At 67.5% G+C, this 54,657-nt stretch carries 61 protein-coding genes, 1 tRNA gene and 2 pseudogenes (2 of these 64 running past the window's edge); 38 read left to right on the top strand and 26 right to left on the bottom strand.

Annotated features, from left to right (window positions below; genetic code table 11):
* Positions 1-1,227, top strand: partial view of an MMPL family transporter gene (locus tag KBO27_RS18460; RefSeq protein ID WP_210971156.1) — the 3' portion only. 1,506 nt of this gene lie to the left of the window's left edge; only the last 1,227 of its 2,733 coding nucleotides appear in the window; its start codon lies off the left edge, out of view; the stop codon is at positions 1,225-1,227.
* A gap of 5 nt (positions 1,228-1,232) precedes the next feature.
* The gene (locus tag KBO27_RS18455; protein WP_210971155.1) at positions 1,233-3,284 is read left to right on the top strand and encodes a YhgE/Pip domain-containing protein; all 2,052 of its coding nucleotides are present in this window, start codon (positions 1,233-1,235) and stop codon (positions 3,282-3,284) included.
* 31 nt (positions 3,285-3,315) lie between these two features.
* Here the strand turns inward: KBO27_RS18455 and KBO27_RS18450 are convergent, their stop codons facing one another.
* The 3 genes from KBO27_RS18450 to KBO27_RS18440 form a co-directional block, all read right to left on the bottom strand.
* A complete protein-coding gene (locus KBO27_RS18450) occupies positions 3,316-3,888 on the bottom strand; it encodes a TIGR03086 family metal-binding protein (protein ID WP_210971154.1) in 573 nt (190 codons plus the stop codon).
* Positions 3,889-4,080: 192 nt separating this feature from the next.
* On the bottom strand, positions 4,081-5,616 hold the full coding sequence (locus KBO27_RS18445) for an aldehyde dehydrogenase family protein (protein WP_210971153.1): 1,536 nt from the start codon (positions 5,614-5,616) through the stop codon (positions 4,081-4,083).
* Between the two features lie 11 nt (positions 5,617-5,627).
* Positions 5,628-6,854, bottom strand: coding sequence for a cytochrome P450 (locus tag KBO27_RS18440; RefSeq protein WP_210971152.1), 1,227 nt, complete (start codon positions 6,852-6,854; stop codon positions 5,628-5,630).
* A gap of 132 nt (positions 6,855-6,986) precedes the next feature.
* Here KBO27_RS18440 and KBO27_RS18435 point away from each other — a divergent pair, with 132 nt between their 5' ends.
* From KBO27_RS18435 to KBO27_RS18425, 4 genes are all read left to right on the top strand, one after another.
* Positions 6,987-7,595, top strand: a complete 609-nt coding sequence (locus KBO27_RS18435; RefSeq protein ID WP_210971151.1) for a TetR/AcrR family transcriptional regulator — start codon at positions 6,987-6,989, stop codon at positions 7,593-7,595.
* Between the two features lie 111 nt (positions 7,596-7,706).
* Positions 7,707-8,090: a PAS domain-containing protein gene (locus KBO27_RS33785; RefSeq protein WP_246537511.1), complete on the top strand. Its 384-nt coding sequence runs from the start codon at positions 7,707-7,709 to the stop codon at positions 8,088-8,090.
* A gap of 39 nt (positions 8,091-8,129) precedes the next feature.
* Positions 8,130-9,740 carry a putative bifunctional diguanylate cyclase/phosphodiesterase gene (locus KBO27_RS18430; RefSeq protein ID WP_246537510.1) on the top strand — a complete coding sequence of 537 codons (1,611 nt, stop codon included), beginning with the start codon at positions 8,130-8,132 and terminating at the stop codon, positions 9,738-9,740.
* A gap of 411 nt (positions 9,741-10,151) precedes the next feature.
* On the top strand, positions 10,152-10,472 hold the full coding sequence (locus KBO27_RS18425; protein WP_210971150.1) for an excalibur calcium-binding domain-containing protein: 321 nt from the start codon (positions 10,152-10,154) through the stop codon (positions 10,470-10,472).
* Here KBO27_RS18425 and KBO27_RS18420 read toward each other — a convergent pair.
* Positions 10,469-10,927 carry a hypothetical protein gene (locus KBO27_RS18420; RefSeq protein ID WP_210971149.1) on the bottom strand — a complete coding sequence of 153 codons (459 nt, stop codon included), beginning with the start codon at positions 10,925-10,927 and terminating at the stop codon, positions 10,469-10,471. The two genes, KBO27_RS18425 and KBO27_RS18420, sit on opposite strands and share 4 nt — an antisense overlap.
* Before the next feature lie 221 nt (positions 10,928-11,148).
* Between KBO27_RS18420 and KBO27_RS18415 the strand changes: the two genes are divergently transcribed.
* Entirely contained in the window at positions 11,149-11,886 is a 738-nt protein-coding gene (locus tag KBO27_RS18415) for a lysophospholipid acyltransferase family protein (protein WP_210971148.1), read from the top strand.
* Positions 11,887-11,932: 46 nt separating this feature from the next.
* Here the strand turns inward: KBO27_RS18415 and KBO27_RS18410 are convergent, their stop codons facing one another.
* Complete coding sequence (locus tag KBO27_RS18410; RefSeq protein ID WP_210971147.1) at positions 11,933-12,331, bottom strand: hypothetical protein; 399 nt, start codon at positions 12,329-12,331, stop codon at positions 11,933-11,935.
* A 285-nt stretch (positions 12,332-12,616) separates the two neighbouring features.
* On the opposite strand from KBO27_RS18410, the gene KBO27_RS18405 reads away from it, so the two are divergent.
* Positions 12,617-14,062 (top strand): alpha/beta hydrolase, encoded by a 1,446-nt coding sequence (locus KBO27_RS18405; protein ID WP_210971146.1) that lies wholly within the window; start codon positions 12,617-12,619, stop codon positions 14,060-14,062.
* 48 nt (positions 14,063-14,110) lie between these two features.
* Here the strand turns inward: KBO27_RS18405 and KBO27_RS18400 are convergent, their stop codons facing one another.
* Positions 14,111-15,316, bottom strand: a complete 1,206-nt coding sequence (locus tag KBO27_RS18400; protein WP_210971145.1) for a cytochrome P450 — start codon at positions 15,314-15,316, stop codon at positions 14,111-14,113.
* A gap of 97 nt (positions 15,317-15,413) precedes the next feature.
* On the opposite strand from KBO27_RS18400, the gene KBO27_RS18395 reads away from it, so the two are divergent.
* The 3 genes from KBO27_RS18395 to KBO27_RS18385 all read left to right on the top strand — a co-directional run bounded on the left by KBO27_RS18395 (position 15,414) and on the right by KBO27_RS18385 (position 17,738).
* Complete coding sequence (locus KBO27_RS18395) at positions 15,414-16,040, top strand: TetR/AcrR family transcriptional regulator (protein WP_210971144.1); 627 nt, start codon at positions 15,414-15,416, stop codon at positions 16,038-16,040.
* A gap of 81 nt (positions 16,041-16,121) precedes the next feature.
* Positions 16,122-17,135 carry an NAD(P)-dependent alcohol dehydrogenase gene (locus tag KBO27_RS18390; protein ID WP_210971143.1) on the top strand — a complete coding sequence of 338 codons (1,014 nt, stop codon included), beginning with the start codon at positions 16,122-16,124 and terminating at the stop codon, positions 17,133-17,135.
* A 21-nt stretch (positions 17,136-17,156) separates the two neighbouring features.
* Entirely contained in the window at positions 17,157-17,738 is a 582-nt protein-coding gene (locus tag KBO27_RS18385; protein WP_210971142.1) for a TetR/AcrR family transcriptional regulator, read from the top strand.
* Positions 17,739-17,767: 29 nt separating this feature from the next.
* Here the strand turns inward: KBO27_RS18385 and KBO27_RS33780 are convergent.
* The 3 genes and pseudogenes from KBO27_RS33780 to KBO27_RS18375 all read right to left on the bottom strand — a co-directional run.
* Positions 17,768-17,961, bottom strand: a pseudogene (locus KBO27_RS33780) (decaprenylphosphoryl-beta-D-ribose oxidase); the annotation flags it as partial.
* A 99-nt stretch (positions 17,962-18,060) separates the two neighbouring features.
* Complete coding sequence (locus KBO27_RS33775; protein WP_210971141.1) at positions 18,061-19,359, bottom strand: M24 family metallopeptidase; 1,299 nt, start codon at positions 19,357-19,359, stop codon at positions 18,061-18,063.
* A gap of 17 nt (positions 19,360-19,376) precedes the next feature.
* Positions 19,377-20,375: an SDR family NAD(P)-dependent oxidoreductase gene (locus tag KBO27_RS18375; protein ID WP_210971140.1), complete on the bottom strand. Its 999-nt coding sequence runs from the start codon at positions 20,373-20,375 to the stop codon at positions 19,377-19,379.
* A gap of 431 nt (positions 20,376-20,806) precedes the next feature.
* On the opposite strand from KBO27_RS18375, the gene KBO27_RS18370 reads away from it, so the two are divergent.
* On the top strand, positions 20,807-21,157 hold the full coding sequence (locus tag KBO27_RS18370; RefSeq protein ID WP_246537508.1) for a tyrosine-type recombinase/integrase: 351 nt from the start codon (positions 20,807-20,809) through the stop codon (positions 21,155-21,157).
* Between the two features lie 476 nt (positions 21,158-21,633).
* On the opposite strand, the gene KBO27_RS18365 is transcribed toward KBO27_RS18370, so the two are convergent.
* From KBO27_RS18365 to KBO27_RS18355, 3 genes are all read right to left on the bottom strand, one after another.
* Positions 21,634-22,662 carry a DUF3800 domain-containing protein gene (locus tag KBO27_RS18365; protein ID WP_210971139.1) on the bottom strand — a complete coding sequence of 343 codons (1,029 nt, stop codon included), beginning with the start codon at positions 22,660-22,662 and terminating at the stop codon, positions 21,634-21,636.
* Between the two features lie 166 nt (positions 22,663-22,828).
* Positions 22,829-23,356, bottom strand: a complete 528-nt coding sequence (locus KBO27_RS18360) for a hypothetical protein (RefSeq protein ID WP_210971138.1) — start codon at positions 23,354-23,356, stop codon at positions 22,829-22,831.
* Between the two features lie 596 nt (positions 23,357-23,952).
* Entirely contained in the window at positions 23,953-24,207 is a 255-nt protein-coding gene (locus tag KBO27_RS18355) for a winged helix-turn-helix domain-containing protein (protein WP_210971137.1), read from the bottom strand.
* Between the two features lie 81 nt (positions 24,208-24,288).
* On the opposite strand from KBO27_RS18355, the gene KBO27_RS18350 reads away from it, so the two are divergent.
* From KBO27_RS18350 to KBO27_RS18340, 3 genes are all read left to right on the top strand, one after another.
* Positions 24,289-24,477, top strand: coding sequence for a hypothetical protein (locus KBO27_RS18350; protein ID WP_210971136.1), 189 nt, complete (start codon positions 24,289-24,291; stop codon positions 24,475-24,477).
* A gap of 318 nt (positions 24,478-24,795) precedes the next feature.
* Positions 24,796-25,740, top strand: coding sequence for a pentapeptide repeat-containing protein (locus KBO27_RS34325; RefSeq protein WP_210971135.1), 945 nt, complete (start codon positions 24,796-24,798; stop codon positions 25,738-25,740).
* A gap of 265 nt (positions 25,741-26,005) precedes the next feature.
* Positions 26,006-26,668 (top strand): hypothetical protein, encoded by a 663-nt coding sequence (locus KBO27_RS18340; RefSeq protein ID WP_210971134.1) that lies wholly within the window; start codon positions 26,006-26,008, stop codon positions 26,666-26,668.
* 127 nt (positions 26,669-26,795) lie between these two features.
* On the opposite strand, the gene KBO27_RS18335 is transcribed toward KBO27_RS18340, so the two are convergent.
* The 3 genes from KBO27_RS18335 to KBO27_RS18325 form a co-directional block, all read right to left on the bottom strand.
* Positions 26,796-27,593: a hypothetical protein gene (locus KBO27_RS18335; RefSeq protein ID WP_210971133.1), complete on the bottom strand. Its 798-nt coding sequence runs from the start codon at positions 27,591-27,593 to the stop codon at positions 26,796-26,798.
* Between the two features lie 127 nt (positions 27,594-27,720).
* Entirely contained in the window at positions 27,721-28,644 is a 924-nt protein-coding gene (locus KBO27_RS18330) for an SUMF1/EgtB/PvdO family nonheme iron enzyme (protein WP_372448859.1), read from the bottom strand.
* A gap of 66 nt (positions 28,645-28,710) precedes the next feature.
* Entirely contained in the window at positions 28,711-29,490 is a 780-nt protein-coding gene (locus tag KBO27_RS18325) for an aminotransferase class IV family protein (protein WP_210971131.1), read from the bottom strand.
* 197 nt (positions 29,491-29,687) lie between these two features.
* On the opposite strand from KBO27_RS18325, the gene KBO27_RS18320 reads away from it, so the two are divergent.
* A complete protein-coding gene (locus KBO27_RS18320) occupies positions 29,688-29,888 on the top strand; it encodes a hypothetical protein (protein ID WP_210971130.1) in 201 nt (66 codons plus the stop codon).
* 26 nt (positions 29,889-29,914) lie between these two features.
* On the opposite strand, the gene KBO27_RS18315 is transcribed toward KBO27_RS18320, so the two are convergent.
* A complete protein-coding gene (locus KBO27_RS18315) occupies positions 29,915-30,298 on the bottom strand; it encodes a GntR family transcriptional regulator (RefSeq protein ID WP_207918454.1) in 384 nt (127 codons plus the stop codon).
* A 104-nt stretch (positions 30,299-30,402) separates the two neighbouring features.
* Between KBO27_RS18315 and KBO27_RS18310 the strand changes: the two genes are divergently transcribed.
* The 11 genes and pseudogenes from KBO27_RS18310 (at position 30,403) to KBO27_RS18265 (ending at position 40,679) form a co-directional block, all read left to right on the top strand.
* On the top strand, positions 30,403-30,663 hold the full coding sequence (locus KBO27_RS18310; protein WP_210971129.1) for a hypothetical protein: 261 nt from the start codon (positions 30,403-30,405) through the stop codon (positions 30,661-30,663).
* Positions 30,660-31,199 carry a hypothetical protein gene (locus tag KBO27_RS18305; protein WP_210971128.1) on the top strand — a complete coding sequence of 180 codons (540 nt, stop codon included), beginning with the start codon at positions 30,660-30,662 and terminating at the stop codon, positions 31,197-31,199. The genes KBO27_RS18310 and KBO27_RS18305 overlap by 4 nt, the downstream gene beginning before the upstream one ends.
* 121 nt (positions 31,200-31,320) lie before the next feature.
* A complete protein-coding gene (locus tag KBO27_RS18300) occupies positions 31,321-32,151 on the top strand; it encodes an ABC transporter permease (protein WP_210971127.1) in 831 nt (276 codons plus the stop codon).
* Positions 32,148-34,352 carry an FtsK/SpoIIIE domain-containing protein gene (locus KBO27_RS18295; protein ID WP_210971126.1) on the top strand — a complete coding sequence of 735 codons (2,205 nt, stop codon included), beginning with the start codon at positions 32,148-32,150 and terminating at the stop codon, positions 34,350-34,352. The genes KBO27_RS18300 and KBO27_RS18295 overlap by 4 nt, the downstream gene beginning before the upstream one ends.
* Positions 34,353-34,493: 141 nt before the next feature.
* Positions 34,494-34,751 carry a hypothetical protein gene (locus KBO27_RS18290; RefSeq protein ID WP_210971125.1) on the top strand — a complete coding sequence of 86 codons (258 nt, stop codon included), beginning with the start codon at positions 34,494-34,496 and terminating at the stop codon, positions 34,749-34,751.
* 13 nt (positions 34,752-34,764) lie between these two features.
* Positions 34,765-35,328 (top strand): annotated as a pseudogene (locus KBO27_RS34620) (bifunctional DNA primase/polymerase); the annotation flags it as partial.
* A gap of 137 nt (positions 35,329-35,465) precedes the next feature.
* Positions 35,466-35,765: a hypothetical protein gene (locus KBO27_RS34615; protein WP_307870483.1), complete on the top strand. Its 300-nt coding sequence runs from the start codon at positions 35,466-35,468 to the stop codon at positions 35,763-35,765.
* Positions 35,762-37,090: a DUF3631 domain-containing protein gene (locus KBO27_RS18280; protein ID WP_246537507.1), complete on the top strand. Its 1,329-nt coding sequence runs from the start codon at positions 35,762-35,764 to the stop codon at positions 37,088-37,090. Before KBO27_RS34615 ends, KBO27_RS18280 begins: the two co-directional genes overlap by 4 nt.
* Positions 37,087-37,329, top strand: a complete 243-nt coding sequence (locus KBO27_RS18275) for a helix-turn-helix transcriptional regulator (RefSeq protein WP_307870475.1) — start codon at positions 37,087-37,089, stop codon at positions 37,327-37,329. The genes KBO27_RS18280 and KBO27_RS18275 overlap by 4 nt, the downstream gene beginning before the upstream one ends.
* Positions 37,330-38,703 (top strand): tyrosine-type recombinase/integrase, encoded by a 1,374-nt coding sequence (locus KBO27_RS18270; RefSeq protein ID WP_210971124.1) that lies wholly within the window; start codon positions 37,330-37,332, stop codon positions 38,701-38,703.
* A 365-nt stretch (positions 38,704-39,068) separates the two neighbouring features.
* Positions 39,069-40,679: a pentapeptide repeat-containing protein gene (locus KBO27_RS18265; RefSeq protein WP_210971123.1), complete on the top strand. Its 1,611-nt coding sequence runs from the start codon at positions 39,069-39,071 to the stop codon at positions 40,677-40,679.
* Between the two features lie 257 nt (positions 40,680-40,936).
* Here the strand turns inward: KBO27_RS18265 and KBO27_RS18260 are convergent.
* The 7 genes from KBO27_RS18260 to rpmB all read right to left on the bottom strand — a co-directional run bounded on the left by KBO27_RS18260 (position 40,937) and on the right by rpmB (position 44,670).
* A tRNA-Arg gene (locus KBO27_RS18260) sits at positions 40,937-41,009 on the bottom strand.
* A gap of 266 nt (positions 41,010-41,275) precedes the next feature.
* Positions 41,276-42,766 (bottom strand): GGDEF domain-containing protein, encoded by a 1,491-nt coding sequence (locus tag KBO27_RS18255; RefSeq protein WP_307870474.1) that lies wholly within the window; start codon positions 42,764-42,766, stop codon positions 41,276-41,278.
* Between the two features lie 57 nt (positions 42,767-42,823).
* On the bottom strand, positions 42,824-43,504 hold the full coding sequence (gene bluB / locus KBO27_RS18250) for a 5,6-dimethylbenzimidazole synthase (protein WP_210971122.1): 681 nt from the start codon (positions 43,502-43,504) through the stop codon (positions 42,824-42,826).
* Positions 43,505-43,583: 79 nt separating this feature from the next.
* Positions 43,584-43,808, bottom strand: coding sequence for a 30S ribosomal protein S18 (gene rpsR, locus KBO27_RS18245; protein ID WP_210971121.1), 225 nt, complete (start codon positions 43,806-43,808; stop codon positions 43,584-43,586).
* Between the two features lie 4 nt (positions 43,809-43,812).
* Positions 43,813-44,118: a 30S ribosomal protein S14 gene (gene rpsN / locus KBO27_RS18240; protein WP_132673839.1), complete on the bottom strand. Its 306-nt coding sequence runs from the start codon at positions 44,116-44,118 to the stop codon at positions 43,813-43,815.
* A 148-nt stretch (positions 44,119-44,266) separates the two neighbouring features.
* Positions 44,267-44,434 carry a 50S ribosomal protein L33 gene (gene rpmG / locus KBO27_RS18235; RefSeq protein WP_132619411.1) on the bottom strand — a complete coding sequence of 56 codons (168 nt, stop codon included), beginning with the start codon at positions 44,432-44,434 and terminating at the stop codon, positions 44,267-44,269.
* On the bottom strand, positions 44,434-44,670 hold the full coding sequence (gene rpmB, locus KBO27_RS18230; protein WP_210971120.1) for a 50S ribosomal protein L28: 237 nt from the start codon (positions 44,668-44,670) through the stop codon (positions 44,434-44,436). Before rpmB ends, rpmG begins: the two co-directional genes overlap by 1 nt.
* 79 nt (positions 44,671-44,749) lie before the next feature.
* Between rpmB and mrf the strand changes: the two genes are divergently transcribed.
* The 9 genes from mrf (at position 44,750) to KBO27_RS18185 (ending at position 52,994) form a co-directional block, all read left to right on the top strand.
* Positions 44,750-45,994 carry a ribosome hibernation factor-recruiting GTPase MRF gene (gene mrf, locus KBO27_RS18225; protein ID WP_372448857.1) on the top strand — a complete coding sequence of 415 codons (1,245 nt, stop codon included), beginning with the start codon at positions 44,750-44,752 and terminating at the stop codon, positions 45,992-45,994.
* Positions 45,991-46,242 (top strand): type B 50S ribosomal protein L31, encoded by a 252-nt coding sequence (locus KBO27_RS18220; RefSeq protein WP_132673837.1) that lies wholly within the window; start codon positions 45,991-45,993, stop codon positions 46,240-46,242. The genes mrf and KBO27_RS18220 overlap by 4 nt, the downstream gene beginning before the upstream one ends.
* A 28-nt stretch (positions 46,243-46,270) precedes the next feature.
* Entirely contained in the window at positions 46,271-46,423 is a 153-nt protein-coding gene (gene rpmF / locus KBO27_RS18215) for a 50S ribosomal protein L32 (RefSeq protein WP_132673836.1), read from the top strand.
* 127 nt (positions 46,424-46,550) lie between these two features.
* Positions 46,551-47,246 carry a response regulator transcription factor gene (locus KBO27_RS18210; RefSeq protein ID WP_132619419.1) on the top strand — a complete coding sequence of 232 codons (696 nt, stop codon included), beginning with the start codon at positions 46,551-46,553 and terminating at the stop codon, positions 47,244-47,246.
* 11 nt (positions 47,247-47,257) lie between these two features.
* Complete coding sequence (locus KBO27_RS18205) at positions 47,258-48,685, top strand: sensor histidine kinase (protein ID WP_210971235.1); 1,428 nt, start codon at positions 47,258-47,260, stop codon at positions 48,683-48,685.
* Between the two features lie 117 nt (positions 48,686-48,802).
* Positions 48,803-49,594 carry a DeoR/GlpR family DNA-binding transcription regulator gene (locus KBO27_RS18200; protein ID WP_210971119.1) on the top strand — a complete coding sequence of 264 codons (792 nt, stop codon included), beginning with the start codon at positions 48,803-48,805 and terminating at the stop codon, positions 49,592-49,594.
* Positions 49,591-50,664, top strand: coding sequence for a galactose-1-phosphate uridylyltransferase (galT, locus tag KBO27_RS18195; RefSeq protein ID WP_210971118.1), 1,074 nt, complete (start codon positions 49,591-49,593; stop codon positions 50,662-50,664). Before KBO27_RS18200 ends, galT begins: the two co-directional genes overlap by 4 nt.
* A 201-nt stretch (positions 50,665-50,865) precedes the next feature.
* A complete protein-coding gene (locus tag KBO27_RS18190) occupies positions 50,866-52,224 on the top strand; it encodes a S1C family serine protease (protein ID WP_210971117.1) in 1,359 nt (452 codons plus the stop codon).
* Positions 52,225-52,493: 269 nt separating this feature from the next.
* Positions 52,494-52,994, top strand: a complete 501-nt coding sequence (locus KBO27_RS18185) for a MogA/MoaB family molybdenum cofactor biosynthesis protein (protein ID WP_132619691.1) — start codon at positions 52,494-52,496, stop codon at positions 52,992-52,994.
* Positions 52,995-53,062: 68 nt separating this feature from the next.
* Here KBO27_RS18185 and KBO27_RS18180 read toward each other — a convergent pair whose 3' ends face one another.
* Positions 53,063-53,368 (bottom strand): antitoxin, encoded by a 306-nt coding sequence (locus KBO27_RS18180; RefSeq protein WP_210971116.1) that lies wholly within the window; start codon positions 53,366-53,368, stop codon positions 53,063-53,065.
* 119 nt (positions 53,369-53,487) lie between these two features.
* On the opposite strand from KBO27_RS18180, the gene KBO27_RS18175 reads away from it, so the two are divergent.
* Positions 53,488-53,664: a hypothetical protein gene (locus KBO27_RS18175; protein ID WP_210971115.1), complete on the top strand. Its 177-nt coding sequence runs from the start codon at positions 53,488-53,490 to the stop codon at positions 53,662-53,664.
* Positions 53,665-53,668: 4 nt separating this feature from the next.
* On the opposite strand, the gene mscL is transcribed toward KBO27_RS18175, so the two are convergent.
* Together mscL and KBO27_RS18165 are read right to left on the bottom strand one after the other, a co-directional pair.
* Positions 53,669-54,139 carry a large conductance mechanosensitive channel protein MscL gene (gene mscL, locus KBO27_RS18170; RefSeq protein ID WP_132681175.1) on the bottom strand — a complete coding sequence of 157 codons (471 nt, stop codon included), beginning with the start codon at positions 54,137-54,139 and terminating at the stop codon, positions 53,669-53,671.
* 147 nt (positions 54,140-54,286) lie between these two features.
* Positions 54,287-54,463, bottom strand: coding sequence for a hypothetical protein (locus tag KBO27_RS18165; protein ID WP_210971114.1), 177 nt, complete (start codon positions 54,461-54,463; stop codon positions 54,287-54,289).
* A gap of 51 nt (positions 54,464-54,514) precedes the next feature.
* Here KBO27_RS18165 and KBO27_RS18160 point away from each other — a divergent pair, with 51 nt between their 5' ends.
* A protein-coding gene (locus KBO27_RS18160) for a hypothetical protein (RefSeq protein ID WP_210971113.1) crosses the window boundary here: on the top strand, positions 54,515-54,657 show its 5' portion. Its footprint extends 25 nt past the window's final position; the window shows 143 of its 168 coding nt (coding positions 1-143); it begins with the start codon at positions 54,515-54,517; its stop codon lies beyond the right edge, outside the window.

Here is a 54,657-nt window from a genome sequence, read left to right as displayed (position 1 = left end):
GGGGCCGGCATCGCCGTCACCGGCATGACCGCCATCGGCATCGACCTGTCGGAGAAGCTCAGCGACGCGCTGCTGCCCTTCGGCGTCATCGTCGTCGGGCTGACGCTGGTGCTGCTGGCCATGGTGTTCCGGTCGGTGTGGGTGCCGATCAAGGCGGCCTTGGGCTACCTGCTGTCGGTCGGTGCGACCTTCGGCGCCACGGCGTTCGTGTTCAACCAGGGCAACCTCGCCGAGCAGCTCAACATCACCCACGTGGGCGGCGTGATCAGCTTCCTGCCGCTGCTGCTGATGGCGATCCTGTTCGGCCTGGCCATGGACTACGAGGTGTTCCTCGTGTCCCGGATGCGCGAGGACTACACGCACAACCGCGACGCCAAGCGCGCCATCGAAGCCGGCTTCTCCAACGTCTCGCCGGTCGTGGTGGCCGCCGCGGTCATCATGATCTCGGTGTTCGCGGCGTTCGTCCCGCACGGCGACTCCAACATCAAGCCCATCGCCTTCGGACTCGCCGTCGGCGTGTTCGTCGACGCCTTCATCGTGCGCATGACGCTCGTGCCCGCCGTGATGGCGCTGCTCGGCGACCGGGCCTGGTGGCTGCCGAAGTGGTTGTCGCGCAAGCTTCCCGCGCTCGACGTCGAAGGCGAGGCGCTGGAGCACGAGATCCGGCTCGCCAACTGGCCCGGCAACGACGAGGTCGTCAGCGCGCGCGGGTTCGGCGTGCGAGACGACCGCGACGAGCCGATCTTCGAAGACGTGCGGATCGCGTTGCGGCCCGGCGGAGTGCTGGCGGTGCAGGGCGATGACGACGACCTGTCCTCGGCGATGCTGCACGCGCTCGGCGGACGGCTCAGCGGAGTGCGCGGCGACGTGCGCGTGATGGGTTTCCTGCTGCCGCAGCGAGCCCGCGCCGTCCGGTCCGCGACCGCGCTGGTGCGCTGCCGCGACAGCGAGGCGCCCGCCGCCGAGATCGCCTCGGCGCTGGCCGACGGCGTGCGGCTGGTGCTCCTCGACGAGCTCGACGCCGTCGCCGACTCCGAACAGCGCCGCGAGATCGCACGGCTGCTCGCGCAAGCGTCCACATCGGACGGTGAGCCGGTGGCCTTCGTGGTCACCCACCAGAACCCGAGCCTGGTCTCCGGCCTGCTGCCGGAACACCGGCTGAGCACGATGCGGCTTTCCACGCGGCCGGACGCCCCCTCGTTCGCCGGCCGCCTCCTGGAGGTGTGAGGGACATGCTGAACCCGTTCACGCACGCGAGCAGGCGCGCAGGCGGCTCGGTCGGCTGGCGCACCTGGACCGGCTTGATCCTCGTGCCGGTGCTCATCGTCGGAGTGCTGGCCTGGGCCTTCTGGGCGCCGATGTCCCAGCACGGCGCCGCCAAGGTCGCGGTGGTCAACAACGACGAACCCGCCACCATCAACGGGCAGATGGCGCCGCTCGGCCGCGAGATGGCAGCGAAGCTGGTCAACAACACCGAGTCCGGCTACTCGTGGGAGATGACCGACACCGACGACGCCGACGAAGGCCTCAGCGAAGGCCGCTACTCGGCCGCGGTCATCATCCCGCCGCGGTTCTCCCAGAACGCCGCCTCGGTCATGACCGGTGAACCCCTCGACGCCACCCGCGCCGGCATCCAGGTCAAGACCTCCCCGGCAGCGGCACCCGCCGACGCCGCCGCGGTGTCGGCCGCGGCCCGGCAGAGCGTGTCGGTGTTCAACAAGCAGATCCTGGAGCAGCTGCTCGACGGCTTCTACGGCGGCTTCACGCAGATGCACGACCAGCTCGGCACGGCCGCCGACGGCGCCAACAAGCTCGCCGACGGCAGCGGGCAGCTCGCCGACGGCATCGGCCAGCTGTCCACCGGGGTCGGCCGGCTGACCGGCGGAACCGGGCAGCTCGCCGAGGGCGGCAACCAGCTCGCGGACGGAACCGGGCAGCTCGCGGGCGGTGTCTCGCAGCTCTCCGGCGGTCTCACCCAGCTGCACCAGCAGATCCAGCAGATGCCGGCGCAGACCCAGCAGCTCGCCGACGGCGCCAAGCAGGTCGCGGCCGGAAACCGGCAGATGGCCAACACCTTCACGCCGCTGGCCGATCAGATCCTCACCGTCACCGACCAGATCCCGACCGAGTCCAGCACTCTCGCCAGCCTGCAGAAGCTCCTCGCCCAGTGCCCGCCGGAAGGGGCCACCGTCGACCTGTGCGCCGGGTTGCGCGCCGAGGTCGATCGGCTCAGCCGGCAGGAAGGTGCGCTGGACTCCATCAAGGAGCGGATCCAGAAGCCGGCGCGGGACATGCGCGACGGCATGCAGGGCCTGGCCTACGGGTCGGAGCAGGTCGCGCAGGGCAACCAGATGCTCGCCGACAAGTCCGGTGAACTCGTCGCCGGTGTCGGCCAGCTCGCCCAAGGCGGGCAGCAGCTCGACGGCGGCGCGCAGCAGCTCGCCGGGGGAGCGCGGCAGCTCGCCGACGGGCTCAACCAGTTCAACGGCGCGTCGCAGGAGCTCGGGACGGGTGTGCAGGCGCTGGCCGACGGCAGCAGGCAGGTCGCCGACGGCAACCGCCAGTTCGCCGACCAGATGGCGCCGGCGGGCGACAAGCTGCCCAGCTACTCCGACGACGAACGAGCGCACCTCAAGACCGTGGCCTCCAGCCCGGCCGCGCTGGAGTCGAGCCTGCCCGGCTTCGGCAAGTCGCTGATCGCGCTGCTGGTGGCCATCGCGTTCTGGACCGCGGCGATGGGCGTCTACGCGGTGACCAGGGCGGTTCCGGCCGACGCCTCGACCTCGCGTCGCTCCACCTGGCGTCTGGTGCTCGGTTCGGTCGTGCCCGGTGTCGCGGTGGGCGGAATCGGAGCGGTGCTGGTGAGCACGGTGCTCGCGCCGTTCCTGGGACTCGGCTTCGGCGGTTGGCTGGCCTTCACCGGGGTGACGCTGCTGGCGGCGCTGGCGTTCGTGGTGGTCAACCAGGCGCTGGTGGCGGTGTTCGGCAGCATCGGGCGGATCATCTCGATCGCGGTTCTGGTGCTGGCCGCCGCGACGGGCGTGGTGTCGACGGTGCCCGGATTCCTCCGCGACGTCAGCGCTGTGCTGCCGACGCAGGGTGCGGTGCAAGCGCTTTCGGCGATCGTCACCGGTAGCGGCGGGGCGCTCGGCGGGGTGCTGCAGCTCGTCGCCTGGCTCGTGGCCGGTGGCCTGGTGTTCGCCCTGGCGGTGGACCGGGCTCGCGTCGTCCCCTCGCGCCAGTTCCGCCGCCGTCCCTCGCCCGGACCGCGTCCGGCCTGGTGAGGCTGACCGCCCACGACCCCCGTCGACGCGCTCAGGGGCGCCAGCGGGGGTCGCGGCCGGTCTTGGCGACGATCTTGTCGAGCAGCAGGGCGTCCTCCGCCACCGGGACCTCCTCGGAGTAGGCGCCCATCGCCCGGCCCTTGGCCGCGGTCGTGGTGACCTCGGCGAGGGTCTGGCTGAGGGTTTCGGTGTCCCAGGTCGCCTCGGTGTCCGTCGCGCGGGAGAGGTCCCAGGCGTGGACCGTGTACTCGATGGTGATCAGGTGTCCCACCAGCTCGGACGGGTAGGTCGTCGGGCCGCCCATGTGGGTCTCACCGGTCCAGGACGCCGGTGCTTCCCAGGCGCGCGAGATGCGGTTGAGCTGTGAGAGCAGCGCCTTCGCCCAGTCGCCGCCCGTGCGGTCGACGGCCTCGGCGGGCGGGGTGACGTGCTCGCCGCGGGCCGCGGCCTCGAACGACGGTCCCCAGAGCAGCAGGTGGTTGATCAGCGCCCGCACGTCGTATTCCGCGCAGGGAGTCGGCGCCGACAGCTGCGAGGGCGAGATCCCGGCGACGACCTGCTTGAGCGTCGCCGCCGCCTGGACCAGGTGCTGAGCTCCGGACATGCCGCCCACCCAACCATCACCGGCCCGGCACCGCCGAACCGAACGAGCCGCCAGCCCTCCCGGCCCACGTCGATCACCCGGATTACTGCCGTAATCGGTGTCCGGATTACTGCGGTAATCCGGTAGGTACCCGGAATACCGCCGTAATCGGGGGACGGAATACCGCAGTAATCGGGTCAACCCGGAATCGGGTCAGGACAGCAGTTTGCGGAGGAACTTGTTGCCGAAGCCGTAGCGGATGAGGCCGTCGAGGTTGCGGATGGTCTTGTCGGTGTAGGGGTACCAGACGCTCTCGCCCTTCGGGGAACCGCGCGTGAGCAGGATCGGCTGGGCGTGGGTGAAGCCGCGCAGCGAGTCCAGGCCGTTGACCTGGCCGACGCCGCTGTTCTTCCGCCCGCCGAAGGGGGCTTCGGGGACGCCGTAGATGACCGCGGCGTCGTTGTGCACGACCGAACCCGTGGTCAGCTGCCCGCCGATGCGCTCGGCCTTGGCGGCGTCGCGGGTGAAAACACTGCCGCCGAGGCCGTACTGGCAGTCGTTGGCCATCCTGATCGCCTCGTCCTCGTCGCGCACCCGCATCACGGTTGCGACCGGACCGAAGGTCTCCTCGGTCATCAGCTCCATGTCGTGGGTGGCGCCCACGACCACCGTGGGCTGGAAGAAGAGGCCGTCGCCCGACACCCGCGAGCCGCCGACCAGCACCTCGGCGCCCTTGTTCGTGGCGTCCTTGAGATGCCCGCTGACGACGTCCATCTGCTTGTCGAAGAACAGCGGGCCGACGTCGCCGTCCTCGGAGCCGTAGCGCAGCGCGGAGACCTTCTCCTTGAGCAGCCGGATGAACTCGTCGGCGACCGACTCCACGACGTAGATCCGCTCGACGCTCAGGCACACCTGGCCGGAGTTGAACATCGACAGGTACGCCGCGCCGGAGGCGGCGCGCTCCAGGTCGGCGTCGGCGCAGACGATCATCGCGTCCTTGCCGCCCAGCTCCAGGGTGTAGGGCTTGAGCGACTTCGCACAGGCGGAGGCGATGCTGCGGCCGGTGCCGACGCTGCCGGTGAAGGAGATCTTGTCGACGTCGCCTTCGACCAGTGCCGCGCCGGTCTCGCCGTCGCCGTGCACGCACTGCACCACGTCGGCAGGGACGCCCGCCTCGTGCAGCACCTTCACGGCGAGCTCGCCGGAGCGGGGCGTGACCTCGGAGGGCTTGAGCACGACGGAGTTCCCGGCCAGCAGCGCCTGCACCACGGGGTTCAGCGACAGCACGAACGGCGCGTTCCACGGCGTGATCACCCCGACCACGCCCAGCGGCTGGTACTTGATGCGCAGCTTCTTCATCGGCAGCAGGTAGCCGTGCAGCCGGCGCTTCTCGTGGCGCAGGTCCTTCGGCGCGCGCTTGCACCAGAAGTTGACGAAGTCGCAAGCGGGCACGACCTCGATCGTCAGCGCTTCGGCCCGCGGCTTGCCGGTCTCGGCGCGCACCTGCTCGACGATCTCCTCACGTCGCCGCACGAGCACGTCGATGGCGTTGCGCAGGATGCGGGCGCGTTCGGCCACCGGCCGCGCGGCCCACTCGGCCTGGGCGGCGCGGGCGCGCTCGACGGCCGCGTCGACCTCGGCCTTGGTGCTGATCTCCAGGTCACCGACGTGGTGGCGGTCCACCGGGCTGTCCAGGCGGAGGCGACGCCGCCCGTCCTCCGCGGCCGGCTGCGGCTGCACGATAGCCATGGGGATTCCTTCTACTCGTAGCTGACTTGCCAGTGCTTGATGCCGTTGATGAAGCTGGATCGAAGCCGCTCGGGTTCGGCGACCTGCCGGATGTTCGGCAGCACGTCGGCGATCGCGTTGAAGATCAGGTCCAGTTGCAGGCGGGCGAGGTTGGCGCCCACGCAGTAGTGCGCTCCGGTCCCTCCGAAACCCAAGTGCGGGTTGGGGTCTCGCAGCACGTCGAAGCGGAACGGGTCGTCGAAGACGTCCTCGTCGAAGTTCGCCGAGCTGTAGAACAGCGCGACCCGCTCGCCCTCGCGGATCAGCTGGCCGCTGACCTCGACGTCCTCGGTGGCGGTGCGCTGGAACGAGGTGACCGGCGTGGCCCAGCGGACGATCTCGTCGGGCGCGGTGGACGGCCGCCGCTCCCGGTAGATCTCCCACTGCTCGGGGTGGTCGACGAAGGCCTTCATGCCGTGCGTGGTGGCGTTGCGGGTCGTCTCGTTGCCCGCGACCGACAGCAGGATCACGAAGAACCCGAACTCGTCGGAGGTCAGCGACTGCCCGTCGACGTCGGCGGTGACCAGCTTGGACACGATGTCGTCCATCGGGCAGGCCCGCTTGGTCTCGGCCATGGTCATGGCGTAGCCGAGGACTTCGGCGGCGGCGGAGACCGGATCGCCGAACTCGGGGTCGTCGAAGTTGAGCATCTGGTTGGACCAGTCGAAGAGGCTCTTGCGGTCCTCCTGCGGCACGCCCAGCAGCTCGGCGATGGCCTGCAGCGGGAGCTCGCAGGCGACCTGCTCGACGAAGTCGCCGCCGCCCTGCTCGCGGGCGTCGCGCACGATGGCCTCGGCGCGTTCGGTCAGCGCCGCCCGCAGGTTCTCCACCGCGCGCGGGGTGAACCCCTTGTTGATGATGCCGCGGATCTTGGTGTGCTTCGGCGGATCCATGTTGATCAGCATCGTGCGGATCGCCTCGAACGCTTCCGGCGTGGTGTAGCCGGGGAACCGGATGATCGCGTTGTTGGCCTCGGACGAGTAGAGCTTGGGGTCGCGGGAGATCTCCCGGATGTCGGCGTGCTTGCTGATCACCCAGAACCCGCCGTCGTCGTAGGGCGCGTCCATGCCGTCGGTCTGCGCGTTCCACCAGACCGGCGCGGTCCGGCGCAGCGAGGTGAACTCCTCGACCGGGGTCCGCTGCGCCCACAGCTCTGGATCGGAGAAGTCGAGTCCGGCCGGGATCGTCGGGTCAGGCACCGTTGCCTCCTCGCGGATCGCGGGGGTTGAGCGCGGCGGCTTGCCGAAGCGCGTCATACAGACATACCGTAGATGTATGATTGTCAGGAGGCAATGGGCAGCGTCGCGGGTCCGCTCGGCCATACTTGAGCCATGAAACGACCCGCGTGGAACGGTGCGCCGCCGCGTGACGGCGAGGAGGCCAAGGCCCGCATCATCGACGCGGCGATGCGGTGCATCGATCGGCACGGACCGGGCAAGACGAGCCTCTCGGACGTCGCCGCCGAGCTGGGGGTCATCCGGCAGACCGTCTACCGCTACTTCCCGAGCACCGAGGAGCTGTTCATCGCGGTCGGGTTCGCCGCGCTCAACAGCTTCTTGGAACGGCTCGTCGCCCACCTCGCCGGACGCCGCGACCCCGCGGACGTCGTCGTCGAGGCCATGGCTTACGCCATCGAGCAAGTGCCGAAAGACCCTTATCTGGGGCTCTTCCTGGACCTCGGTCGCCCGGAAGCCTTCTCGCGCGGCGCCACTTCGGCCCGCGCCTTCGACGCCTGCCGGATCGCGTTCGCCCGCACCGACGTCGACTGGGACGAGCTCGGCTTCTCCGGCGACGAGCTCACCGAACTGCTGGAGTTCCTGCTGCGCGTGCTCCTGTCGTTCGCCAACGACCCGCTGCCCGGGCGGGACGGAGCCGATCTGCGGTCTTTCCTGCGCCGCTGGGTGACCCCGGCGATCCTGGCCCCGACCCCGGCGCCCTAGGAGCGGCGGTAGCCGCACTGCGCCGCTGAGCGCGAAGACTTCGACTCACCCAGTTGCGAGGATTGGTCTCGGGACCGTACGTTGCGGACACGCCGAGGAACGGGACCGGTTATGGACCACGAGAAGCGTGAGCCATGGGCTGTGCACGTCGGTGCGCAGAAGATCCTCGCCGCTGAGGACATGCGGGACTACGCGATCTTCGCCCTGGATCCCAACGGATACGTGGCCAGCTGGAATCCGGGCGCAGCCCGGCTCGGGGGATATGACTCGCACGAGGTCATCGGTCGCCACTTCTCGCTGTTCTACCCCGCTGAGCAGATCGCCGCGGACTACCCGAACTGGGAGTTGCGGCAGGCAGCCGAGAACGCGTTCTTCATCGACAGGGGCTGGCGGATCCGGAAGGACGGCAGCCGGTACTGGGCGCACGTGGTGATCGCCGCGCAGCGCACTCCCGATGGCGCGCTCGACGGGTTCATCAAGGTGGTGCGCAACTAGAGCGAGTCCACCGCTCGCGTCGAGCGCACCAAGCGCAGGATGGCCGACCTGTTCGAGCTCGCGCCCGCGGGCATCGCGCTGCTCGACGACGACGGCCGCTTCGTCGACGCCAACGGCGCGCTCTGCGACCTGCTGGGGTACCGGCTCGACGAGTTGATCGGCCGCCTCGACGTCGAGTTCCTCGATCCCACCGACTCCGGCGGCGGTCTGGTCGGCGGTCTCACCCGCTCCTCCGGCGAACTGCTGGTCCCGCACCGGGTGCTGGCCCGATCGGACGGGGCTTCCGTGCCCTGCCAGGTGCACGCCGCCGCGTCGGTCCGCGATGACGGCGGCCGCAGCTGGCTGGTCACCTTCCACGACATCACCGAGCAGCTCGCCCGTGCCATGACCCTGCGCTACCAGGCGACCCACGACGAGCTCACCGGGCTGCTGAACCGCCGGGGCTTCCAGGACCGGCTCGCCGAGCTGCTGCCGCCGGACAAGCCCGGCAGCGTCGCGGTGCTGTTCTGCGACCTGCACAACTTCAAGCGGGTCAACGACGCCCTCGGCCACGAAGCCGGTGACGAACTCCTGTCCGCGGTCGCCGAACGCCTGCTCGCCGGGCTGCCCTCGCGCTGCGAGGTGGCCCGCTTCTACGGCGACGAGTTCGTGATCCTGCTGCGCGACCTGGAGGGCAACCACGAGCTGGACTCCTTCGTCAACAGCATCGCGGAGCTGTTCCGGATGACCGTTCCGCTGCGGCGCAGGCAGGTTCAGGTCTCGGCGTCGATCGGCGTGAAGGTGGTCGAGGACAGCGGCACCGACGTCGTGGCGCTGCTGCGCTCCGCGGAGTCGGCGATGCTCGACGCCCGGGTGCGCGGCCAGGCGCGGTCGGGGATCGACCACGACCAGCTCACGCTGGAGCAGCACCTGCGCGAGGCGATCTCCCGCGGCGAGCTCGACCTGCACTACCAGCCCGTCATCGACAACGACGACAACGTCGTGATCGCCGAGGCGCTGCTGCGCTGGCACCACCCGGACCTCGGTCCGCTGACGCCGGACGTGGTGCTCGCGGTGGCCTCGCGCGGCGGGATGCTCGCCGATCTCGACACGTGCGTGCTGCGCATCGCCCTGCGCGAGTCGAGATCCTGGAAGCGCCGTGACGGCGTCCCGGTGAAGGTGGCGGTGAACCTCAGCGGGCTTCGCCCCGAGCAGCCCGGTTTCGCCGACGTCGTGCGCTCGGTGATCCGCGAAACCGGTGCCGAGCCCAGCGATCTGGTGCTGGAGATGGTGGAAACGGTGTTCGCGCAGCTCGAACCGGAGCAGCGCCAGGAGATGAACGACCTGGTCGCCGATGGCGTGCAGTTCGCGGTCGACGACTTCGGCACCGGCTACTCGTCGCTGTCGGTGCTCAAGGAGCTGCCGACGCAGATCATCAAGCTGGACCGCATGTTCGTCTGCGGCGTCGGAACCGACCCCGACGACCTCGGCATCGCCCGCGCCATGACCGAACTCGCCCGCACGCTGGGCCGCATGTGCATCGCCGAGGGCGTGGAGACCTCCACGCAGCACCAGCTGCTGCGCGCGGTCTCCGTCGACGCCTACCAGGGCTACTACTTCTCCCGCCCGATCCCGCCGGAGGAGTTCCGCGCCTACCTCGCGGGCGGCTGATCGGGGTTCGGTCCACCCGACAGCGCTGAGGGTCGTTCACCACGGCGTCGGTGCCGGACATCCCCATGTCGGCACCGACGCCGTGCCCACCCCCTCAGAGTGGTCTTGGTGAACGCGCGCCGACGCCGGGCATCCCCACGTCCGACGCCGGCGCGCGTCCTCCCCCCTCTCGCAGTGGTCTTCCCCAGCTGGAGTGACAGCCTCACTTGGAAGTGTCTATCCAGAAGCTTTCTTCTCTGGCGTTTTCTTCGCGGAAAGATATATCCCAGAAAGAATCGTCGCAAGCTCCAGGGCGCCGCCTGCGATGCAGGTCACCTCGGCGGCGCTGGGGGCAAGATCATCGGTGAGCTGCGAGAACGGCAGGGCTTCAGCCCCTGGTGAGCGGTGGTTCCGCTGCTCATGCTGGATCTCGTGAACCTGGGGGCAGTCCGAATCCTGTGCTGCGCGGCGCTGATCGCGGCCGCGAGCGCGTGCACGATCAACATCGTGCCGCCGGGCTCGTCGCCGCCCCCTCCGTCGCCACCGGTTCCCGCGCCGTCGACGACGGTCAACGCGCCCGCCGTGGTCGAGCAGCAGGAGCCGGTGCGCAACACCCACGACTGCGCAGAGCTGCAGAACTCGGGGATGGGCTTCACCGAGGTCACCGGCTACTGGTACTCGCTCGGAGCACCGCCGGACATGGACGACGATTCAGACGGCATCCCCTGCGAAACCGTCTACGGCGAGCGCTAGGGCCAGATTCTCAGCGGGTCGCTGCACTCCTTGACGTCGGCTGCCTTCTGCTGGTCGGTCAGGCACTCCTGGACCGCGATGTCCTTGGCTGTGTTCGGGAAGGCCTCGCCGATGTCGACCGACTTGTTCGCACCGTCGGTATTGGCCACGCGAAGAGCCTCCTCGCCGTTCGCGGTGAAGATGAGCAGCACGCCCTTGTTGTCGTGGGCTTTGTCCTGCAGAACCCCGGTCACGGTGAACCCCACGTCGGTGTGCTCGACGTCGCCGTGAGCGGCGATGCCGCCGACCGCTTTGAGCGCATCGTTGCTGTTCCACGGCTTCGTTTCCGGGGCGAGCCAGACCTGGAGCACCAGGTACTCGACGAGCAGCGCGATCACGCCGCCGCACGCGGCGATCGCGATGCCGGTGAGGACCTTCTTGCCCGTTCGATCGGTCTGCTGAGTCCTGTCATCCACCACGTGCGCCTCCGGAATGGGAACTCCCCCCAGGAAGATCAAGTCCTCACGAGGGTCCCGTGAAGCACCGGGCCGTGGAAGCGAAATGCGGTCCCCGCACCCGTATGGCGGATCATGGTCGGACGGGGTTCGCACCAATGGAGGCACGCCTCTGCCTCGGGAAATGTGACTGTGGACGCACGGGCGCCCCGCGCGAACCTACGGGTGCGTAACCTGCTCAAATGGCTGAAATCGTCTATCCGCCCGTCATCCTGGCGGCGAAGGCCATGTTCCGCGTGCTGGACAACCGGCTGCGTGTGACAGGCACCGAGCACATCCCGCGCACCGGAGGCGCGGTGATCGCCTGCAACCACGTCAGCTACCTCGACTTCATCTTCTGCGGGCTCGGCGCGCAGCCCGCCAAGCGGCTGGTGCGCTTCATGGCCAAGAAGGAAGTCTTCGACAACAAGATCGCCGGGCCGCTGATGCGCGGAATGCACCACATCCCGGTCGACCGCGCGGCGGGACGGGACTCCTACGACGAGGCGGTGCGCAGGCTGCGCGCGGGCGAGGTCGTCGGGGTGTTCCCGGAGGCGACCATCAGCCGATCGTTCACCGTCAAGCCCATCAAGTCCGGCGCGGTCCGGATGGCCGCCGAGGCAGGCGTCCCGGTCGTGCCGATGTCGCTGTGGGGCACCCACCGGCTGTGGACGAAGGGCAGGCCGAAGACGCTGACCAAGCGCCACGTGCCGATCCACATCCACGCGGGCGAGCCCTTCTGGCCCACCCCGCAGGACGACCCGGAAGCGCTCACCGAGGACCTCCGCACCCGCATGTCGGCGATCCTCGACGACCTGCAGGCCGGTTACCCCGAGCAGCCGGTCGCCGACGAGCGCTGGTGGCTCCCCGCCCACCTCGGTGGCACCGCTCCCACCCCCGACGAGGCGGCTGCCCTCGACAGCCAGTCCAAGGGGGGTTAGTCGCCCGGCCGGTCGCCGAGCGATTCGGCGGCCGGCCGGTGCTCGATCAGATCGAGTAGTCCACGTTGGCCATGTGGGCGTTCCCGCTGCGCACCCGGACCTCGACCATCGACGCGGTGTTCTTGGGCCACTTGATCTCGCCCGTGCCGAGGGTGCCGCACCCCAGCGACTGCCACTTGTCGGGGTTCTTCGCCTTGCCCATCCGCGCCGCGACGCACGCGTACTGGTTGGTGCTCTCCTGCACGTTCCAGGTGATCCGCAGCTTGCCGTCCCAGCCGCTGGCCGGACTGGTGTAGGAGCACTCCTTCGAGATCGGTCCCCACTTGCCCGGGAACCCGCTCGTCCGGCTCTTGCAGATCGCGGCGGACGCGGGAGCGGCGAAGAAACTCGCCGACAGCACCGACAGCAGGGCGGTCATCATCAACGCGGTAGCGGTCTTCCTCATCTGGGCGCACTCGCTTTCGGTGAGAGGTCGGGTTGAGCCCGGCGGCCGGTGAATCCGGAGAACCGCCGGTGAACTCGACACTGTCCAGCGCGGAGAAGACCAGCAACCGGAACCGTTGTTCGCGGCCACCGGGCTTTGACCACGGCCAATTGAGGTGCATGCCCGCGCAGGTCAACGGCGCTCATGCGCGCGTCGAGCTCGGAATTGGCCGTCTCGCTTGACCATGCCGCGAGGGCAGGCGTTCGAATGCTCTTCGTTCTCGAATCGCGAAGAGATGGGGCGACGATGAAGCGAAGGCGCGCAGCGGTGCTGGCGGTGATGGTCGGCCTGTCGTGCTCGGTGGTCGCACCGACCGCGGTGGCCGACGAGGGGCCCGCGTGGGGTCCGTGCCCCGCGGACGTGAAGACGGAGACGGTCGTGCTGGAGTGCGCCACGATTCCCGTCCCGCTCGACCACGCCGATCCCGGCGGTGAGCGCATCGAGCTCATGGTGTCGCGGCTGGCCAGCACGAACCCGGCCAAGCGGCGGGGCGTGCTGATGCTCAACCCCGGTGGTCCGGGCGGGTCCGGCCTGGCGTTCCCGGACTTCCTGGCATCGCGCGGAATGCCGGCCAGCGTCCTGGAGAGCTACGACCTGATCGGCATGGACACCCGAGGCATCGGGCACTCGGCACCGGTGAGCTGCGGATTCACCAACGAGCAGGGCTATCTCGGCAACATCCCGCCGTACGCGGTCGACGACGCGGCGGTCCTCGCGCAGGCCGAGTCCGCGAAGCGGGTCGCCGAGCAGTGCGCCGCGCACGACGCCGACGGCCGGATGCGGCACCTCTCGACGGCGAACATGGCGCGCGACCTCGACCGGATCCGCGCCGCGCTCGGCGAGGAGAAGGTGAGCTTCCTCGGCTACTCCTACGGATCGGCGCTCGGTGCGGCGTACGCGTCGATGTTCCCCGAGCGATCCGACCGGATCGTGGTCGACAGCAACATCGGCGACACCCACCTCGACCACGACGGTCTGCGCAGGTACGCCCTCGGGTTCGAGGAGACCTTCCCGGACTTCGCGAAGTGGGCGGCCGAGCGGCACGCGGCCTACGGCCTGGGGCGCACGCCCGAGGAGGTGCGCGAGACGTACTTCCGGCTCGCCGCACGGCTCGACGCGGCGCCGGTCAACGGCATCGACGGGCGCGTGTTCCGGTTGGCCACCTTCGCCGGCCTGTACGGGAAGACGAAGTACGGGCTCACCGCGCAGGCGTGGCAATCGGTGAGCAGCGGCGGTGAGACGCCGAGAACGACCGCCGCCGAAGCGGCTCCGGCGGACAACCCGTGGTCGGTGTTCCTGGCGGTGACCTGCAACGACTTCGACTGGTCGGGGGACGTGCGGACCTACCAGCGCGCGGTCGCCGAGGACCGCGAGCGCTACCCGATGTACGGCGCTGCGAGCGCGAACATCAGCCCGTGCGCCTTCTGGGACGCTCCCGCCGAGCCGCCCGTCGCGGTCGACCGGAACGGCCCGGAGAACGTGCTGGTGCTGCAGAACCGCCGCGACCCGGTGACCCCGCACCGAGGCGGCGCACTCCTCGACGAGAAGTTCGGCGATCGGTCCCGGCTTGTCAGCGTCGAGGGCAGCGGTCACGGCGTCTACGTGCTCGGCGACAACGCCTGCGCCCTCAGCACCACGACGGACTTCCTGGTCGACGGGCAACTCCCGGCGCAGGACACCGCCTGCCGATGACCAGCGGTGGGGGGGGGGGGGCCCCCCCCCCCCCCCCCCACCACTCGACTACCAGGTCACGGGCAGGGAGGTGACGCCGCCGGTGATGGTCGGGCGGACCTCCAGCTCGTCCATCTCCCGGGCCAGTCGCAGGTCGGGGAGGCGCTGGGCGAGGGTTTCGAAGACGATCCGCAGTTCGGTGCGGGCGAGGCTGGCGCCGATGCAGAAGTGCGCGCCGTGCCCGAAGCCCAGGTGGGTGCGCTCCTCGCGGTCCGGGTCGAAGGCTTCCGCGTCGGCGTAGGCGGTCTCGTCGCGGTTGGCCGCGTTGACCGACAGGATGACGGCCTCGCCGCGGCGGATCGTCACGTCGCCGATCTCGACGTCGGTGTGCGCGTAGCGCAGCAGCCCGAGATCACCCGGAGCCCCCAGCCGCATGATCTCCTCGACCGTGCGGTTGACCCGGCCCGACGGATCGGCGGTCAGCGCCTTCCAGTGCTCGGGCTGGGTCAGCAGGAACAGCACGCCGAGACCGATGCGGTTGACGGTGGTCTCGTGACCGGCGAACAGCAGCCCGACGCACAGCCGGATCATCTCGCCGTAGTCGTAGGTCGCGTCGCCGTCCTGGGCGCGCACCAGGTCCGAGATGACGTCCTCGCCCAGGTCATCGCGCTTCGACTCGGCCAGCCCGGTCATGTAGGAGTTGAACTCCTCGCGCGCCCGGTGGGGGTCGTCGTCGGTGGCCAGCGTCGCCATCCGGCTCGACAGCGAGTGGAAGAGCTCGCGGTCGCTCTCCGGCACGCCGAGCAGCTGGCAGATGACCGCGACCGGCAGGGGGAACGCCAGGCCCGAGTGCAGGTCGACGACGTCGCCGGATTCGCGCTCGGCGATCAGCTGGTCGAGGTAGCCGTCGACCAGCTCCTGCACGTGATCGGTGAGCATCCGCATCCGCTTCGCCGAGAAGGCGGGCGTCAGCAGCCGGCGCATGCGCGCGTGGTCGGCTTCCTCGGTCTCGTAGTTGCCCGTCGGACCGTCCTGCACCGCGGCGGTCGACACGCGCGACGCCCGCTCGGGTTCGGGGTGGGAGCGTCCGAACCGCTTGTCGCTCAGCAGCGTCCGCACTTCGTCGTACCGGGTGACCAGCCACGCGGGGTCGCCCGCCGGGGTGGTGACCGGGGCGACGGGCGCTTCGCGGCGCAGCACCTCGTACAGCGGAGCGAGGTCGAGGACGTTCGGCCTCGGGAAGGGAAGTTGCAGGCGCTCGGCGACTGAGCTCATGGGTCTCCTCATGCATTAACTGGCAGTCACTGACAATAATGTTGGGCGGATTAGGGTGTGTCAACACGAATCCCGGCCGGCCTGAGGGGAGCTCTCAGTGGTCGAACGACCCCGCCGTGGCCGTCCGCCGGCGAGTGACCAGCAAAGACAGCAGCAGCGACTCGACATCTCCCGCCACGCGGTGCGGTTGTTCCGCCAACACGGCGTGGCGGCGACCTCGGGCGAGCAGATCGCGCGCGCCGCCGGGATTTCCGAGCGCACCCTGTGGCGCTGGTTCCGCAGCAAGGAGAGCTGCGTCGAGCCGCTGCTGTCGAAGTCCATCGACGCCTTCGGCGCGGTGCTGCGCACCTGGCCGCCCGAGCTCGAACTCGCCGAGCACCTGCGCGCCGCCTACACGCCCGTGCTCGACGCGGGCGACGACATCGAAGCGGTCCTGGCGGTCATCCGCATGACCCACGACGAACCGGCGCTGCGCGCCCTCTACCTGGTGCTGCGCGAACGCGCCGAGCCCGCCTTCGCCGAAGTCCTGGCCGACCGCATGGGCCTCCCGGCCGACGCCCTCGAAGTCCGCATGCAGGCGGCGGCCACGAGCGCAGCCCTCCGCGAAGCCACCGACGACCTCGTCGCCACGGCCACCTCCGAAGGCATCCCGCAGGCGGTCCTCCAGGAACACCGCGAGCACGTCGCCGACGCCCTCCGCCACCTCACCCACCCCTCGGGCTGACGGTTCCAGGTTGCCGAACCGGGTCACCGCTGCCACACTTTCGATACGCTACAGAAGCGTATCGGAACTGGAGGTGCGGCCATGAAGGTCGAAGCGTTCGCCGTGGACGGGCCAGGTGCCGAGCTCAGGTCGTACTCCTACGAGCCCGAGCCGCTGGGGTCCGAGGAGGTGGACGTGCGCGTCACGCACTGCGGGGTCTGCCACACCGACGTCATGATGATCGACGACGAGGCCGGGATCAGCACGTATCCGCTGGTGGCGGGCCACGAGGCGGTGGGCGTCGTCGAAGCTGTCGGGGACGCCGTCGACACCTCGCAGATCGCGGTCGGCGATCGCGTCGGGGTCGGGGCCATCGCCGGCTCGTGCATGCGCTGCGAGTTCTGCCTGGTCGGGCAGACGCAGTTCTGCGCGCTCAAGGACGACACCGTGCTGCGCGGCAACCGGGGCGGTTTCGCCCGCTCGGTGCGGTCCAGCCAGTGGCGGCACGTGTACCCGATTCCCGAGAGCCTCTCCTCGGCCGAGGCCGCTCCGCTGCTGTGCGCGGGAACCACCGTGTTCAAGCCGATGATCACCCACGTCCGGCCGACCGATCGGGTCGCGGTCGTCGGGATCGGCGGTCTCGGGCACCTGGCGGTCCAGTTCCTGGCGAAGTGGGGGTGCGAGGTGACCGCGATCTCCACCTCGCGCAGCAAGGAGCAGGACGCGCGCGAGCTGGGCGCCGCGGACTTCGTCGCCTCCGGCGAACCCGGTGCGCTGGAGGCCGCGGCGGGACGCTTCGACTTCGTGCTGTCCACGGTCGCCGTGGACCTCCCGTGGGACGCCTACTTCGCGACGCTGCGCCCCGGCGGCACGCTGTGCCTGGTCGGAGTGCCACCGGCACCGATCGAGGTGTCGCCGATGAGCCTGATCCCGCTGGCGAAGACGCTCGTCGGAGCCATTCCCGGTGGCACCACCGACACCCGGCGCATGCTGGAGTTCGCCGCGCAGCACGGCATTCGAGCGAAGGTGCAGACCTACGCCGTCGACGACGCGAACGAGGCGTTGAACAGCGTGCGAGCGGGTTCGCCGCGCTACCGGGCGGTTCTCGAGATGTGAGCCTTGGATAACGTGCTCACCGTGACCACCGGACGACCGCGAGACCCGGACCGGGACCAGGCGATCCTCGCCGCGACCCGCGAACTGCTCGCCGAGCGCGGCTACGCCGGAGTCTCGATCGAGGCCGTCGCCGCCAAGGCCGGAACGGCGAAGACGACCATCTACCGCCGCTGGCAGGACAAGCACGACCTGCTGGTCGCGGCGTTGAAGGACCACGTCCCGCACTACCCGGAGATCGCCGAGGCGGACTCCCTGCGCGGCGATCTCATCGCGCACGCCAGCAGGCTCGCCGCGCTGATCAACGGCTTCGACGGCCGCCTGGCCCTCGGCGTGATGCAGGCCCGGCCCGATGACGCCGGCATCGTCGAAGAGCTGGAGCGCAACACCCCCACCGGCGCTCGCCTCCCGGAACGGGTCATCACCCGAGCCGTCGAGCGCGGCGAACTACCGGCCCCGGTCGATCGAGACCTCTTCGAGGAGATCGTCTCCTCGCTGCTGACCCTCCGGATGATCCGCCGCCAACCCATCGACGACGACTACGTCGCCCACGTCGTCGACGACATCGTCCTGCCGGCCTTCAGGAACGCGACCGGGGAAGCCTGAATCAGGCGTCCGGCCACGCGTCCTGCTGATCGATCCGGTGAATCCGGTTCACGACCAAGCCCCCCGGCGTTCTGCGCGGGATCCCCGTAGGACCGGCCGAGCCCCCGAGCGATCACGCCACGCGCCCCCGAGCGACGACGTCCACGTCAGTCGCGGCCGCAACATCGGCAACGGTCCCGGCCGCCCTGCCCCAACCCCACAGCTCGCGCCGCTGACCAGCGATTTCTGAACGTTCCCCAGTGGTCATGCCCCGAGTGTGTCCAAACCCGACGAGAAGCACGGCCGTCTGCCACACCTGCCCGGATCCTGCGCCAGGACCTCGTCAGCCCGCGGGCTCCCGAACGGGCCGCGCCGTCCCTCGCGCCGGGAGGATCCGCGCCGTGTGCGGATTGAGCTCGAGGGGTTCGTCGTCGGTGACGATCACGGTTCCGCCGACGTGGACCAGGTGGCGTCCGAAGGCGTACTGCGGTTCGAGGACGAAGGTCATCCCTGGCGCGAGCTCCACGTCGGGCATGAGAGCCGGGTGATCAGTCACCGGCGGATACGCCTGCGCGCCCGCAAGCGTGCTGATGTCCCCGCGGCCACGGCCCACCACCAGCCCCGGGTTGAGCGAGTGGAGCGCGATCAGGAACATCGAACCGCCGCCCGCATCGAGAGGTGCGTGCACCGCCTCGACGACCTCGCCCCACGTGCGGCCGGGACGCAACTCCTCGAGGCCGGCGTCGTACGCCGCGCGGGCGACGTCTCCGGCCCGGTAGAAGTCGTCGTGCACGTCGCCGACGGCGATCGTGACCTGATTCTGAGCCTCTCGCCCGCCGCACTGCGAGAACACCTCGGCGAAGATGATGTCGCCGTCCTGGAGGACTCGGGGCGCCTGCGGGCGATAACCCCATGCCGGCCAGCCGGTCGCAACGGGGTCTGCGCCGGACCAGAAGTGCATCGCGGGCGGGATCGTGCCGCGCCGGTAGCCCTCCGCCATGCCCGCTGCGAACACCTCGCTCTCGCCGACGCCTGGTGCCGCCGTCTCGACCATGGCCCGCACCATGGCGTCGCCGACGTCCGCCGCGTAGCGCACGACGTCGATCTCCTCGGGGCTCAATCGGCTGACCAGCAGGCCCAGTGCCACGTCCACGGAGGTGAACTGCGCCTTCGGGAAGTCCGACAGCACGCTGTTCCAGAGTCGGTAAGGGACGAGACCTTCCGGGTGCCACGGCACCTGGGGCCCCAATCCGACGACGCCGATGGTGCTCTCGGCGAGCCCCAACTCGTCGAGAGCGCGGGAGAGGGCGCCCGAGTCACGAGATCCGCGCAGGTTCTCAGGTGGAACCCACACCGAGTCGCCGCGCCGCGAGGACTCCAGGTGATCCATGATGTATTGCGCGGAAGGCAGGAGCACGACAGGTTCGCCGGTCCTGGGGAAGATGACCGTCGTTCCGGCCCTGCCGTTGGTGAACCACCTGTCGTAGGCGACTGACGCCGGGCCGGCGTCCTCGTGCTCACCGAAGACGACCAGCGCGTCCAGGCCCTCGCGCTCCATGAGTTCGCGGGCCAGATTCCACCGGCGGTCGCGCTCGGCCACGGAGAACATCGGTACTGCGGTAGTGGTCATGAGGTCTTTCACGTCGTCCTCCTGCTGCGTCAGGGAGTGGTGGTCGCGCCGGTCAGGACCAGGCTGTCGTCCCAGAGCTGTTCCGCGCGTGCGACGTCGTACGACTCCTCGGACGAGCGAACGTCCCGGCGCCCGTCGAAGTACCGGCCCGTCGTGCCGGCCAGTTCGGGTGCGGTGGCGACCCAGGCGAGCGCGCGGCCCGACTCCTCGGCGGTGTGGATGTTGTCCGTCAGGACCCTGCGCAAGAGCCAGGTGAACCGGGGCGCGATGTGCTCGAGCGCGAAGCGGACCGGAGCGGGCATCGAGCGCCCCAGCGCGGTATCCAGCATCATCCCGGGGTTGAACGCGTTGGCTGTGACGCCTTCGGGCAGCTGGCGGGCCAGGGCGTAGGTGAAGTAGATGTTCGCCAGCTTGGAGGTGCAGTAGCGACGCTGCCCCCGCGTCAGGGCGTTGTCCTTCGCCGCCGCCTGCCCGAGCTCGCCGCGAGCGAGGGCACGAGGGTCGTTCCAAGCGGGGGCCAGCCCCTGATTGGGTCCGGGGTCGTGGGTGTCGCTGGAGACCACGACCACGCGGGCAGGTGCCTTCAGCACCGGCAGCAGCTCGTTGACGAGGGCGAAGTGGCCCAGGTGGTTGACCCCGAAGGTGGACTCGAACCCATCAGCGGTCCTGGCATCGTTCGCCCCCATCTGCACACCCGCGTTGCAGACCACGGCGTGCAGCACCGGCAGCCCGCCCGATCTCAGCCGCCCTGTCAGCTCGGTTCCGAAGGACCGGACCGAGGCGAGCGAGGCCAGATCCAGCGTCATCGCCTCCACCGAGTTGTCCGCCGCGGCATCGCCGGCCAGCGCGTCGACGGCCGCCTGCGCGCGGGCCGCGTCGCGCGACGCGATCACGACGTGCCACTGTCCGTCGGTGGAACCGAGGATCGCCTGCGCGCACGCATATCCGAGACCGCTGTTGCCACCGGTGACGACTACGGTCCGGGCGCTGTTCGCGGTGGTGTTCGCCCCCGTCGTTCCTTCGCTCATCACTGGTCCTCCTCGTCGCGTCGAGCTCTCAGGAACAGCGTCTTCCGCGGCGTCGCGTCTCACCAGGACCAACCTGTCCCTGGATGCTCGCGCTCCGCGAAGCTGCTGGTACGGGCGGGTCTCTGGCGCTCGCGGTCGAGGAACGAGCCACTTGTGGGTGACCAGGGGAGAAGGCGAATCGAACCGGTGTTGCCATCGTCCGTGGGTCCTGGACGGCCTCGCGGATCCGGATTCGCGTCGTTCTTCCCGGGGCCACACACGCGGACTGTCGCCGTACGTCCCAGCTCCGGTGAGGGGGTGAGCGTCGCTGTCCAGCCGGTCGGGCAGGGAGCCGGCCCCGTGGTGATGGGCGGAACGGTGGCGAGTCAACCCCGTGCCGAAGCGTCAATGAAGTTCGGTGCCATTCGGGGCTGATGCGGTAGGTCGGTCCTATGCGGATCGTCGAGCCTCCGGCCTGGCTGATGGCCATGCTCAAGGGCCGTCAGGTTGAGTCCGAATCTGAGTGGGTGTTCCCGACGACCACCGGCCCCCTCCGGGATCCGGACAACGCTCGGGCCGATCTACGCGACGCGGTCAAGAAGACCCAGTGGGCAGGTCTCCATCCCCACGCATTCCGTCACCTGGTCGCGACCATGCTCGACGCGGCTGGGCTGAGCGCACGGGAGATCGCGGACTACCTCGGTCACGAGCGGGTCAGCATGACCCAAGACGTGTACATGACGCGCAAGTCGCGGGGTAGCTCGGCGGCGGCAGCGCTGGCAAACATGCAGCTCAGCGGCTGAAGCAATTGTGAGGGAAAAGTGGGGGTTGATCTTTAATGAGATCGGCCCCCGCTTTGTTTTCCCTGGTCAGGCGCCCCCGGCAGGATTCGAACCTGCGACACCGGCTTTAGGAGAGCTGGGCTGTTGGCGGGCATTTGTGCAGGTGAGGGCTGCGGTACGCACCCGAAAACGGTGCTGTTGCCCGTGGATTGCCCGTAACCCCGTGCGAAGGTCCTCTGCGCGTGGCCGTCGATCCCAACCATGCGTTCGCACAATGAGCAGGTGGAGGGCAGTCTCAGCCTGCTTGGTAGCCGGAGAGCTGCCCAAGGCGAGACCGCTCGAGGCACTCGCTTTCAAGGCCGGCGAGCCGGCTCGCCCCGTCCGGCGGAGTCCGTCGTTACTGGCCACAGCGTGGTCCGTATGACTTTGACCAGTGCCGAACGGGTACGAATGAGACGAGAACTGAGACGGCGATCGATGCTGGCTGTTTAGTCGTGCTAGTCATCCTCTTCTTCGGTCCACGGAGCTAGTTCATTCCATTGATCTTCGTCCTCCTGGAAGTCTTCGTCGTCCCATGCCTCATCCCATGGATCGTCGTCGCTCCATAGTGCCCGGCCCCACAGCCCCACCCCGTCGGGGTCGTCACGTGCGGTGTTGTCCAGTTCCCACCACTCGTCCGCTCGTTCTTGCTCCAGCCATGCTTCTTCTTCAGCCATGGCAAGTTCTTGGAACGAGGCATCCCAGTATTTTTTGGGAATCTGTTGGGGATCTATCTCTGGGTAATTTGCGGCTCGCTGCTCAATGAGCGGAACTGATTGCCGTTCTGCCGCTTTACGTGATCGGAATTCGACCGCAGGGCGAAGGGTTTTCTGTTCTGGCTCCCACGGGCGAAATACGGAATAAAGTAGCGGCTCAATCAAGTTATAATGCTCGGACGATCCGGTCCTGATCTTTCTCTGTACGGCCCAGGCGCCGTAATCTGCAACCTGCAGACCCCACGAGCTACGACTGTCCCAGGTGCACAGGGTCAAGTTCACATTGAATTTGTTGCACACACGCTCTAGAGCTTGTCGAGCCGCCCTTTGCTTTCGCTTGTGGTCGCTCAACGTCGCGGCGATCACGTAAACCTTGTCCTCGGCGCTCAGGAGAAACCTTGCCTGATATTGGAAGTGCAGGTACCACGCCTGATGATAGAGGTGCATTTCATCTTTTGCCATGCGTTTGAGTACTGCTGGGTAAGCGTTCTTTTTAAGCAAAAGCGTGGTTTCGATCCGAGGCTTGTGAGATGAAATGAGATCGTAAAACCTCCTTCGCGTGGCGTCATGATCGTCTTTAGCGTGCAGCCCGTGGGGAAGGCTTACTCCTTCCGATTCGAGCTGCAGGCGAAGCTGCATCCCTTCCCAGATTGCGCGACTATGGTCACCTATGAAGGTTGCTGTAGCGAATCCGAAGTATTTACTTGAGCCGTGCTTTCCTGGAAGATCCAGGTTTCCGGTTTCGTCGATGTACATGTAGACGTCAGCCATGTTCTCACTCATTCATCGCCGTGCGGGTTAGTGCAACTTACATGACTTGACTGATGGCGATCCTGGGGTTATCCGTATGTGACCACACGTATCAGCCGTCATCGTCAGGTTGTTGAACCCCTGAAAATAGGCCTTCCCATAGCCCCCGGAATTTCCGTGGCCTATGTTATGAGCCGAGCAGATCCAGGTGAAACCCAGCCGCGAACAGAACAACCGACACCCATTTCGCCGCATGACCATGTCTCCCTAGGCTAATCGCGCCGGATAACACCCATAGGAAATACGGAGTGAAAACGGCTAAGCACGCCATTAGCGTCACCGTGAACAAAACGGACAGGCCAATATTGGCCAGATAGTACGTATCAGGGTCGAAAGTACGCGGACTAGGTCCGAACATCATAAATAGCACACACGCCAGGCTTGGGAACCCCAGGGCAGCAGCAACACGACCAACAATCTTCGCGAACCTTTCGGAGTGCGTCGTTAGCACCCAATCGAAAATCCTGCTTCCTGCGCGCCGAAACCATGCGGGACCAATCAGGTCTAGAACGACCATAGCGCCGGATACGAACTGAAGATACTTACCCATCCTCGCCCACCACAGCATCGGTAAGCCGTACATGGTGAAATCTTCCAACTTCTGGCCATCCCACCAGAGCCCGACCGCTTCCGAGAAGCCTAGATCGTGCACCATACCGCCTTATGATCCCAGGAGGTCCAACTGGAAACCACACATTAGCATTACGAGGGTAACCCATCTAAGGGAATTCGAGTCCGCGAACCGTTCACCCAGGTATGCCAGAAGCCGGAATGCATAAACCGTATGCAGTGGGATGAGAAATGCCAAAGCCGCAAGAAGTAGTGGAATCCACCCAACTAGCGCACACATCGCCATAGCCAGAGGGGAATATTTTCCCACGGTCTTACCGACGTTATCGGAAAGCCTCCGGATTCCTTCGTTATGATGCGCCCACTGCGCCTTAGATAACTCAAGCATCCCGGTAAGGGTAGATAGAATCTGCATATACTTGCCGAGGCGCGCCCACCACACCATCGGCCATCCGTATACGGCGACGTTGTCCAGCTTCTGGCCGCCCCACCAGAGGTCAATTGCATCTAGGATCCCGAGGTTCTGCATAGCACCCGCCCTATGATCCGAGCATGTCGAAACTGTGACACAAGATGATCGTAGTCTGGGGTGATCTTCGTTGGGCCCGGTTTATGGAAGTTGGGTCCTGTGGGCTGCCGAGTTGATGCAACGCTTCTGAATGGGCGAAGGTTGGGAGCTAGTTAGTCCGCCGTCACGTAGGTGCCCATGCCGTTGACGACGGTGAGGAGGCCGGCCTCTTGGAGGTGGCGGATGGCCTTGGCTGCGGTGACCTTGGTGACGCCGTAGATCTCGGCGATTTCGGGGCCGGAGGGGAGGCGTTGGCCTGGGGAGAGTTCGCCGGATTCGATGTCGGCTCGGAGGTCGTCGGCGATCTGGGACCAGACGTAGACCGGCAGGTCTCGGTTGATCCTGTCTGCGCGGCTCTCCCAGCTCATGGCCCGACGCTATGCAGGCAGAGGAACCTACGCCTGATGAGATGAACCCATAGGTACGTGTAGGTAGCTATACTCTCGCCTATGGAAGTGACCCAGGCTGAGGAGCCGAAAGCGGTGTTCGTCGACGGCCGGCGCTGGCTCGTGTGCCCGGTCGCCGGTCCTGACTGCTTCCGTGTCGTCGCAGACCTCGGGCGCATCGCTGTCGACGCGGTCGAGTTCCACGCGGAGAACCACCACCTGGGAGAGTGCTGCTCCTGTTGTGGCCGATGACCGCCAGACCGCCGGAGGAAGGGGAAGGTTGCCCTCCGGCGTGCGACGACGCCCGGAGAGGCGATCTCACAAGCCGCTGAGACCGCCACAGCAGCGCCGAAATGCCTTGCCTGGCGTCCAGCAAGGCCGACGGTGTGAGGGCCTCGCGTTTGTCGAAGCATGCTGTGGAACGGTCCCACGGGTCAATATGGGACTGGCATGATGTCACGAGTGATCAACTACCGCGATCAGACGAGATTACGTCGGAGTGCCAGGATCGGTCCGCGTTTGACGACCGCTCCGGTCGCTGGTCGCGTCGTGCGCTCACGGAGGGCTGACGTGAGCGAGAGTCGTACGGGAGTAGGTAAGTGGTCGAGCACCGTGCAGAACTGGTTACAGACGCTCGCGTCTGTCGCTACGGTTGGTGCCCTGGCGTTCACGGCAGTACAAGCAAATGCCGCTCTGCAGCAGAATGTTACTGCTCAACAGCAGAAAACCACTGAGACGCTGGGACAGGCTGTCGAGCAACTAGCTTCCGAAAAGATCAGCGTTCGCATTTTGGGAGTCCACGCGCTAGGGCGTGTTTTCCGGGAGAGCCCGGATGACCGGCAAGCCATTGTGGCGGGGCTTTCTCGATTCGTTCAGGATCGCTCGGCCGAGAATCCTCAAACCACTCGCTATCCTTGGATTGGGCCAGAGGAGGACGTTCAGCGTGCCATTACGGTGCTTAGTTCGAGCGCTGGGCAAGAACTCTCAGCTAACATCGATCTAATTAACGTGAACATGACCGGCGCCCGGCTCGAGAAGGCTAACCTTAGCCATGCCCAGCTGATTGGCACGAACCTCACCTATGTGAGGGCTGATTCCGCGAACCTCGCGGGAGCGTACCTAATGGATGCGAAGCTGGTAACCGCTGAGATGCCGTACTCCAACCTTGCCGGTGCTTCATTAGATCATGCGGATCTCACCGGTGTTCAGTTGAGTCGTGCGAACCTTAATGGCGCGAGGCTATTTCTCGCCAACCCCAGCGGAGCGACGTTCGATGGAGCTAGATTTGTCGGTGCGAATCTTGCTGGTGCGAACTTGTCAGGTTCTTACCTCGGTGGCGCGGATCTCACACGCGCGGATTTGACCGGAGCGAATCTGCTTGGCGTGACGGGTCTGTCGCAGCATCAAATTGATTCCGCTTGCGTTAACGCAAGTACGAAGCTGCCTCCCGGTTTAAAGGCGCCCCGGGAGATGCGAGCTGAGTGCGTTAACGGCCCAGGGACTGTGTTTAGCTGAAACACGTTCAGGATTCACGAGGGTGTTATCTAGGCTTCCTAGTACATACAGTCGGCGGCGGTTGCGGCTACCAGGATCGAGCCGACCTGAGTGAAGCTGCTAACCACGTCGGTCCACTTAACTGGCTGACTGGCTGCGGCCAGGATGAGAGTCGTATACCCCACATGGGGAGGTTAGCGGATCAAAATCGTCCTTGGTGCGGGAGCAGCTGTGGCGGTTTCTGAAACCACCCCGAACACTGGCTTGCGCATGTTACGTTGATCAAGTGACGAACGGGCCATTGCGAAGCTTAGGAAAGTCAGGGTTCGGGCTTATTTTCGCGCTTGTTGCGGACATCTCCGCAACTGTAGCGGTACTCAATACCCCCGCCATCATCGCTCTTCTGCGTGCGCACGCAGAGTTAGCCGTATATGTCGTGGCCGTCATGCTTGGTGGGCTCCTCGTGGTGCTTGATCTACTTTTTCGAAAATCGGCGGAAGTTAGGAGTCTAAAATCGGAAATTGCGTCCGCCACTACGCGGGATAGGGAAGCGTTTAAAGGCGCCCTTGCTGAATTCTCATTTGATGCAGGGTCAATCGAGTTTATTAAGAACGGGTTCCTGGTCACCAGCTGGCGCCGAGGGGAGTACCTCGAGCTAAAAAGCGCGGAGAGGAAGTGGAGGGAGGTCATCTTTGACGACCCGGAGGTCAATGGGGAATTTCGCCGATTTTTGGCCAGGTTAGGGGACCTGATCGATTGGATGGCGAGATTCGGTGAACCCAATCCTCTTGACGATCACGTTAACGATGACAGCGAGCGTTTCCGTATCATTTTTTCCATGTCCAGCGAGGAGCGTGATCGCGCTGTTGGAGCTGGTGAGTACCTGGCGCAGGAAATCATCGAGATTCGCCGCTCTTTTGAGAAAGTCGGCCGCCAGAACGGGTTGTAGCGAATCCGAGCTCAGCATCGAGAAGTAGGGCGTTCTGTCTGTGCGGAGGATGGCGCAGTCCGCGCCGGGGCTCCTCGTCGCGAGAGGTTCGCGTCAGTCCGCGCGAGCTGTTGCCGCTGACAGCCCCTTAGGAACTAAACCCGTTCCCTCCCTTGGTTTCGCGGATGGCTTTCGCGAGCTCGATCAAGCCGTTCCGGATGTCGTGACCTGCGTCGGTGATCGCTTCGGCGATCCTGTCGCGGTTCTCTTCGTTCGTCTCCCGGTACGCCTTGCCGAATGCCTCGATGGCTCCCATTGAGGTAGCGGCGTCGCCGTTACCGAGGGCGCGCAGCGCTGCTGCGGTTTCGACCAGCGAATCTGCGATTGCGCGCGCGTCGGCGGACGGTTTTGGGTTCTTGGCCTCGCTCAACTGGACTCCTTGGTGGCTGTTGGCATCAACGTCTGACCGCTCCTGGCCCAACCCAGTCGCGTCTTCAGCCAGGCTGTGCAGTCGTTCGTCTGCTGTCGATCCCGTTCTGAGGATTCGAGCGGCCGTTGCTTGATGGTTGATCCACTTGGCGATGAGGCTCATGCACTGTGCGTGGTCGCCAGCTTCCAGAGCTTGTAGCGCTTCTAGTACGGGTCGCTCATCAGTGCGAAGAGCGGTGATTGACCACCCATTCCTGCTGCTGCCATGCGTGATGTCGGCGCGTCGGCCATGTGCAAAACATCTCGCAGAAGCGACCTGGCCAAGAAGCTGAGCAGTGTCGGCCTGCCGATCTAGTTCGTCAGCTCGGCGGGCGATGTCGTCCTTACTGAGCTGGGGATTGAACAGCGCGTCGGCTACCGCATCGCGGTTGATGTAGATCGTGACCCACTTTGACGTGCGCCAGATCAAGAGCTTTGAACCGCCGGGAGTGGTCTGAACTTCGGGGTCTTCCGACATCGATTCCTACCTTCGGCGAGCGAATAGCGACCGGAGGAGCGATCTCACAGGCCGTTGAGATCGCCACAGCGGCGATGAAAGGCCTTGCCTGGTGTCCGGGCAAGGGCGGAGGTGTGGTGTGAGCTGGCTAGTCGGTGCCGTGAAGCAGTCGTTCGAGGTCTTCGGCCGGCGCCGCGCACCGGAATCCGGTGTCGTCGTCGCACATGGTCTCGTTGGCGTCGTTGAACTGCGACGGGACCGCGCGGTCAAACTGGCTGGTCCAGGCTCCGCCCTTGAGCTCGCGCCGCCCGGGCGTGGACTGGGTGTCGAGCCATTCCCAGACGTTGCCGCACATGTCGTAGACGCCGTACGGGCTGGTCCCGGACTGGTAGCAGTCGACGGCCGTCGTGGTGCCTACGCCGTTCTCGCGGACGTTGCACTTGGCCGGCGTCGGCTGGTCGCCCCACGGGTAGGTCGCACCGCGGGTTCCCCTGGCGGCCTTCTCCCACTGCTGCGCGGTTGGGAGCGTCTTGCCCGCCCACTTCGCGTAGGCGGCGGCGTCCTTCCACGTCACCCAGACCACGGGGTGGTTGGCCAGTTCTTTCGGGAAGGTGCCGTTTTCCCAGTGCTGTGGCGGTTCGTGCCCGGTCGCGGCGACGAACTGGGCGTAGTCGGCGTTGCTGACCAGGTAGATGTCGATGTAGTACGACGGCACCCACAGCGGGGTGTTGCTCGGGCCGGCCTGGTAGATGCTGCCGTCGACCTTGACCATCGAGCTGCCGGTGAGCGGGTGGCGAACCTGGCTGCTCCCAATCGGTTCGATGGTCTCGGCGCCGGAGATCTCCGCACCGCCGGTGAGGCCCTTGAACCGGGCCTTGGTGTCCGGGTCGGACATCCGCAAGGCCGTGTCCAGGATCGCCTGGTTGACCGGGATCGGGGTGACATCTGAGCCTTTGGCTTCCCACTTCGAGATGTTGCGCTCACTCACGCCCAGGTGGGCAGCGAACTCCCGAAGACTCAGCCGCATCGCGGTGCGAAGAGCCTTGATCTCGGTCCCCGTCCAAACCTGCACATTCGCCACTTGCCAGCTCCCCTGTCACGACTTCCGCAGGGAAGCCTAAAGGTCATGCCCGCGTGGCTACACCCTTTCGCCTGGGATGTCTGCGTACAGCCCGCGCAGCTCGTCAAGAACGGGGTGTTCCTTGGGCCATTCCTTGCTCTCAACGGCCGAGACCGCCCGGAGGCCGGTGGCGGCGTTCGTCGCGAAAACGGCGTCCATCTCGTCCAGGTCGGAGAGCGTCACCGGCTCCACAACCACCGACTCGTCGAACTCCTGCTGAAGCAGGGTCATGGTGACACCGGACAAGTACTCGGCCTTGGGCCAGATGATCTGTCCATCTCGGACGAAGCCGATGTTCGAGGTCGCGATCTCGCTGATAGTGCCGTTGGGGTTGAGAAACAGCACGTCATCGAAGCCGTCCCGCTGGGCGATGCGGCGTCGGCGGAGCGCGGCGTACAGGCCGATGTGCTTCACCGGCGGATCATCGCGGACGTAGGAGATCGCTCGAAGCCGCAGCGGTGATGCGATGCCCGGAGAGGCCTCACGCGTGGTCACGAGAACGTGCGGTTCGGCGTCGTGGCCGATCGTGCCGAGGCTGAGCGCGGGGTCATAGATCGTCACGCGGGCCGTCGTCAGAGCCGGCGCGTCTTCGAGCGCTAGGCGGACGAAGTGCCGGACGCGGTCGACGTCCAGGTCGACGTCGAAGAGCTGGCGGCAGTCGCGCAAGAGCCGCTGCATGTGGTGGGACAGGCCGCGTACGTGCCCCTCCTCAACCCTCATCGACGTGAAGTGGCCGTAGTTCGTCAAGGCCAGGGTCTTGACCTGCTCCATGTCGGGCGGCGTGCCGTTGAGCTGCATGGGGACCAGCTTGGCAGCTGACCGGCCAATTCTGAACTTCAACGGAACCGGAGTGCAGCACGAGTTCAGGGGCGCCGGTTCAGCACGGGTTCAGTGCAGGGCGTTCGAGGACAGTTCTTTGCAGCTCGCTGAGACCGCAATCTGGATATGTCAGCGGAACGGGCAAGCGAAAATCCCTCAGCGAGAAGGAGAAAGTCATGGCGAAGCAGGCGTTTCCCGGAGTCCAGACCGGCGGCGGCATCATGCCCAAGCTCATCGGCGCGGCCGTCACCTTCGCGGTCCTGGTCCTCATCGTGAAGCACCCCGCCGAGTCGGCCGTGTGGGTCAAGGGCGCGTTCGAGCTCTTCATCGCCCTGGTCAACGGCATGGCCCAGTTCTTCCAGGGACTCATGGCATGACGGCGCCGGCCACGAAGCGGTTCGCGCTACTCGTCGCGGACGCGGCTGATGAGGTCGTCAAGCCGCCCTTCCAGGGCGTTGATGGCGGCGTCCGCCTGCTGAACCGTCTTGCGAAGCTCGGTCAGCTCCGAGCGCGTGCGGGTGAGTTCCGCAGCCACGTCGACCTGCTCCGAAGGTTCCCGGACGTAGGCGCCGGCGTTGGTCCGGATCGTGACCACGCCGGCGTCCCGGAGCAGGCGCACGGCAGCCAGCGCGGTGTTGACCGCAACCTCGTACTCCTCCGCGAGCAGGCGATATGTCGGCAGCTGGGCACCCGGGGCGAATTCGCCGGCGTCGATCCGCCCCTGTAGGGCGTCCGCCACACGCCGACTAGCTGGGCGCTTGTCCTCGTGCGCGTCGTCAGTAGCCACGTGATCAGCGTACTCGGCATGTCTTGAGACATGGGTTGACAGCTCATCCCGCGCGCCCTAACGTCTCGCGACATAGAAATATCTTAAGACATCAGGAGGTAGAGATGCCCAACCAGGGCTACGGGTCCCTCGGTGCCGAGCTGGCCCACTGCGAGGACGAGCTCAGCGAGTTCGAGCAGGAGGCGGTGCAGGACTACTGGTCGCAGGTCATCGCCGAGGAGCTCGGCGAGCTGCCGGTGGCGCCGTTCATCTGGTCCGAGCTGGGCGCGGGGGAGCGGACGCGACTGCGGCGCTACGAGCGTCGCGAGGCCGGCGCGGTGCTGCGGCTGATCACGACCGAGGCGGACTCCGGGGAGGCGGCGTGAACGGGCTGATGAGTTGGCTGTTGTCCGGGCGGCGAGTGCCGCGGTTTTCGACCAGCGACGGTTCCCGAGGCGCTCGGCGGCGGCGTGAGCTGACCTGCGGCGAGCACAAGCCGAATCGTGGTGAGCAGGTCAGCGAGGTGTCGGTGCGGTGGACCTGCGACTGCGGTGCCTACCGCTTCGAGATCGACGCACCCCCGCCGCACGGCGACGAGATCCCCACGACGGCCTACCTGGAGATGGAACGCAGGGGCTTGCAGGGCAAGAAGGGGCCGTGGCGGTCCCAGATCACCGGTAAACCCCTGCAAGTCGACCCCGCCGAACCGGCCGCCGAGGAGGCCGAGGCACACGCCTCGGAACGGGCGCAGAGCGAGCTGCGCTGCGACCGGCTGGCCCGCGAGTACGTCAAGCGGTACGGGCCGTATGCGGCGCGGGATGAGGGCTACGCGGCGGAGCACCGCAACGACGTCTGGATGGCCGAGGCCCTGTTCAAGGCTGCCGATCGCGTCGACGGCGGCGAGACCACCTGGCCTTTCTGATGCCCCGGCCCAACAGCCCTTCCGCCAAGAACGCCTGTTGGACCGGGTCTCCCACCGATCACCAAACCGTTAGGAGATCTCTAATGCTACGGATCACCGCTAGCCCCTATGGGGGTGCGTGATGACCACCGCGAAGAGCGCTTACCCGGTGCCGGTCGCCGAGCTACTGCCGCAGGCCCGCCAGCTGGTCAAGCACCTGGGCCGGACTCCGAGCCGCAACCAGCTCATGGCCGAACTACGAATCGGGGCTCCCAAGGCCCGCGAGCTCCTCGACCGTTTGGCCGAGGAGGACCAGGCCAAGACTCCCAACCCGGGCGGTCTGCACGTGGTCGCCGAACCCGCCGAGGCCCACCACGACGAGAGCACCGAGACCGAGGCCGAAGCCGCCGAGGTGGAGCAGGCCACCGAGCCTGAGCCGGTTCCGACGGAAGCGCAGGGGGCGGAACACGAGGCGGAGTCTGCGCCGACCACGACCACCGCAGACCCGGCCAAACCCGCCGACAAGCAGGCGGTGAAGCCGATGGCGGTGTGGCCGGTCATGTTGCTGGCTCTGCCAGCGTTCGTGGCGATCTGGTCTGGGTGGGTCGGGCTCGGTCAGCTGACCGGGTTCGGGATCGTGCACCCGCTTCCGGGGATCGCGGATGGGTTCGCGATCAACACCGCGATCACCCTGCCGATTGGGGTCGAGACCTACGCCGCCTATGCCCTGCGGGTCTGGCTCTCGGGCCAGGTTCCGGCCCGTGCTCGCCGGTTTGCGAAGTACTCCGCCCTGGGCTCGCTCGCCCTCGGTGCCCTGGGGCAGATCGCTTTCCACCTGATGAAGGCCGCCGGGATGACCTCGGCGCCCTGGCTCATCACCGCTGCCGTGGCCTGCCTGCCGGTTGCCGTGCTCGGCATGGGCGCGGGCCTGGCTCACCTGATCAAAGACACCCACCGGGAGGTGCAGCAATGACCGAACAGCCCCAGAACCACAAGCCCACGGGCAGCGAGCACCAGGCGGAGGAGGAGCAGGCGCGGGTGCTGCGCTTCCCCTCCGAACGCCTCAACCACGACCAGGCCCAGGTCGAGGCCGAGGCCGGTGCTGAGTCGCAGGTGATCGACGGCGAGTTGGTCGACGACGACCAGGACCAGCAGGTCGACCAGCCCCAGACCGAGGCGGGTTCGAGCCTGGTTCGCCGTGAGAAGCGCGAACCCGTCCTGCCCGCCTGGGCGAGCAGCGTCGAGGAGTTCCGGGAGACTGCGAGGTGGGCGGTCAGCTATGCGGGACACACGCTGGCGTTCCACGCGGTGCGGTGCCCGGTCTACCTCGCCCGCATCCTCATCCGCGTCCCGCAAGGCACCTTGCGGCTACTGCGCGGTTTCCTGCGATGGGTGACCGATGCCGAGGGTCAGCCTGTTCGGCACGCTGCCGCTGACCGCGCCGACGCCGCCGAATACCTCCGCCTGTCCGGACAGCGTGATAGCCGGGTTCGGGGGCGGGTCTACGCCACAGTGGGCCTGGGCGCGGCGGCCCTTGCGGCGTTCTTTCTCGGCCGTGAGCTGCTGCCGGAGCTGGTGCAGTACGCGATCGTGGCTGGCGCCGTGGGTGCGGTGGGTTGGTTGGGTGCTCCGGCGGATCAGCCGATCGCTTCGCGTGCGGTGGAGGCGACGAAGGTGCCGAAGCTGACCAGCAACGCCGTCGAAATCGCCCTGGCCTCCCTGGGCATCTCCGGGATCAACCAGGCAATAGGCAAGGGCGGCGAAGGCATCGGGTTCCCCAAGCCGATCTCGCGCGACGGGAAGGGCTGGCGCGCGGATATCGATCTCCCGCACGGGGTGACGCCGGGGGACATCATGGACCGCCGCGAAAAGCTCGCCTCCGGGCTCCGCCGCCCGCTGGGGTGTGTGTGGCCCGAGGCCGACAACGGTGAGCACGCCGGCCGCCTGGTCCTGTGGGTGGGGGATCAGGACATGCGCAAGGCCAAACAGCCCGCTTGGGCGCTGCGCAAGGGCGTGCGCGTGGATCTCTTCCAGCCGCAGCCCTTCGGCACCGACCAGCGCGGCCGCTGGGTCGACCTCCGGTTGATGTTCACCTCGGTGGCCATCGGTGCGATCCCGCGTATGGGCAAGACCTTCGCGCTTCGCGAGCTCCTGCTCATCGCCGCACTCGACCCGCGCGCCGAGCTGCATACCTACGACCTCAAGGGCACCGGCGACCTCGACCCCCTGGAAAAGGTCACCCACGCCCACGGCGTCGGAGACGACGACGAAGAGATCAAAAAGGCTATTGCCGACCTGCGGAAACTCCGCGACGAGCTCCGCCGCCGAGCCAAGCTCATCCGGGATCTGGCCAAGCAGGGTCTCGCGCCGGAGAACAAGGTCACCCCGGAACTCGCGGGCAAGAAGAGTTTGGGTCTGCATCCGATCGTGATCGGGGTGGATGAGTGCCAGGTGTGGTTCGAACACCCCGACCACGGCGAGGAGTTCGAAGCCATCTGCACCGACCTCGTCAAACGCGGACCCGCCCTCGGGATCATCATCATGCTCGCCACCCAGCGCCCGGACGCGAAGAGCTTGCCCACGGGGATCTCGGCGAACGTGTCGACGCGGTTCTGCTTGAAGGTGCAGGGCCAGACCGAAAACGACATGGTCCTCGGCACCTCCAAGTACAAACAGGGCGTCCGTGCGACGACGTTCGCGTGGGCGGACAAGGGCATCGGCTACCTGGTCGGCGAAGGCTCCGACGCCCAAATCGTCCGCACCGTCGCGGGTTTGGATGGCCCGGCCTCGGAGAAGGTCGCTGCCTACGCCCGCACCTTGCGTGAGCAGGCCGGAACACTGACCGGTCACGCCATCGGCGAGGCCCCGGAGGTGGACGAGTCGGTGTCCAAGAAGGACACGTTGCTCGAAGACATCCTGTCCGTGGTCGGTGAGACCGAGAAGAAGGTCTGGAACGAGCGTGTCATCGCCCGGCTCTACGAGCTGCGGCCGGAGGTCTACGGCACCTACCGGGAGTCGGCCGACCTCACCGCGGCTTTGAAGCGGCACGGCATCCGCACCGCCCAGGTGTGGGGCACCACCGACGACAACAAGGGCGCCAGCCGCATCGGCATCACCCGCGCCGACATCGCCCAAGAAGTCGCGGAACGTAATCGCCGCGAGGGGTCCGGCTAGCCCTCGCCGGGTCTCTAGACCTAGACGACCGGCCTTCTAGGTCTAGAGGCCCCGCTAGACCCCCATCCCTCTTCTCACCAGCGCCCTAGTCCCTAGAGGCGCGTGGGCCAGTGCGCTCAAATACGGCCCAGGAGGCCATCTGTGACCCCCGCCGACTCCGCTAGCACCGTCCTGTTCCTCGTCATCGTGTTGGTCACGTTCGGTTACGGAGTGACGTGCTGGTTCTGGCCGTTCAAGGCCTGCCGCACCTGCCGAGGCTCCGGCAAATTGCGCTCTCCGTTCCTGCGCGCCATCCGTCTCTGCCCGCCCTGCAACGGCACCGGCCTCCGTCTGCGTGCGGGTCGCCGGGTCATCAACGCCGCTCGCCGCATCCACCGCGCCAACCACCACCGCCACTGAAAGGAGGGCAGCCATGACCACGAACCTGACCATCGCCAGCTGGTTTGCCGCCCAGGGCATGTACGTCTTCCCGCTGCGGCCCGGCAGCAAGCGCCCGTTCGCCAACTGCCCGCACTGCAAGGCCGGTCACGCCGCCCCGGCCGCGTGCCGGTGCCTGACCGCCGAGCAGCCCTGCCATGGGCTCCTCGCCGCCACGATCGATCAGGAGTTGATCCGGCAGTGGTGGACCCGCGCCCCCGGTGGCGGAGTGGGTATCGCGACCGGGCCGTCCGGGCTGGTCGTGCTGGACCTCGACCGCAAGCCCAAGCCGCCGGCCCCGGCCGCGCACGACGTGCCGAGCCTGGTGGGCGACGGGTTGGAAGCCCTCGACGCCCTGGCCATCGCCGCCGGCGCATCTTGGCCGACCACGCTCACCGTCGCCACGCCCTCCGGTGGCCGCCACCTGTACTTCCGCGCTCCGCACGGTCTGCGGGTGCCCAGCGACGCCACGGGCCGAGTGGGGCACCAGATCGACGTCCGTGCCCTGGGCGGCTACGTGCTGGCACCCGGAACCAGCACCACAACACCCCCGGAGGACGTCGCCGGGTCCTACACACGGATCTCAGCGGCCGCTGAGATCGCCGAGCTGCCCGGCTGGTTGCGGCCCCGGGTCATGCCCCGGCTGCACCAGCACCGGCAGCCCTCAACCTCACGGCAGCCCGCCCGGGTGATCACGTGCCGGGCTACTGGCAGCGCGTCTGGGAAGGCCAGCTGTCGAAGGTCGAAACCGAGCCGGGGGAGCGCTGGCGGCTCATCTATGCGGCCGCTCGGCGCCTGGCCAACCTCGCCACCCACGACACCGCCCCCTGGACGGCGACCGAGGCGATCGACGCCCTGACCGCCGCTGCACTCCGTCGACGCGAGCGCACCGGCAAGCCGCTCGAACCCGCCGCCGCCCGGCGCAACGCCCTCCGGGGTTGGGAGCGCGGAACCCACGACGGCCCGGAATCCCTGCTGGGACGAGGCGCGGCATGACCACCACCGACATGAAGGGAGGTAGCCCGATGACGGCACCCACCACCGGCGCCGAGCTCCTGGACGAGCTCCACCAGGCGGTGACGCGCTACGTGATCCTACCGAGCCCGCAGGCCGTCGACGCCGTGGTCTTGTGGATCGCCGCGACCCACGCCCAGCCCGCGTGGGCGCACGCCCCGCGCCTGGTCATCCGTGCTCCCGAGAAGCGCTGCGGCAAGTCTCGGCTCCTCGACGTCGTCGAAGCCGCTTGCTACGAGCCGTTGATCACCGTCAACGCTTCGCCGTCGGCGGTGTACCGCTCGATCGACGAGGACCCGCCCACGATGCTCGTCGACGAGGCCGACACGATTTTCGGCGCCGACGCTGGCAGCAACGAGGACCTGCGCGGCCTGCTCAACGCCGGTCACCAGCGCAACCGCCCCGCGATCCGATTCGACGCCAACACCCGCAAAGTCGAAGCCATTCCGACCTTCGCAATGGCCGCGTTGGCCGGGATCGGCGCCATGCCCGACACGATCGAAGACCGAGCGGTCGTGATCCGGATGCGCCGCAGGGCGCCGGGCGAGAAGGTCTCGCCCTTCCGCCACCGCCGCGACCGGCCAGCGCTGACCCGCCTTGCCGACCGGATCAACGAGTGGCTGCGCGCCGACCTGGACAAGCTCGAAGCCGCTGAACCGGAAATGCCGCTGGAAGACCGAGCGGCCGACACCTGGGAACCGCTGATCGCCCTGGCCGACCACGCCGGAGGGACGTGGCCGGAGCGAGCAAGGCGATCCGCGGTTGACCTCTTGGCCGAAGCCAACGACAACGACCAGGGGACCATCCGGACTCGGCTGCTGGTCGACATCCGCCGTGCCTTCGCCGATCAGCAGGCCATCTCCACCAGCGACCTCCTGGGCAAGCTCAACGCCGACCTGGAAGCACCGTGGTGCGAGTACGGCCCCTTGGGCCTCAACCCCAACAAGCTCTCAAAGCTGCTGGCGGACTTCGAAATCCGCTCCGGCAACGTGCGGTTCCCGGACGGCACGCAAGCCAAGGGCTACCGCCGATCGGACTTTGTCGACGCCTGGCAGCGCTACTGCCCGCCGGAGACACCTCCGGCAGAGGCGTCCCAGCCGTCCCAAGCGTCCCAGCCCAGGTCAGCGCGGGACGGCACCACCGCCCGGGACGGCACCAGCCGTCCCACCCAGAACACCGGCCCAGTCCCGTGGGACGGCACAAGCTGTCCCAACACCCCAAGCCGTCCCGCGCTGACCTGCATCGGGACGGATGGGACGGCTGGGACGGCAATCCCGCACGCCGCGAAGCAGAGGGGGATCGCATGACCGATCGAGTCCGTTCGCTCAGTTCGTCTCGACCGAAGGGAACAGCGCCGATGCCGCGCCGACGTGAGTACCTGTCGATCCCCGATCTATGCGCCGAACTCGGCATCAGCAGGGACACCTTCTACAAGTGGCGCGCCAGGGGGACCGCGCCGCGCTGCACGAAGTTGCCGAACGGAGCACTCCGAATCCTCCGCGACGACCTCGAAGACTGGCTGAACGACCGGAAGGAAGTGGCCTGAATGCAGAGCTACGACGTGCGCATTTGGGCCATCACCGCGCGTAAGAACAAGGACGGGAAGGTAACGAGCTACCGGCTCCGTTGGCGAGTCGGACGCGAGGAGTTCGAGGAGACGTTCAAGAAGCGTGCGCAGGCCGATGGCCTTCGGGCTGAGATCGTATCCGCCCAGAACCGCGGCGAGCCGTTCGACACCTTGACCGGTAGGCCCGTATCGCTCGGTAGGGCAACGCGGGACATGCGTTGGTTCGAGTTGGCCTGCAACTACGTCGACATGCGCTGGACGGAAGCTGCCGCGAACACGCGCCAGACCATCGCGGAGGCCCTGATCAGGGTGTCACCGGTCTTCTTCAACGGCGGTAGGGGCAAGCCGGCCGACGCGGAGATCCGTTCGATGCTGCGGGGCTGGGCGTTCAACTCTGATCAGCGGGCCAAGGGTGTGCCAGAAGAGCACCGCGACGCGATTGAGTGGTGCATCCGGAATAGCCTGCCGATCAGCGTCGTCCTGGACGAGGCGAAGCAGCGCGAGTTGCAGCAAGCAGCGCTCGTGAGCCGGGGAGGCAAGAAGTACGCGGCAACGGTGGCGCGTCGAAATCGCGCTGTGCTCTCGCACTTCCTGTCCTACGCGGTCGACGAGAAGGCCCTAGAGGCAAACCCGCTGCGGAACGCGAAGTGGGAATCCATGCCGAAAGGCAGCCGCTCGATCGACCCCCGAACGGTGCCAAACCCGGTGCAGGCGCGGACATTGTTGCGAGCCGTGAGCGAGATCCAACGAAGTGGTCCGAGGCTGGAAGCCTTCTTCGCAGTGATGTACTTCGCCGCACTTCGACCTGAAGAAGCCGCAGCTCTGACCAAGGACGATCTCAACTTGCCGAAGCGGGGATGGGGCGAGATCTACGTCAGCAAAGCACACCCGCATGCCGGCAAGCACTGGACCGGAACCGGCCAGGCGCGGGAAAAGCGCGGAGTGAAGGCACGAGCTGCGGGGGAGGGGCGCCCAGTGCCATGCCCGCCAGAACTTACGGAGCTACTACACAAGCACATCAAGGCGTATGGCGACGGAAATAGCGGTCTCCTGTTTGAAGGAGACAAAGGCGGAGGCATCCCCAAGATCACCTACACGCGAGTGTGGAGAGCAGCTCGGGCGGCTGCATTCACGGAAAAGGCTGCCCAGTCCCGCCTAGCGGAGCGACCGTACTCGCTTCGGCACGCAGCAGTGAGCACCTGGCTGACTGCCGGCGTTGATCCGACAACCGTGGCTCGATGGGCTGGGCACTCCGTTGCGGTCTTACTGGAGACCTACGCCTCGTGTCTCCACGGTCAGGACGTGATCGCTCGCCAGCGTGTTGAGAACTTCTTCGGGTACCGGCGTGAGTAACACGGTGTCAGAGCTGGCTTAAAAACGCGAACCGACCTAGCTGCCCCAGCCAGCCGTTCCTGGCTGGGGCGGCGGTGTGTCACGGTGATAGGCGTTTTGTCGCGCTCCGATTTTCCCATTCCGGCCCAAGAACGTCCGTCGTGCAGTAAAAGAGGATCATGACCAACTTCCCGGCTACCTCTGAATCGAACACGCGGCGCGACCCGGACTGGCCCAGGTGCAGCCATCCTGGGCGGTTGCCACGGTGTACCGGGGTCCAGGTCGATGGCTTTGGGAAGTGCCTAGCTCACTTATCTCCTGAGGAGCGAGACGAGGCTCTATCGCGGCTGTGTCGGTCCGGCCGTCTTGACTTCCGTGGGACTCACATGTCACGGGAGCTGCTCGCGCTAATACTCGACGCAGTAGGCGATGACAATGGTCATCCGGCTTTCGAGGGCGACGTATGGTTTGACGGGGCGACCTTCAAGGACGACGCTCGGTTCAGCAATGCGACCTTCGGTGGCGAAACCTCGTTCATCGGAGTGACCTTCGAGAGAGATGCCTTGTTTGACGAGGCGACGTTCGTTGGTGATACTTGGTTCAGCAATTCGAACTTCAGCAACGAAGCATCGTTTGAACTAGCGACCTTCAACGCGGGCGCTCAGTTCGAAGAAACGACCTTCGGTCGCGAAGCCTCCTTCATCGGAGTGAATTTCGGAGGGCAAGCTTGGTTTTCCGGTGCGATCTTTACCGGCGAGGCCCGGTTTGAGGAAGTAGCCTTTGGTGGCAGGGCCCAGTTCGAGCACGCGGCGTTCGCCGACAAAGCTTGGTTCGAAGAAGCTACGTTCAGTGCGGGCGCCCACTTCAATGATGTGGCATTTAGTGGCAAATCCTGGTTCTACGGGGCGATATTTACTGGCAAAGTTTCGTTCAAGCGGGCGGCCTTTGAGGTGACCGAGTCGTTCGGGCTAGTGGTGGCCAGAGTAATAGATCTTTCTCACGTCGTGTTTAGCAGGCGTGTCTTGTTGCAAGTGTCGGCCGCCAAATTCAATTGCAACGAGACTCGGTTCGAGGCGGGGGTGGTGCTGCAGCTGCACAACGCAGAGGCAACCTTCAGGCGTGCGGAGTTTGCGGCGCCATCCACGATCGCCAACGCTTCTCATCCGCCTGCAGGGTGGGTTAGATCAGTCGAACTGGAAATAGTCGAGTGGGAAGTGGAAATCGGCCAGCGGACCCCAGCGTTGACTTCCTTGGAAGGAGCGGACGTCACGGACCTGGTGGTCACTGACGTCGACCTGTCGCGCTGTAGGTTCGCCGGCGCACATCACCTGGATACGCTTCGGCTGGAGGGCGATTGCAAGTTCGCTTTGCCCCCGAAAGGTATCCAGTGCGGCTGGAGATGGCCGCCGGTATGGAGGTGGACACGCCGGCAAGTCCTAACTGAGGAGTGCAACAGACGAGCAGGCTTGAAAAACCCCGAATGGACGACTGCCTCACAGTCCGCTGTGCCGCCCGTGCAGTTGAATGCCAAGCGGGTAGCCGCAGTGTATCGGGACCTGCGAAAGGCTCAGGAAGACAGCAAGAACGAGCCAGGTGCCGCTGACTTCTACTACGGCGAGATGGAGATGCGCCGTACAGACCGTTCCACTGCATGGCCGGAACGCCTGATCTTGTTCCTGTACTGGTTGGTTTCGGGTTACGGGCTACGGATGACTCGAGCGCTGATCTGCTTAATTTCGCTGATCGCTATAGCGATGGTCATTTTGTACTTGGTTGGATTTGGTGGGTCTCCACCGGGTTCTCGGGCCGTGCCGCCGCCGAACTTGGGAACGTGTCTCCTGTTTGTGGTAGAGAGCGTTGTGTCATTGCAGCCTAAACTTGCCGGGTTGCCTAGCCTCACCTGGCAAGGCGAGGTGGTCAGGGTGGCCATGCGGCTCTTAGGTCCGCTCCTCCTCGGTTTGGCAGTGTTGGCGATCAGGAATCGTGTCAAACGGTGATCAATACCCAACGTGCCCGTTACGGCCCTTATGTCCTGATCTTCGGAACGGCAGACAGGAGTAAGCACACATACCTGGCTATGGGAAGAAGTGGATCTCTGTGCATGTCGCGCCAAGAGGTTAGAGCAGCTGTGCCCGTGAATCGCCCGTAGATACCGACTGCTGTCGGCTTACGGTGGCTGACAGTGGCCGATCGAGCGATCGGCCACTAAGTGCTCCATGCCTGGTCAGAGCCAGTACCCCGTGGTTGCCTGAAGCGCCCCCGGCAGGATTCGAACCTGCGACACCGGCTTTAGGAGAGCCGTGCTCTATCCCCTGAGCTACGAGGGCCTGATCGGAGGGTACCTGGGTGGGGGTTCGGGTTCGGCACCTGGTGGCGTCTGCGGGCTGTTTCCTCCGCTGTTCGCGGTCGTTGCTCGTGGTCGGGTGGTCGTTACGGTTGGTGGGCTTTGGGGTGGCCGGGTCGTGGGGCGTCGTCGTTGTCCGCCTCGGCGTCCTCGGTGGTTTCTCGGTCTCGAACGCGCGCCGGTTGGATGGTCCATAGGGGACGCCTGAAACAGGCTGTGTGGCGGCGTTTTCGAGCTTCATCGGTCGGGTTATTGGGTGGTCTCCGGTTGGTCTGTGCCGTTCTCGACTCTGTTTCGGCCTGCTCTCTTGGCCTTGTAGAGGCCGATGTCGGCGGCTGCGAAGAGTTGGTCCAGGTTGTGGGGGCCTGAGGCCACGCCGATGCTGACCGTGGGTTTCTGCTCCAGCCTGCCCAGGACCAGGCGCCAGTCGTGGGCGTTGACCGCTGCGCGGATGCGTTCGGCGACGACCGGGCCGGCTTCGCGGGAGTCCTCGGCGGCGTCGACGAGCAGGACCACGAACTCGTCGCCCGCCCACCGACACAGCAGGTCGCCCGCGCGGCATTCGCGACGCAGCAGGTTGGCCACCTCCTGCAGGACGACGTCGCCCGCGGTGTGGCCGGCGAAGTCGTTGACCTCCTTGAAGTAGTCGACGTCGAGCAGCACCAGCCACGGGACCCGGCCGGCGGAGGCGTTGCGTTCCAGCAGGACCGGGGCCATGCGTTCCAGGCCCAGGCGGTTGGCGAGGCCGGTGAGCGGGTCGCGGAGGGCGGCTTCGCGGGCGGCCATCGCCATGCGCTGCGCCTGGGTGGCGACTCTGCGCTGCTCCAGGGCTTGGCCGAGGCCTTCTTTGAGGATGTCCACGGCCGACACGGCTGCCGTCACCGCGCGGCGCAGGGCCGCTGCCTCGCCCACCGGGTCGCCGAGCTGCTTGCAGATCTCGGCGAGTTCGCGGGAGAACCGCATCATCAGGAACGACTCGTGGATGTTCTCGGCGCTCTCGAGCGCGCGGCTGGCGAAGGTGCGGGCCTCGGTCAGGACGCCCTGCGAGCGTCTGATGACGGCCAGCACCCAGTTCGCCAGCGCCATCGCGTAGCCGTCGGAGTTGTCGCGGCTGAGGGTGAGCGTCTCGTGCGCGACGCGCTCGCCCGACTCCACGTCGCCGGTGCCGACCAGCGACCGGGCCAGGCAGGCCAGGGCGCTGCGCTTGACGCGTCCCGGCTTGGCCAGCGACTGGGCTTCTTCGCAGAGCTCGCGGGCCGCGGCGAACTGGTGGGCGGCCTGCTCGGGCTGGTTCGCGGCGCGGAACACCCGGGCGATGCCTTCGCGGAGCTCGCAGTGGGCGAGTGAGGGCTGGTCGCCCGAGTCGCGGGCGATCTGCACCGCCAGCGACATCAGGTCCATCGCCGGACCGCGCCGCCCGATGCCCTCCAGCAGGAATCCCAGCATGCTGACGGTGTGCGCGGCCGATCCGCCGCTGGGCGGCTGCGTGTCGAGCTCGGTCCAGCCCTCGGCGATGAGCTCCAGGGCGAGCGGGATGCGGCCCAGCCGCCAGGCCAGCAGGGCGCGGTGCACCAGCACCGTGGAGCGGACCCAGCGGTCGTCGACGAAGTTCGTGCCGCCGGCGAGCAGCTCGTCGAAGGCGGCATCGGCCTCGGCGAAGCTGCCAGCGTCGAGCAACCGCCTCACCTGGCGGTCCTGGGCCGGGATGTGCCCGGCGAGCGGTTGTTCCTCCGGCTGCACCGCGACCTCGTCGTGAGCACGTCATCGTGGCCGCTCGGATGAGCGACCTGTCCGAGGTTACCGGTTGCGACCGCGCCCGTACGCTTCGTAGTGGATGACGTCGTCCAGAGGCATCCGCTGGCGCCAGCCGTGCCGTTCCAGGTCCGGGGTCTCGGCGAGCTCGCGAACCGGTCCCACGCACAACCATGCCACCGGCCTGACCTCGGAGGGAACTCCCAGCAGGCGTCGGAGGAACTCCTCGCGGTAGAAGCTGACCCAGCCGACCCCGAGACCTTCGGCGGTCGCCGCCAGCCACAGGTTCTGGATCGCCAGGCACACCGAGTACAGGCCGGCGTCGGCGATGGCGTGCCTGCCCAGCACCTGCGGCGCACCTCGGCGCGGGTCGTAGGTGACGGCGATGCCCAGCGAGGACTCCACGATGCCCTCGACCTTGATCTTGCTGAAGGTGTCGGCCCGCTCGCCGTCGAGCTTGCTGGCGAACACGCTGCGCTCGGCCAGGACGTGCTCGCGGAACGTGCGGCGCGTGTTCGCGTCGCGGACCAGGATGAAGTCCCAAGGCTGGGAGAGCCCGACGCTCGGCGCGGTGTGCGCGGCGTTGAGCACGCGGCGCAGCACCGGCTCGGGGAGTTCGGCGCCGGAGAACTCGCGGCGGACGTCCCGCCTGCGGTTGATCACGTCGTAGAGCTCGGCGGCGGGAGCGGAATCGGTCAGGCTGGGGTTGTGTCCAGGGGTCTTCATCGCGATCAATGCTGCACCGGGGATACCGGCCACCCGGGTCCAGGGTGACCGGTATCGCACGGCGTTCGACCGGATCGTCCTATTTGTGGTGATACGGGAGCAGCGCCATCTCGCGGGCGTTCTTGATCGCCTTGGCGACGTCGCGCTGCTCCTGCGCGGTCAGTCCGGTGACCCGGCGCGAGCGGATCTTGCCCCGGTCGGAGATGAACTTGCGCAGCAGCGCCACGTCCTTCCAATCGACCTGGACGACGCCCTCGCGCTGCAGGAGGTTCGGCTTCTTGCGGCGTTCGACGGGTCGGCGCACGCGATCACCAGCTCGACTTGGTCACGCCGGGCAGCTCGCCCTTGTGCGCCATCTCGCGCAGGCGCACGCGCGACAGCCCGAACTTGCGGAAGTAGCCGCGCGGACGCCCGTCCACGGTGTCCCGGTTGCGCAGCCGGACCCGGCTGGCGTCCCGCGGCTGCCGCTGCAGCTCGCTCTGGGCCTCGAAACGGGCCTCCGGCTCGGTCTCGGGCGAGGCGATGATCCGCTTCAGCTCGGCCCGCCGCTCGGCGTACCGCTCGACGACCTCCTTGCGCTGCTCGTTCCGAGCGATCTTCGACTTCTTGGCCACGATGTCCTCTCTGCTGTGCGTCCTCGACCAGTGGTCTCGTGATTTCAGTGGAAATCGGGGTGCGGAATTCAGTGGAGATCGGGTTCCTGATTTCCACTGAAACCCGGTCGCTCCCGGGGGTGTGCGCCTGACCTGGGGTTTGGGCGGGTCAGCGTTCTTCTCTGAACTCGACGTGCTTGCGGGCGACCGGGTCGTACTTGCGGAGGCGCATGCGGTCGGGGTTGTTGCGCCGGTTCTTGGTGGTGACGTAGGTGAATCCGGTGCCCGCGGTGGAGCGGAGCTTGATCACCGGACGGGTGTCGGTGCTCTTGGCCATCAGAAGCGTTCCCCTCGTGCGCGCATGTCGGCGACGACCGCGTCGATGCCGCGCTTCTCGATCGTCTTCATCCCCTTGGTCGACACCCGCAGCCGGATCCACCGGTTCTCGGCGGGCAGCCAGTAGCGCTTGTTCTGCACGTTGGGCAACCAGCGGCGGCGGGTTTTGCGGTGGGAGTGCGAGATCTGGTTGCCGTAGCCCGGCTTCTTGCCGGTCACCTGGCAGCGGACTGACATGACCTACCTCTCGATAACGACATCCATTTTCATATAGCTGACGGCCAGGGTAGCGTGTCGGCAGCGAAGATGAAAACCGTTGTCGATTGAGGTGGGGATGTTCACCGATCCGTCCGACCGGACGCCGCTGCTGCTGGTGGCCGGCCTCCGCGAAAGCCAGGTCGCCGAGGCGGCCGAGGTCGCGCGCCTCCGCGACCCGTCAGGAACCGCGCTGGTGCACGCCGACCTGCGCTCGGTCGCCGAAGGAGTGGTGCGCCGCGAGGTCCGGCACGGCGATCACGTCGACAGCCACGTCCTCGAACTCGCGCACGGCTGCGTGTCCTGCACCCTGCGCGAAGACCTGCTGCCGCTGCTGCGCAGGCTCGCCGCCGCGCCCGACATCAACCGCATCGTCATCCGGCTCGACCCGGCGCTGGAGCCCGAGGCGATCTGCTGGGCGCTGCGCCACGTCGAGGTCGACGGCCGCCCGCTGCTCACCGACGTCGCCATCGAGGCCGTGCTGACCACCGTCGACCTCGAGACCTGGCTGCCCGACGCCTCCGGCGAGGAGGAGCTCGCCGAGCGCGGACTGGGCGGCAGCGCCGACGACGAGCGCACCGTGGCCCAGGTGGCCGTCGGGCAGGCCGAGTTCGCCGACGCGATCGTGCTGGTCGGAGCCGCCGAGGACCGCTGGCAGCGGGTCCGCACCGAGGCCGTGCTCGCCCGGCTCACCCCGTCGGCACCGCTGGCCCACCTCGACCACCTGGACTTGCCCGCACTCCTGGCGCGCATCCCCGAGGACTCCCGGCGAGGCGAGGTCGACGGGCCGCACGGCCGGCTGCTGCGCGGCCAGCCGTCGCTGGACACCGACGCGGGCGTGGCCACCGTCCTGTTCGAGGAGCGCCGCCCGTTCCACCCGAAGCGGCTGCACGAGGCCGTCGACATGCTGCTGGACGGCGTGATCCGCACCCGCGGCCGGTTCTGGGTGGCCAGCCAGCCCGACGACTCGCTGTGGCTGGAATCCGCGGGCGGCGGGCTCGCCGTCGCCCACGCCGGGCCGTGGCTGGCGACCGTCGACGACTGGGACGGCCTGTCCGACGACCGGCGGCTGCGGGCCGCGCTGACCTGGGACGACTACTACGGCGACCGGATGAACGAGCTCGTGGTCATCGCCCACGAAGCCGACCCGCACGAGATCGTCCGCGCGCTGCGCGACGCCGTGCTCACCGACGACGAGCTCGCCGCGGGCGAGCAGGAGTGGGCGCAGTACCCGGACCCGTTCGCCGACTGGCGCACCGAACCGTGCGCCGAACCCGCTGAATCCGAGTTGAAGGGAAACCAGTGAAACCCGACATCCACCCCCGCTACGAGCCCGTGGTGTTCCAGGACCGCACGACCGGCAAGAGCTTCCTCACCCGCTCCACCGCGACCTCCGACGCGCGCATCGAGTGGGAGGACGGCAACACCTACCCGCTGATCACGATCGACGTGACCGCCTACTCGCACCCGTTCTGGACCGGCAACCAGCGGGTCATGGACACCCAGGGCCGCGTCGAGAAGTTCCGCCGCCGCTACGGCGACCGCCGCCGCTGAACCGCTCGACTCCCCGAAAGGACCCGACATGGCAGTTCCGAAGCGCAAGACCTCGCGGGCCAACACCCGGCACCGCCGCTCGCAGTGGAAGGCGAAGGCGCCCGAGCTGGTGCCGATCGTGGTCGACGGCGAGCGGAAGCTGGTGCCGCGCGCGCTGATCCGGCACTTCCAGGAGAAGTGAGCGCAACCGGCGCGCGTCGTCACGCCGAGTGAACGACGCGCGCCGGACCGAGACGGCCGTCACCTCGACGGGCGAGGTCCGGCGGGGCTCTCAGCTCGTTCTCAGGGCAACGGGTAACACTGTCCGCATGCGCATCCTCGTCGTCGACGACGATCGTGCCGTGCGGGAGTCGCTGCGAAGGTCCCTGCAGTTCAACGGGTACCAAGTGGAGCTCGCCGCGGACGGTCAACAAGCACTGGACCACCTGGCCGACAACCGCCCGGACGCCATGGTCCTCGACGTGATGATGCCCCGGCTCGACGGTCTGGAGGTCGCGCGGCGGCTGCGCAGCACCGGCGACGACCTGCCGATCCTGGTGCTCACCGCCCGCGACGCCGTCTCCGACCGGGTCGCCGGGCTCGACGCCGGCGCCGACGACTACCTGCCCAAGCCCTTCGCCCTCGAAGAGCTCCTCGCCCGGCTGCGCGCGCTGCTGCGCCGCGCCACCCCGCCCGAAGGCGGACCCGACGCGCAGCCCGCGGCGCTGCGCTTCGCCGACCTGGAGCTGGACCCGGGAACCCGCGAGGTCCGCCGCGGCGAGCGCTCGATCAGCCTCACCCGCACCGAGTTCGCCCTGCTGGAACTGCTGATGGCGCACCCCAAGCAGGTGCTCACCCGCAGCAGGTTGCTCGAGGACGTGTGGGGTTACGACTTCCCGACCTCGGGCAACGCCCTGGAGGTCTACATCGGCTACCTGCGCCGCAAGACCGAGGCCGAGGGGGAGACGAGGCTCATCCACACCGTGCGCGGTGTTGGCTACGTGCTCCGCGAGACGCCGCCGTGATGGGCAATCCGATGGCCGTTCCCGCGCCGCCACCACCCGACCTGGACGACCCGCCGCCGCCCAGCAGGTTGCAGCGGGTGTCGCTGCGCAACCGCGTCACCTGGCTGGCCGCGATGTGCGTGGCCGGTGCGGTGGCGCTGGTGTCGGTCGGGGCGTTCGTGACGGTGCGCGACAGCCTCTACCAGCAGCTCGACGACAGCCTCACCGAGCGCGCGGTGGAGGCGGCCGAGGGGCCGCTGGTGCGCACCGCCGACTTGCAGCAGGTCCCGGTGGCGTTCTTCGTCGCCACGAACTTCAAGATCAACGTCCTCTCCGCCGACGGCACCGTGTTCGGCCCGGAGCAGCGACCGCCGATGAGCGTGCTGGAGCTGTCGGTGGCCAAGGGCGAGGTCCAGCGCTCGCTGCGCACCGACAAGCCGAGCAACAGCCGCGTCGTCGCGGTGCCCACCGGGCGCAACGCGGCCCTGGTCATGTCGACCTCCCTGCAGCCCACTCAGCGGACGTTGGCGCAGCTCAGCGTGGTCCTGGTGGTGATGGGCGGAGCCGGCATCCTGCTCGCCGCGGCCGCCGGAACCGCGGTGGCGCGCGCCGGTCTGAGACCGGTGCAGCGGCTGACCGCGGCCACCGAACGCGTCGCGCTGACCGGTGATCTGCGGCCGATCCCGGTCAGCGGCGACGACGAGCTGGCGCGGCTGACCGCGAGCTTCAACGGGATGCTCAGCGCCCTGGCCGAGTCCCAGGAGCGGCAGCGACGGCTGGTCGCCGACGCCGGCCACGAGCTGCGCACGCCGCTGACCTCGTTGCGCACCAATCTGGAGCTGCTGCTCGCGGCCGCCCGGCCGGACGCGCCCGCGCTGTCCGAGCAGGACCGGCAGGAGATGTTCTCCGACGTCCAGGCCCAGGTGGAGGAGCTGTCCGCGCTGGTCGGCGACCTGGTCGAGCTCGCCCGCGAGGACACCCCGCAGGCCGTGCACGAAACGGTGGACCTGGTCGACGTCGTCGAGCGCGCGCTGGGCCGGGCCCGCAGGCGCGCGCCGCGCACCGAGTTCGACGTGCGGCTGCACCCGTGGGTCATGATGGGCGATGCGACCGCGCTGGAGCGGGCGGTGCTGAACCTGCTGGACAACGCGGCGAAGTGGAGTCCCGAGGGCGGCCACGTGCGGGTCGACCTGCAGCCCGAGGAGGGCACCGGGCTGACGGCTCTGGAGGTCGCCGACAGCGGACCGGGCATCACCGAAGCCGACCGTCCCTACGTCTTCGAGCGCTTCTACCGGTCGTCGGACGCGCGGACGCTGCCTGGTTCCGGGCTCGGGCTGTCGATCGTCAAGCAGGTCGCCGAGCGCCACGGCGGATCGGTGCTGGCTGCGGAGGCCCCCGAGGGCGGTGCGCTGCTGCGCATGACGCTGCCGGGAAACTCTCAGCAAAACGAACAGCAATGAACACCCATTCGCAAGTTCAAGCCCCAACTCCCCGGCTGTCGGGCCGGTAATCCGTCAGGTATTGTTGGTTTTTGTTGACTTGATGACGGAAAGCTGACGCCCGGCCAGGGAGTGGACGTGCTCGCACGACAACGCCAGGAAGTGATCCTCGACGAAGTGCGGCGCACCGGAGCCGTGCAGGTGGGCGAGCTGGTGCAACGGCTCGGCGTGTCGGACATGACGATCCGCCGCGACCTCGACGCCCTCGCCCGCCGGGGCCTCGTCGAGAAGGTCTACGGCGGCGCGACCTCCACGATCGGCACCAGCACCGACGAACCGGGCTTCGAGGCCAAGTCCGTCCGGCAGCTCACCGAGAAGGAAGCCATCGCGAAGCTCGCCGCCGACGAGATCCAGCCCGGCATGGCGATCGGCCTGTCCGCCGGAACCACCACCTGGACGCTCGCGCGCCAGCTCGACGACATCCCGGACCTGACCATCGTCACCAACTCGGTTCGCGTCGCCGACGCGCTGCAGCAGCGCGGCCGCGTCGACCGGACCGTCGTGCTCACCGGTGGTGTCCGCACCCCGTCCGACGCGCTCGTCGGACCCGTGGCCGTGCAGTCGCTGCGCTCGCTGCACCTGGACCTGGTGTTCCTGGGCGTGCACGGGATGGCCCCGCGCGCCGGCTTCACCACGCCGAACCTCAACGAGAGCGAGACCAACCGGGCCTTCGCCGAAGCCGCGGGCCGGTTGGTGGTGGTCGCCGACAGCTCCAAGTGGTCGACCGTCGGCATCTCCACGATCGTCGACTTCGACGAGGTCGACCTGCTGATCAGCGACGAGGGGCTGCCGCCGGACGCGCGAGAGCTGCTGGGCGAGCACGTCGAACTGCTGCTGGCCGAGCAGCGGTCAACCGAGGAGGAAGTGTGAAGCGCACCGCGCGCCGCCTGGCCGACGGTCGGGAGATCATCTACTTCGACGACGAACCGGGACGGGAGCGCACCGCGGAGGACACCCGCGAGCTCCCGCCCCAGGCCCCGGCGTCGGAGATGCGGCGTGATCCGCTGACCGGTGAGTGGGTGGCCATCGCCGCGCACCGGCAGTCCCGCACCTACAAGCCGCCGGCCGCGATGTGCCCGCTGTGCCCCAGCTCCCCGGGACGTCCCAGCGAGATCCCCGAATCCGACTACGACGTGGTCGTCTTCGAGAACCAGTTCCCGTCGTTCGCGCAGGGCATCCCCGGCGAGCCGACCACCGTCGACGGCATGCCGATGGTGCCCGCCGCACCGGCCCGGGGACGCTGCGAGGTCGTCTGCTTCACCTCCGACCACAACTCCTCCTTCGGCTCGCTGAGCGCGAAGCGGGTCCGCAGCGTCGTCGACGTCTGGGCCGACCGCACCGCCGCCCTCAACGACACCCCGGGCGTCGAGCAGGTCTTCTGCTTCGAGAACCGCGGTGAGGAGATCGGCGTGACGCTGCACCACCCGCACGGGCAGATCTACGGCTACCCGTTCGTCACGCCCAAGACCGAGACCATGCTGCGCGTCGCCGAGCAGTACCGCGCCGAGCACGGCACTCACGTCATGGGCGACGTGCTGGCCGCCGAGCGCGCGAGCGGGGAGCGGGTGCTCATCGATTCCGAGCACTGGACGGCGTTCGTCCCGGCCGCCGCCCGCTGGCCCGTCGAGGTGCAGATCGTGCCGCACCGCCAGGTCCCCGACATCGCCGCGCTCACCGACGACGAGCGGGACGACTTCGCCACCACCTACCTCGACGTGCTCGGCCGCCTCGACCGGCTCTACGACAAGCCGCTGCCCTACATCGCCGCCTGGCACCAGGCGCCGGTGAACACCGGGCGCGATCTGTCGTGGCTGCACCTGGAGCTGTTCTCGGTGCTGCGCAGCGCGGACAAGCTCAAGTACCTCGCGGGGTCCGAGTCGGGCATGGCCGTCTGGATCAACGATGCGACCCCGGAGCAGATCGCCGCGCGCCTCCGCTGAGGCGTCCCGCCGTCGTCGGTGGGCAGAGCGGTTGTGGCCCGAGTTGTGCCGGGCGTTCGGACCAGATCCGCCCCGGCCCCACGCCCTTCGTCCGCAATTGCCGGATTGGTCGGGGTGGGTGAGGACGATCATGGGACTTATCATGCGTGCCCACAGTCAGATCTCAGGCACTTCTCAGATGCCCGGAGCACAGTGGGAGCCATGACCGAACACACCCCGGAATTCGGTGACAAGCCGGAAGAGCCGAAGCCGAGCGGAGATGGCCTCGGTGCGGGCGACACCCCTCCATCCGGGGTGTCGTCCCAGCAGCAGAGCGCTCATCCCGGCCCGTCGCAGCAGCCGACCCAGCCCGCCCAGCCGCAGGGCCAGCCCGTCGGGCAGTACGGGACCCAGCAGTACCCGTACGGCATGCACCAGCAGCCGCAGCAGACCCAGCAGTACGCGCAGCCCTGGCCCGGGTACGCCTCCGGCCAGGCGACGCAGCAGAAGAAGTCCGGCCGCGGCCTGGTGACCGGCGTGGCCGCGCTCGCGCTGGTGTGCGGCCTGGTCGGAGGCGGTGTCGGCGGGTTCGTCGGGTACCAGCTCGGCGGTGACAGCAGCACCGGTGCCAGCGCGCTCGACGAGTCCAAGCCCGCCCGCAGCGCCAGCACCGCTCCGCAGGGGTCCGTCCAGCAGGTCGCGCAGAAGGTCCTGCCGAGCGTCGTGCAGATCCAGATCTCCAGCGCGCAGGGCTCCGGCGAGGGATCGGGCATCGTGCTCAGCAGCGACGGCCTCATCCTCACCAACAACCACGTCGCCGAGGGCGCCCAGAGCGGGCGGTTGACCGCGCTGTTCCACGACAACCGCACCGCGCCGGTGCGCGTCGTGGGCACCGACCCGAAGTCCGACCTGGCCGTGGTCAAGGCCGACATCACCGGGCTGACCCCGGCCGAGCTCGGCCGCAGTGATGATCTGGCCGTCGGATCGCAGGTCGTGGCCATCGGTTCGCCCTTCGGCCTGTCCGGCACGGTGACCAGCGGAATCATCAGCGCCAAGGACCGCCCGGTGCGCGCGGGCGGCGAGTCGGGCAGCCAGGACACGGTGCTCAACGCGCTGCAGACCGACGCCGCGATCAACCCCGGCAACTCCGGTGGCCCGCTGGTCGACATGGACGGCCGCGTCGTCGGCATCAACTCCGCGATCTACAGCCCCGGCACCGGCCAGGAGCAGGCCGGCTCGGTGGGACTGGGCTTCGCGATCCCGATCGACCAGGCCCGCCGCATCGCCAACGAGCTCAAGGAGACCGGCTCCGCCACCCAGACCACGCTCGGCGTGACGATCACCAACGCCGGCCAGCCCGGCGCGCAGGTCCGCGACGTCATCCCGAACGGGCCCGCCCAGGCGGCCGGGATGAAGCCGGGCGATGTGATCACCAAGATCGACGACCGGGCCATCCTCGACGCGGACGCCCTGGTCGCGGCGGTCCGCTCGCACAACCCCGGTGACCACGTCCGGTTCACCATCGGCGGCCCCGGCGGGGAGCGCACGGTCGACGTGACGCTCACCGGCCAGAAGGGCTGACCCCTGATCGCGTCGGCCGAGTTCCCGCGGCCTATGCCCCCTTCCTGCGCCGCGGGACCGGCCGACGTGTCCAAAGCCCGTCTGACGAGCTCGTTCTGACCTCAGCCGCCGGCGGCGTCAGTGGTGGGGTGGTAGTGAAGATCGATCGACACCTGGGGAGGACCATGTCCGACAAAACGACCACCGTGACCGGCATCGCGCCGAAATTGGTGGAGCTCACCGACTCCTATGAACTGACCGAACCCGACCTTGGCACTACGGTTACCGGCATGGAACGCAGCGCGCAGCGGCTGGGGCGGGCTCTCGTGGTCGTGGTGGACGACCGGGTCGCCCAAGGAGAGCAGGAAGACAACATCGGTCCGCTGGTGACCGAGTTGCTGGAAGAAGCCGGATTCATCGTCGACGGAACCGTCGCGGTGGCCGGGGAGACGGTGGACATCCGCAACGCGCTGAACACCGCGGTGATCGGCGGCGTCGACGTGGTGATCACGGTCGGCGGCACCGGGGTCTCGCCCCGGGACGTCACTCCGGACGCCACCGCCGGGGTGCTGGACCGGCCGATCCCGGGCATCGCCGAGGCGCTCCGGGCCTCCGGACTGGCCGCGGGTGCGGTCGACGCCGGGGTGTCGCGCGGTCTCGTCGGTGTGTCGGGCAGCACGCTGGTGGTGAACCTGTCCGGTTCGCGGGCCTCGGTCCGCGACGGCATGGCGACCCTGACGCCGCTGGTGGCCCACGTGATCGAGCAGCTCTCGGGGCTCGACACCCCCTGAGCTCGGAACGAGGAAAGCGGTGGCGGTTCCCGCGCGGGAACCCCCCCCCCTTTCCTCTGCAGAGCTGATCAGCCGGGTTTCGAGCCGCCGGTGGGGTCGTCCGGGCCCTTGTCCTGCGAACCGTTCGAGCCGGGTCCGGGGCCGGGGTCGTCCTTGGCGGAATCCCCGTTCGAGGAGTCCCGCTTGAGCACGCCCTCCACCTTGCCGCTCACCGACTCGATGCGGTCGTGGTACTTGCCGCCGGTGGCCTTGTCCAGGCTCGACTTGGCGGCATCGAGCCCCTTGGCGGCGCTGGGGCCCGCCTTCTCGGCGAACTCCTCCGCCTTGCCCTTGGCTTGGCCGGCCAGTTCCTTGGCCTTGTCGAGGAAACTCATCGCAGCCTCCCTGCGTCGCTGTCTCCCGCGACGGCGAGACACGTACTCACTGTAACCGATTTCACACTCGGTGATACCGGTCCGTGCGCGCACCGCTGCGATCGAGGCAGGATGGACAGGTGACCAGCGAATCGCCCCAGGCGAAGCCCGAACGCGAGAAGCGCCGCAGGCTCGCCGAGATCTTCGGAGACGTGCTGCCGGAGACGACCTCCGACGACCGCCCCGAGCCGACCTCGGCGAACACCCGCGAGAGCTGGTACCGCGAGAACCGGCCGCCGCACCACGACGCCCGCTAGGGCGTCAGTTGCGCGAAGCGGCGTTGCCGTTGCCGGTGCCCGTGGTGGCCTGCTCCTCGGTGGCGAGTCCCTCGATGCGCGGCAGGCCCTGCTCGGCGCGCAGCAGGTTGCGGATCTCCATCAGCAGCTCCACGTCGGTGGGCTCGGACTGGCCCTCTTCCTTGCCCTTCTTGCGGCGCTCGGAAATCTTGTTCATCGGAACGACGAACAGGAAGTAAACGACCGCCGCCGTGATGAGGAACGTGATCACGGCGTTGATCACCGCGGCGAAGTCGATGGTCGAGGCCTTGTTGCCCGCGACGATCTCGATGCTCAGACCGGTGACGTTCCCGCCGCCGGTGGCCGCGATCAGCGGCTTGATGATGCTGGTGGTGAACGCCGTGACCAGGGCGGTGAAAGCGCTACCGACGACAACCGCGACGGCGAGGTCGATGATGTTGCCGCGCATCAGGAAGTCCTTGAATCCCTTGAGCACGTTGAAACTCCTCTCGAAGAATGCGAGTCCGGATTTCCCGGATCGATGATCGCGCCGCATTCGCCGCGGATCGGCGCGGGCGCGGGCACTGGAGGGCAGCGTAACGGTAACCGAATGGGGGAAAGCAATTGCTCACCGTTGAGCCGTTCAGGTGGCGGCTGTGGCGATGTCCACAACGGAGTGCTGGCTGATCGCCAGAGCCAGGGCGAGCAGCAGCAGGACCGCGGCCGTGATCCGGCGCAGCCACAGCACGCCTCGCCTGCTCGGCAGCAGGTGGCGGAGCCGGTCGAGCGGTGTGGGGTCGAGCCGGGAGTCTGCGGGCATGTCGCCCCCTCGTGCCTTCGGGAGAGATCGGACGCGTTCGAAGTTAAGGACGTGCCCGGTGGCGAGGAAGGGGGAAGCGCGAATCTGTGGATGGATTCGGCACCTGGGGACAACCCGCATCACCCGGAAGAATTAACAAGTGTGATTGTTGATCATGAAATGCCGACGGAAATCGGACTTTTCGTGCGCATGAC

Source organism: Saccharopolyspora endophytica (genome assembly GCF_018070075.1).
In the GTDB taxonomy this organism is placed as follows: domain Bacteria; phylum Actinomycetota; class Actinomycetes; order Mycobacteriales; family Pseudonocardiaceae; genus Saccharopolyspora; species Saccharopolyspora endophytica.
Note: the sequence above shows the minus strand (reverse complement) of the source record. Positions and strands in the feature narration are given on the sequence as shown.

What these genes read in the sequence shown, in the direction of transcription:
- KBO27_RS18455 (WP_210971155.1), top strand. Translation starts at nt 1,233, where the DNA reads ATGCTGAACCCGTTCACGCACGCGAGCAGGCGCGCAGGCGGCTCGGTC.
- KBO27_RS18450 (WP_210971154.1), bottom strand. Translation starts at nt 3,888, where the DNA reads ATGTCCGGAGCTCAGCACCTGGTCCAGGCGGCGGCGACGCTCAAGCAG.
- KBO27_RS18445 (WP_210971153.1), bottom strand. Translation starts at nt 5,616, where the DNA reads ATGGCTATCGTGCAGCCGCAGCCGGCCGCGGAGGACGGGCGGCGTCGC.
- KBO27_RS18435 (WP_210971151.1), top strand. Translation starts at nt 6,987, where the DNA reads ATGAAACGACCCGCGTGGAACGGTGCGCCGCCGCGTGACGGCGAGGAG.
- KBO27_RS33785 (WP_246537511.1), top strand. Translation starts at nt 7,707, where the DNA reads ATGGACCACGAGAAGCGTGAGCCATGGGCTGTGCACGTCGGTGCGCAG.
- KBO27_RS18430 (WP_246537510.1), top strand. Translation starts at nt 8,130, where the DNA reads ATGGCCGACCTGTTCGAGCTCGCGCCCGCGGGCATCGCGCTGCTCGAC.
- KBO27_RS18415 (WP_210971148.1), top strand. Translation starts at nt 11,149, where the DNA reads ATGGCTGAAATCGTCTATCCGCCCGTCATCCTGGCGGCGAAGGCCATG.
- KBO27_RS18410 (WP_210971147.1), bottom strand. Translation starts at nt 12,331, where the DNA reads ATGAGGAAGACCGCTACCGCGTTGATGATGACCGCCCTGCTGTCGGTG.
- KBO27_RS18405 (WP_210971146.1), top strand. Translation starts at nt 12,617, where the DNA reads ATGAAGCGAAGGCGCGCAGCGGTGCTGGCGGTGATGGTCGGCCTGTCG.
- KBO27_RS18400 (WP_210971145.1), bottom strand. Translation starts at nt 15,316, where the DNA reads ATGAGCTCAGTCGCCGAGCGCCTGCAACTTCCCTTCCCGAGGCCGAAC.
- KBO27_RS18390 (WP_210971143.1), top strand. Translation starts at nt 16,122, where the DNA reads ATGAAGGTCGAAGCGTTCGCCGTGGACGGGCCAGGTGCCGAGCTCAGG.
- KBO27_RS18375 (WP_210971140.1), bottom strand. Translation starts at nt 20,375, where the DNA reads ATGAGCGAAGGAACGACGGGGGCGAACACCACCGCGAACAGCGCCCGG.
- KBO27_RS18370 (WP_246537508.1), top strand. Translation starts at nt 20,807, where the DNA reads ATGCGGATCGTCGAGCCTCCGGCCTGGCTGATGGCCATGCTCAAGGGC.
- KBO27_RS18365 (WP_210971139.1), bottom strand. Translation starts at nt 22,662, where the DNA reads ATGGCTGACGTCTACATGTACATCGACGAAACCGGAAACCTGGATCTT.
- KBO27_RS18360 (WP_210971138.1), bottom strand. Translation starts at nt 23,356, where the DNA reads ATGGTGCACGATCTAGGCTTCTCGGAAGCGGTCGGGCTCTGGTGGGAT.
- KBO27_RS18355 (WP_210971137.1), bottom strand. Translation starts at nt 24,207, where the DNA reads ATGAGCTGGGAGAGCCGCGCAGACAGGATCAACCGAGACCTGCCGGTC.
- KBO27_RS18350 (WP_210971136.1), top strand. Translation starts at nt 24,289, where the DNA reads ATGGAAGTGACCCAGGCTGAGGAGCCGAAAGCGGTGTTCGTCGACGGC.
- KBO27_RS18335 (WP_210971133.1), bottom strand. Translation starts at nt 27,593, where the DNA reads ATGTCGGAAGACCCCGAAGTTCAGACCACTCCCGGCGGTTCAAAGCTC.
- KBO27_RS18325 (WP_210971131.1), bottom strand. Translation starts at nt 29,490, where the DNA reads ATGCAGCTCAACGGCACGCCGCCCGACATGGAGCAGGTCAAGACCCTG.
- KBO27_RS18320 (WP_210971130.1), top strand. Translation starts at nt 29,688, where the DNA reads ATGGCGAAGCAGGCGTTTCCCGGAGTCCAGACCGGCGGCGGCATCATG.
- KBO27_RS18310 (WP_210971129.1), top strand. Translation starts at nt 30,403, where the DNA reads ATGCCCAACCAGGGCTACGGGTCCCTCGGTGCCGAGCTGGCCCACTGC.
- KBO27_RS18300 (WP_210971127.1), top strand. Translation starts at nt 31,321, where the DNA reads ATGACCACCGCGAAGAGCGCTTACCCGGTGCCGGTCGCCGAGCTACTG.
- KBO27_RS18295 (WP_210971126.1), top strand. Translation starts at nt 32,148, where the DNA reads ATGACCGAACAGCCCCAGAACCACAAGCCCACGGGCAGCGAGCACCAG.
- KBO27_RS18280 (WP_246537507.1), top strand. Translation starts at nt 35,762, where the DNA reads ATGACCACCACCGACATGAAGGGAGGTAGCCCGATGACGGCACCCACC.
- KBO27_RS18275 (WP_307870475.1), top strand. Translation starts at nt 37,087, where the DNA reads ATGACCGATCGAGTCCGTTCGCTCAGTTCGTCTCGACCGAAGGGAACA.
- KBO27_RS18270 (WP_210971124.1), top strand. Translation starts at nt 37,330, where the DNA reads ATGCAGAGCTACGACGTGCGCATTTGGGCCATCACCGCGCGTAAGAAC.
- KBO27_RS18265 (WP_210971123.1), top strand. Translation starts at nt 39,069, where the DNA reads ATGTCACGGGAGCTGCTCGCGCTAATACTCGACGCAGTAGGCGATGAC.
- bluB (WP_210971122.1), bottom strand. Translation starts at nt 43,504, where the DNA reads ATGAAGACCCCTGGACACAACCCCAGCCTGACCGATTCCGCTCCCGCC.
- rpmG (WP_132619411.1), bottom strand. Translation starts at nt 44,434, where the DNA reads ATGGCCAAGAGCACCGACACCCGTCCGGTGATCAAGCTCCGCTCCACC.
- rpmB (WP_210971120.1), bottom strand. Translation starts at nt 44,670, where the DNA reads ATGTCAGTCCGCTGCCAGGTGACCGGCAAGAAGCCGGGCTACGGCAAC.
- rpmF (WP_132673836.1), top strand. Translation starts at nt 46,271, where the DNA reads ATGGCAGTTCCGAAGCGCAAGACCTCGCGGGCCAACACCCGGCACCGC.
- KBO27_RS18210 (WP_132619419.1), top strand. Translation starts at nt 46,551, where the DNA reads ATGCGCATCCTCGTCGTCGACGACGATCGTGCCGTGCGGGAGTCGCTG.
- KBO27_RS18205 (WP_210971235.1), top strand. Translation starts at nt 47,258, where the DNA reads ATGGCCGTTCCCGCGCCGCCACCACCCGACCTGGACGACCCGCCGCCG.
- KBO27_RS18190 (WP_210971117.1), top strand. Translation starts at nt 50,866, where the DNA reads ATGACCGAACACACCCCGGAATTCGGTGACAAGCCGGAAGAGCCGAAG.
- KBO27_RS18185 (WP_132619691.1), top strand. Translation starts at nt 52,494, where the DNA reads ATGGAACGCAGCGCGCAGCGGCTGGGGCGGGCTCTCGTGGTCGTGGTG.
- KBO27_RS18180 (WP_210971116.1), bottom strand. Translation starts at nt 53,368, where the DNA reads ATGAGTTTCCTCGACAAGGCCAAGGAACTGGCCGGCCAAGCCAAGGGC.
- KBO27_RS18165 (WP_210971114.1), bottom strand. Translation starts at nt 54,463, where the DNA reads ATGCCCGCAGACTCCCGGCTCGACCCCACACCGCTCGACCGGCTCCGC.